General features: G+C 62.3%; 41 protein-coding genes (1 of these 41 running past the window's edge). 19 read left to right on the forward strand and 22 right to left on the reverse strand.

Features of this window, described 5'->3' with window-relative positions; all coding sequences use genetic code 11:
- Positions 1-136: 136 nt before the first annotated feature.
- The 3 genes from AC54AF_RS16755 to AC54AF_RS16765 form a co-directional block, all read right to left on the reverse strand.
- Entirely contained in the window at positions 137-1,123 is a 987-nt protein-coding gene (locus AC54AF_RS16755; RefSeq protein ID WP_496637457.1) for a hypothetical protein, read from the reverse strand.
- A gap of 470 nt (positions 1,124-1,593) precedes the next feature.
- Positions 1,594-2,064: a cyanophycin metabolism-associated DUF1854 family protein gene (locus tag AC54AF_RS16760; protein WP_496637458.1), complete on the reverse strand. Its 471-nt coding sequence runs from the start codon at positions 2,062-2,064 to the stop codon at positions 1,594-1,596.
- A gap of 2 nt (positions 2,065-2,066) precedes the next feature.
- Positions 2,067-4,337 (reverse strand): cyanophycin metabolism-associated ABC transporter, encoded by a 2,271-nt coding sequence (locus AC54AF_RS16765; protein ID WP_230541145.1) that lies wholly within the window; start codon positions 4,335-4,337, stop codon positions 2,067-2,069.
- Positions 4,338-4,804: 467 nt separating this feature from the next.
- Here AC54AF_RS16765 and AC54AF_RS16770 point away from each other — a divergent pair, with 467 nt between their 5' ends.
- The 7 genes from AC54AF_RS16770 (at position 4,805) to AC54AF_RS16800 (ending at position 18,750) form a co-directional block, all read left to right on the forward strand.
- The gene (locus AC54AF_RS16770; protein WP_496637459.1) at positions 4,805-6,982 is read left to right on the forward strand and encodes a cyanophycin synthetase; all 2,178 of its coding nucleotides are present in this window, start codon (positions 4,805-4,807) and stop codon (positions 6,980-6,982) included.
- A gap of 57 nt (positions 6,983-7,039) precedes the next feature.
- Entirely contained in the window at positions 7,040-9,610 is a 2,571-nt protein-coding gene (gene cphA / locus AC54AF_RS16775; protein ID WP_496637460.1) for a cyanophycin synthetase, read from the forward strand.
- Positions 9,611-9,801: 191 nt separating this feature from the next.
- A complete protein-coding gene (locus AC54AF_RS16780; RefSeq protein ID WP_496637461.1) occupies positions 9,802-12,948 on the forward strand; it encodes an EAL domain-containing protein in 3,147 nt (1,048 codons plus the stop codon).
- 226 nt (positions 12,949-13,174) lie between these two features.
- Complete coding sequence (locus AC54AF_RS16785) at positions 13,175-15,835, forward strand: TonB-dependent receptor (protein WP_496637462.1); 2,661 nt, start codon at positions 13,175-13,177, stop codon at positions 15,833-15,835.
- A gap of 294 nt (positions 15,836-16,129) precedes the next feature.
- The gene (locus AC54AF_RS16790; protein ID WP_496637463.1) at positions 16,130-16,414 is read left to right on the forward strand and encodes a hypothetical protein; all 285 of its coding nucleotides are present in this window, start codon (positions 16,130-16,132) and stop codon (positions 16,412-16,414) included.
- Between the two features lie 80 nt (positions 16,415-16,494).
- A complete protein-coding gene (locus tag AC54AF_RS16795; protein ID WP_496637464.1) occupies positions 16,495-17,343 on the forward strand; it encodes a MurR/RpiR family transcriptional regulator in 849 nt (282 codons plus the stop codon).
- An 84-nt stretch (positions 17,344-17,427) separates the two neighbouring features.
- Entirely contained in the window at positions 17,428-18,750 is a 1,323-nt protein-coding gene (locus AC54AF_RS16800) for an aspartate aminotransferase family protein (protein ID WP_496637465.1), read from the forward strand.
- On the opposite strand, the gene AC54AF_RS16805 is transcribed toward AC54AF_RS16800, so the two are convergent.
- From AC54AF_RS16805 to tssF, 6 genes are all read right to left on the reverse strand, one after another.
- Positions 18,747-19,010 carry a PAAR domain-containing protein gene (locus AC54AF_RS16805; protein WP_099379104.1) on the reverse strand — a complete coding sequence of 88 codons (264 nt, stop codon included), beginning with the start codon at positions 19,008-19,010 and terminating at the stop codon, positions 18,747-18,749. The two genes, AC54AF_RS16800 and AC54AF_RS16805, sit on opposite strands and share 4 nt — an antisense overlap.
- A gap of 28 nt (positions 19,011-19,038) precedes the next feature.
- Positions 19,039-20,382, reverse strand: a complete 1,344-nt coding sequence (locus AC54AF_RS16810) for a hypothetical protein (protein ID WP_496637466.1) — start codon at positions 20,380-20,382, stop codon at positions 19,039-19,041.
- Between the two features lie 72 nt (positions 20,383-20,454).
- A complete protein-coding gene (locus AC54AF_RS16815) occupies positions 20,455-22,704 on the reverse strand; it encodes a T6SS effector phospholipase Tle3 domain-containing protein (protein WP_496637467.1) in 2,250 nt (749 codons plus the stop codon).
- A 24-nt stretch (positions 22,705-22,728) separates the two neighbouring features.
- Positions 22,729-25,473, reverse strand: coding sequence for a type VI secretion system Vgr family protein (locus AC54AF_RS16820; RefSeq protein ID WP_496637468.1), 2,745 nt, complete (start codon positions 25,471-25,473; stop codon positions 22,729-22,731).
- A gap of 43 nt (positions 25,474-25,516) precedes the next feature.
- A complete protein-coding gene (gene tssG / locus AC54AF_RS16825) occupies positions 25,517-26,545 on the reverse strand; it encodes a type VI secretion system baseplate subunit TssG (RefSeq protein WP_496637469.1) in 1,029 nt (342 codons plus the stop codon).
- Positions 26,506-28,338, reverse strand: a complete 1,833-nt coding sequence (tssF, locus tag AC54AF_RS16830; protein WP_496637470.1) for a type VI secretion system baseplate subunit TssF — start codon at positions 28,336-28,338, stop codon at positions 26,506-26,508. Before tssF ends, tssG begins: the two co-directional genes overlap by 40 nt.
- A gap of 297 nt (positions 28,339-28,635) precedes the next feature.
- Between tssF and AC54AF_RS16835 the strand changes: the two genes are divergently transcribed.
- The 4 genes from AC54AF_RS16835 to AC54AF_RS16850 all read left to right on the forward strand — a co-directional run bounded on the left by AC54AF_RS16835 (position 28,636) and on the right by AC54AF_RS16850 (position 35,400).
- Complete coding sequence (locus tag AC54AF_RS16835) at positions 28,636-30,876, forward strand: protein kinase domain-containing protein (protein WP_496637471.1); 2,241 nt, start codon at positions 28,636-28,638, stop codon at positions 30,874-30,876.
- Between the two features lie 29 nt (positions 30,877-30,905).
- Complete coding sequence (locus tag AC54AF_RS16840; RefSeq protein WP_496637472.1) at positions 30,906-31,430, forward strand: hypothetical protein; 525 nt, start codon at positions 30,906-30,908, stop codon at positions 31,428-31,430.
- A gap of 242 nt (positions 31,431-31,672) precedes the next feature.
- On the forward strand, positions 31,673-34,360 hold the full coding sequence (mutS, locus tag AC54AF_RS16845) for a DNA mismatch repair protein MutS (RefSeq protein ID WP_496637473.1): 2,688 nt from the start codon (positions 31,673-31,675) through the stop codon (positions 34,358-34,360).
- A complete protein-coding gene (locus tag AC54AF_RS16850; RefSeq protein WP_496637474.1) occupies positions 34,357-35,400 on the forward strand; it encodes a hypothetical protein in 1,044 nt (347 codons plus the stop codon). Before mutS ends, AC54AF_RS16850 begins: the two co-directional genes overlap by 4 nt.
- A 54-nt stretch (positions 35,401-35,454) precedes the next feature.
- On the opposite strand, the gene AC54AF_RS16855 is transcribed toward AC54AF_RS16850, so the two are convergent.
- Complete coding sequence (locus AC54AF_RS16855; protein ID WP_496637475.1) at positions 35,455-36,006, reverse strand: FKBP-type peptidyl-prolyl cis-trans isomerase; 552 nt, start codon at positions 36,004-36,006, stop codon at positions 35,455-35,457.
- A gap of 93 nt (positions 36,007-36,099) precedes the next feature.
- Between AC54AF_RS16855 and AC54AF_RS16860 the strand changes: the two genes are divergently transcribed.
- Both AC54AF_RS16860 and AC54AF_RS16865 read left to right on the forward strand, forming a co-directional pair.
- Positions 36,100-37,221 (forward strand): JmjC domain-containing protein, encoded by a 1,122-nt coding sequence (locus AC54AF_RS16860; protein WP_131687524.1) that lies wholly within the window; start codon positions 36,100-36,102, stop codon positions 37,219-37,221.
- Positions 37,222-37,575: 354 nt separating this feature from the next.
- A complete protein-coding gene (locus tag AC54AF_RS16865) occupies positions 37,576-37,830 on the forward strand; it encodes a flagellar basal body L-ring protein FlgH (RefSeq protein ID WP_131687525.1) in 255 nt (84 codons plus the stop codon).
- Positions 37,831-38,001: 171 nt separating this feature from the next.
- Here the strand turns inward: AC54AF_RS16865 and bamC are convergent, their stop codons facing one another.
- The 8 genes from bamC to AC54AF_RS16905 form a co-directional block, all read right to left on the reverse strand.
- Entirely contained in the window at positions 38,002-39,195 is a 1,194-nt protein-coding gene (gene bamC / locus AC54AF_RS16870) for an NlpB/DapX family lipoprotein (RefSeq protein ID WP_131687526.1), read from the reverse strand.
- An 80-nt stretch (positions 39,196-39,275) separates the two neighbouring features.
- Complete coding sequence (gene dapA / locus AC54AF_RS16875; RefSeq protein ID WP_034783351.1) at positions 39,276-40,154, reverse strand: 4-hydroxy-tetrahydrodipicolinate synthase; 879 nt, start codon at positions 40,152-40,154, stop codon at positions 39,276-39,278.
- An 84-nt stretch (positions 40,155-40,238) separates the two neighbouring features.
- Positions 40,239-40,811: a class I SAM-dependent methyltransferase gene (locus tag AC54AF_RS16880; protein WP_131687527.1), complete on the reverse strand. Its 573-nt coding sequence runs from the start codon at positions 40,809-40,811 to the stop codon at positions 40,239-40,241.
- Positions 40,812-40,852: 41 nt separating this feature from the next.
- Positions 40,853-41,530 (reverse strand): site-2 protease family protein, encoded by a 678-nt coding sequence (locus AC54AF_RS16885; protein ID WP_131687528.1) that lies wholly within the window; start codon positions 41,528-41,530, stop codon positions 40,853-40,855.
- A 93-nt stretch (positions 41,531-41,623) separates the two neighbouring features.
- The gene (locus AC54AF_RS16890) at positions 41,624-42,247 is read right to left on the reverse strand and encodes an L-threonylcarbamoyladenylate synthase (RefSeq protein WP_496637476.1); all 624 of its coding nucleotides are present in this window, start codon (positions 42,245-42,247) and stop codon (positions 41,624-41,626) included.
- A gap of 38 nt (positions 42,248-42,285) precedes the next feature.
- Entirely contained in the window at positions 42,286-43,170 is an 885-nt protein-coding gene (htpX, locus tag AC54AF_RS16895) for a protease HtpX (RefSeq protein ID WP_131687530.1), read from the reverse strand.
- 219 nt (positions 43,171-43,389) lie between these two features.
- Positions 43,390-44,223: a 3',5'-nucleoside bisphosphate phosphatase gene (locus tag AC54AF_RS16900; protein WP_496637477.1), complete on the reverse strand. Its 834-nt coding sequence runs from the start codon at positions 44,221-44,223 to the stop codon at positions 43,390-43,392.
- A gap of 90 nt (positions 44,224-44,313) precedes the next feature.
- Positions 44,314-45,189 carry an alpha/beta fold hydrolase gene (locus tag AC54AF_RS16905; RefSeq protein WP_496637478.1) on the reverse strand — a complete coding sequence of 292 codons (876 nt, stop codon included), beginning with the start codon at positions 45,187-45,189 and terminating at the stop codon, positions 44,314-44,316.
- Positions 45,190-45,408: 219 nt separating this feature from the next.
- On the opposite strand from AC54AF_RS16905, the gene AC54AF_RS16910 reads away from it, so the two are divergent.
- The 5 genes from AC54AF_RS16910 (at position 45,409) to AC54AF_RS16930 (ending at position 51,022) form a co-directional block, all read left to right on the forward strand.
- Positions 45,409-45,933 (forward strand): gamma carbonic anhydrase family protein, encoded by a 525-nt coding sequence (locus tag AC54AF_RS16910; RefSeq protein WP_496637479.1) that lies wholly within the window; start codon positions 45,409-45,411, stop codon positions 45,931-45,933.
- 4 nt (positions 45,934-45,937) lie between these two features.
- Entirely contained in the window at positions 45,938-46,918 is a 981-nt protein-coding gene (gene hslO / locus AC54AF_RS16915) for an Hsp33 family molecular chaperone HslO (RefSeq protein WP_496637480.1), read from the forward strand.
- Positions 46,919-47,058: 140 nt separating this feature from the next.
- Positions 47,059-49,461, forward strand: a complete 2,403-nt coding sequence (locus tag AC54AF_RS16920) for a TonB-dependent receptor (protein ID WP_496637481.1) — start codon at positions 47,059-47,061, stop codon at positions 49,459-49,461.
- The gene (locus AC54AF_RS16925) at positions 49,461-50,591 is read left to right on the forward strand and encodes a glycerophosphodiester phosphodiesterase (protein ID WP_496637482.1); all 1,131 of its coding nucleotides are present in this window, start codon (positions 49,461-49,463) and stop codon (positions 50,589-50,591) included. The genes AC54AF_RS16920 and AC54AF_RS16925 overlap by 1 nt, the downstream gene beginning before the upstream one ends.
- 152 nt (positions 50,592-50,743) lie before the next feature.
- The gene (locus AC54AF_RS16930; RefSeq protein ID WP_131687537.1) at positions 50,744-51,022 is read left to right on the forward strand and encodes a hypothetical protein; all 279 of its coding nucleotides are present in this window, start codon (positions 50,744-50,746) and stop codon (positions 51,020-51,022) included.
- 280 nt (positions 51,023-51,302) lie between these two features.
- Here the strand turns inward: AC54AF_RS16930 and ftsB are convergent, their stop codons facing one another.
- The 3 genes from ftsB to pyrG all read right to left on the reverse strand — a co-directional run bounded on the left by ftsB (position 51,303) and on the right by pyrG (position 54,765).
- Positions 51,303-51,626: a cell division protein FtsB gene (gene ftsB, locus AC54AF_RS16935; RefSeq protein ID WP_131687538.1), complete on the reverse strand. Its 324-nt coding sequence runs from the start codon at positions 51,624-51,626 to the stop codon at positions 51,303-51,305.
- 61 nt (positions 51,627-51,687) lie between these two features.
- Positions 51,688-52,971 carry a phosphopyruvate hydratase gene (gene eno / locus AC54AF_RS16940; protein ID WP_034750709.1) on the reverse strand — a complete coding sequence of 428 codons (1,284 nt, stop codon included), beginning with the start codon at positions 52,969-52,971 and terminating at the stop codon, positions 51,688-51,690.
- A 141-nt stretch (positions 52,972-53,112) separates the two neighbouring features.
- On the reverse strand, positions 53,113-54,765 hold the full coding sequence (gene pyrG, locus AC54AF_RS16945) for a CTP synthase (RefSeq protein ID WP_131687540.1): 1,653 nt from the start codon (positions 54,763-54,765) through the stop codon (positions 53,113-53,115).
- 245 nt (positions 54,766-55,010) lie between these two features.
- Here pyrG and AC54AF_RS16950 point away from each other — a divergent pair, with 245 nt between their 5' ends.
- The gene (locus AC54AF_RS16950; RefSeq protein ID WP_131387180.1) at positions 55,011-55,412 is read left to right on the forward strand and encodes a PRC-barrel domain-containing protein; all 402 of its coding nucleotides are present in this window, start codon (positions 55,011-55,013) and stop codon (positions 55,410-55,412) included.
- 139 nt (positions 55,413-55,551) lie between these two features.
- Here the strand turns inward: AC54AF_RS16950 and AC54AF_RS16955 are convergent, their stop codons facing one another.
- On the reverse strand, positions 55,552-57,671 hold the 3' portion of the coding sequence (locus tag AC54AF_RS16955) for a TonB-dependent receptor domain-containing protein (protein WP_496637483.1). Its footprint extends 139 nt past the window's final position; 2,120 of the gene's 2,259 nt are visible here — the last part of the coding sequence; the start codon falls outside the window, past its right edge; it ends in the stop codon at positions 55,552-55,554.

The raw sequence follows: 57,671 nt of genomic DNA on the forward strand, positions 1-57,671 counted from the left end.
TGGCCCGGAACAGGGCCATGCTGCGACGAGGAATATGATCGCACGAAACTAAACAACTACCAACCCAATCCCTCATCCGGATCGCATCATGGCTCGCCAAGATGCGATCCGGGAACAGCTTAATGCTCAGATGCGATCACGGAATGTTACAGTCGGTTCCGTATCTTCCACCGCACTTCTTGTCCCAAATCCACTCCAAATCGTCTTTTTCCTGCAAATCAACAGAAAATGAAATGGCTGGCGAGGTCAGCGTCAACTTCACGATATTGGCGGTAGCGGACCATGTCTTCTCATCAGTCAAATCAGACAAGATGACGCCTTTGTCTATCTGCATGGTAATTTTACTGTTCGCCAACAAATAAGCCAGATTATCTTGAACGTATTGGCCGATAGGGAAACTTCCGCCGCCTGGCAAGGATACCGATTTATCTCGCGGTATCAGATTATTGAGTGCCGTCAGATAATTTTGATCGCGCTTGAAAAATGGAGTTGCGACACCGGCAATGCTCTGATTCAAGCCAGCAACGATGGCGTCATCTATCTTCGAACTACCAAGATTTACGATATAGTCTCCGATCACTGGCAATATCCAGCTAAGATTGGAGTCGCAATCGGTCGACGAAGAAGGGTTTCCTGAAACTCCCATTCCTGGCAATATCTGCCCCGAGCCTTGTGGAGATCCCATCTGTGCATTGATGGTGAAATTATCGATGGCTGCACTATTAGTGCAGCGGAAACTGATGCCATATTTTTTACCGGAATACCCCATCAGAGTTTGATAACGTGGTGCCTGCACTGTGATACCAACAGTACCATCTTCCGCTGGTGCCAGCGTAAACAGCAAGCTACCTGTCACTTTACCGGAGTAGAACTGCACGCCATTATTCATTGCCTGCTGTTTCAGAAAGGTATTCAGCGTTTTTTCCAAGCTATAGGGACCATTGGTAACCTGATCCGCAAATCTGGTTACCGGCCCCTGGTCCATCCGCTTCTCTGAATAGGAGACACTGCCGCCGGCATAATGGACAGTGGCGATGTACGTCACGGCCGTTACCCGTGGCACCCATGCCGCATGCGCACTGCCGGCAATTAACAGGCAAGACAACAAAGCATATTTCTTCATTCAATTTCCTCAATGTGAAAAATTCATGAATTCAGGTCGCAAGCCGTATTCCCCATAGCCATACAGTCTCCGATAGAAAAAAGAGCGGCCTGCACTACATCACCTGACAGGGTAAGTCGCACAAAATTTTAATGAATTGACATCCAATTCAAAAATAGAAATGTATCATGAAAATAAATCCCCCCCTTTCTCGTGCATCTTATTTAATGAAATTTCAATGAACAGACGAATTGCAGGACTACAGGAGTCAAAAAATAAAAAGCCGAGTTCTGCGCAAGCAGCCCCGACCCCTTTGAGTATTTCGAGAAAAATAGAATAAATGAATTTTAGTGCATCAAGAAGTTTTTCGTTTACAGTATGCACGCCTTGAATAGCACGAACAAATGATGTACTGCATTAGCCTGAAAGAGAAAAAGCATCAATTACCATATAGCAATTGATGCTTTTTTCACAGACGCCCCATGTCGGTGTTACAGGAAGCGATCCAGAATTTTCCGCGTCGTCTTGTCGATATTGAACATGTCGCGTATCAGAAAGTGAATGCCGTGGTTGTCGGCGATCAAGAGCGACGTGGCGCCGATGCGGCGGATGTCTTCCTCGCCTTTCAGCACGAATTGCGTCTCGCCCCGGTCCGTGTCGACATGCCAGGTGCACGGCGTGGCGAAGCTGGAGACGCTTTTCACGCGCGCGATCTCGGGCATGAATTCGCGCCCTTCCAGCTCTTCCTGCAGCAGGCTGCGCGCCGGCTCCGGCAAGGCGTCGAGGCGCTCGATCCACGCCACTTCCTTGCCATTGCCCAGCACCAGCGAAATGCCTTCGTCGGGCGACTGGATGGGGAAGGCGCGCACGGGCGCCACGCCTTCAAAGACCTGGCCGTCCGCGTCCGTCATCACCAGCTTGCCGAAGGTGTCGCGGCTTAATGTAAAAGTTGTACTGGCCATGCTCATTCCTTGTCATCCAGGGCGAGTTCGTTGTTGCGCGCCTGTGCTTCGTAGAGGCGGAAATAGGCGCCCTCTTTCGCCATCAGTTCATCGTGACTGCCCACTTCCACGACCTGGCCGCGGTCCAGCACCACCAGGCGGTCGGCCCGGTGCAGGGTCGACAGCCTGTGCGCGATGGCGATCGTCGTCCGGCCCTGCACCAGGTTGTCCAGCGCCTTTTGAATCTCTTTTTCCGTTTCCGAGTCGACCGACGATGTCGCTTCATCCATGATCAGGATGCGCGGGTCGATCAGCAGGGCGCGGGCGATCGAGATGCGCTGGCGTTCACCGCCGGACAAGCCCTGACCACGCTCGCCCACCATCGAATCGTAGCCTTGCGGCAGGCGCAGGATGAATTCGTGGGCATGCGCGGCGCGCGCGGCGGCGATGATCTCCTGGCGCGTCGCGTGCGGCTTGCCGTAGGCGATATTTTCCGCGATGGTGCCAAAGAACAGGAACGGCTCCTGCAGCACCAGGCCGATATTGCGGCGGTAGTCGGACACGGCGAACGAGCGGATGTCGACGCCATCGAGCAAAATCGCCCCTTCCGACACGTCATAGAAGCGGCAGATCAGGTTGACCAGCGTGCTCTTGCCCGAACCGCTGTGCCCCACCAGGCCGATCATCTCGCCGGCCTTGATGTTCAGCGTGATGCCGCGGTTGACGGCCCGGTTGCCATAGCGGAAACCGACTTCGCGCAGGTCGATGCGTCCTTCGATCTTGTCCAGCTTGACGGGTTGCGCCGGTTCCGGCACGCTCGACACGTGGTCGAGGATGTCGAAGATGCGCTTGGCGGCGGACGCCGATTTCTGCGTCACGGAAACGATGCGGCTCATTGAATCGAGGCGGCCATAGAAGCGCGTGCTGTACGCGATGAAGGCGGTCAGCACGCCGACGGTGATTTCGCCGCGCGACAGTTGCCAGATGCCGAAGCACCAGATGACCAGCAAACCCATCTCCGTCAGGAACGAGACCGTGGGCGAGAACAGCGACCATACCTTGTTCAATTTGTCGTTGACGGCCAGGTTGTGCGCGTTGGCGTCGCGGAAGCGGGCCGCTTCGCGTTTTTCCTGCGCAAACGCCTTCACCACGCGGATGCCGGGAATCGTATCGGCCAGCACGTTGGTCACTTCGCTCCACACGCGGTCGATCTTTTCAAAGCCCGTGCGCAAACGGTCGCGCACCAGGTGGATCATCCAGGCGATGAAGGGCAGCGGCGCCAGGGTCATGATGGCCAGCCAAGGATTCATCGACCACAGGATCACGCCCGTCATGATGATCATCAGCACGTCGGAAGCGAAATCGAGCAAGTGCAGCGAGAGGAAGACGCAGATGCGGTCGCTGCCGCTGCCGATGCGCGCCATCAGGTCGCCCGTGCGCTTGCCGCCGAAAAATTCCAGCGACAGCTTCATCAGGTGTTCATACGTGGCCGAGCGCAAATCGGCGCCCATGCGTTCGGATACGAGGGCCAGCACATAGGTCTTGCCCCAGCCCAGCAGCCAGGCCAGCAGGGCCGAGCCAAGCAAGCCGCTCATGTAGTACACCACCAGCCACGGGTCGATATGCTTGCCGTTCTGATACGGAATCAGCACATTGTCCATCAGCGGCGCCGTCAGGTAAGGCGGAATCATGTGCGCGGCGGTACTCAGCAGCATCAGCATGAAGCCCAGGGCCAGCTGGCCACGGTAGGGATGAGCGAAGCGCCACAGGCGGAACAGGGTCCAGGTGGACGGCGGGGTGTGCAGCACCTTGGCGCAGATCGGGCACTCTTCCTGCTCGGGCTCCAGTGGTGCCTTGCAGCTGGGACACACTTCCTGCTCCGCTTCCAGCACGGGCTGGCCCGTCAGGTGGCTGTCGAGGCGCTCGACGAACTGTTCCAGCACGCGGATCGCATGCAGGTTCTGGCCCAAAGTAAAACGCCATGACGCCAGGCGGCCGTGGTCGTCGAACAGTTCCAGGTGGCCGACACCGGCGTGGTCATGGTGCGTCAGGCGCAGCCCAGGGCGGAAAGACCAGCTTTTCCAGGCGGTATCGCCCGGCGAACGGGCCAGCAAACGCTTCTCGGTGACAACAATTATGCCTTTTGTGAAACGTAATCGCGCATCGAGGTCAACCTCAACGCTACTTAAAACGTTCTCCCCTGGAGAAAGGTTGCTCTCCACTTCCGCCAGCCAGTGTTCAGGCAGCGAGGTGAGGGGAATAGTTGTTGCAGGAACACTCAGTTCAGTTGTCATCGTAAAGCATACTCCGGCTCGAGGCCAAGCCCTTCAGGGCGGGATTTGGGGGATGGGGCAGACGCCCGATCAATGTTTGTGTACTGCGCGATGGCGAGGTGGATGCACCAGTGGCAATTTCCTGTATTGTATCGAATGGATGCCTGCCGGTAAGGAATGATGGCAAAACGGCGCAAAAAAATGGGCGGCCATCGACCAGCGGCAAGTATACAACAGCCCGCTGTTGCGCAAATGCTCCAGCTTGGACCAGAGTCGGTATCTTTATAACAAGTACGGCAACATTTAGTAACAATTAGAATGACAACACCAGCAGAATACGAGAAGCAAACGCGACAGGAGGCCGCTAAAAGTGGCACACTGCGCATACCCGGGATAAAGAACCAAGCACGAGCCTGAAAAGACTCTGTAGAGCCAACATAAAGTATCTGGCGCCCAGACGCCTGGCCTGTTATCAAGAAACCACTTACATGATCAAGAAGAAGAACATCGAATTTGCCCGCGTCACCCACTTGCGCGGCCCCAACATCTGGACTTACCGCCCGGTGATTGAAGCCTGGGTCGACATCGGCGAACTGGAAGACTATCCATCCAATACCCTGCCCGGCCTGTACGAGCGCCTGGTGGCGTGGCTGCCCGGCATGATCGAACACCGCTGCGGCGTGGGCGAACGGGGCGGCTTTTTCGAGCGCCTGCGCGAAGGCACCTGGTCGGCCCATATCCTCGAACACGTGGTGCTGGAATTGCAAAACCTGGCAGGCATGCGCACGGGCTTCGGCCAGACCCGCTCGACCAGCCAGCGCGGCGTCTACAAGATGGCCTTCCGCACGCGCGAAGAGCACGTGGGCCGCGCCGCCCTGGCCGCCGCGCGCGAACTGCTGATGGCTGCCATCAACGATGAAGCCTACGACCTGGAAGCGGCCCTGGCGCCCCTGCGCGAGATGGTCGACGCGCGCTGCCTGGGCCCGAGCACGGCCAGCATCGTCGATGCGGCCACCGAGCGCGGCATCCCTTCGCTGCGCCTGAACGACGGCAACCTGGTGCAACTGGGCCACGGCGCCGCGCAGCGCCGCATCTGGACGGCCGAAACGGACCGCACCAGCGCGATCGCCGAAGGCATAGCCAGCGACAAGGATCTGACCAAATTCCTGCTCAAATCGTGCGGCGTGCGCGTCCCTGAAGGCAGCCTGGTGCGCAGCGCCGAAGCGGCATGGGAAGAAGCGCAGGACATCGGCGTGCCCGTCGTCGTCAAGCCGTATGACGGCAACCATGGCCGCGGCGTGTCACTCAACCTGATGACGGAAAGCGACGTGAAAGCGGCCTACGAACTGGCCGCGCGCAAGGGCGACAGCTCGGCCGTGCTGGTGGAAAGCTTCATCACGGGCGACGAACACCGCCTGCTCGTCGTCGGCAACAAGCTGATCGCGGCCGCCAAGGGCGAATCGCTGTGGGTCGATGGCGACGGCGTCTCGACCGTGCTGGAACTGGTGAACACACAGATCAATACCGATCCGCGCCGCGGCGAAGGCGAAGATTTTCCGCTCGGCACCGTCAAGCCGCATGAATCGGGCGAAATCGTGCTGGAACTGCAGCGCCAGGGCATGACCGCCCTGTCCGTGCCGCAGGCGGGCCAGAAAGTGCTGATCCAGCCGAACGGCAACGTGGCCATCGACGTCACGGACGACGTGCACCCGTCCGTCGCGCATGCGGCCCTGCTGGCCGCGCGCGTGGTGGGCCTCGATATCGCCGGCATCGACCTGGTCACCACCGACATCACGCGTCCGCTGGAAGAGCAGCGCGGCGCCATCATCGAAGTCAATGCCAGCCCTGGCTTGCTGGCGCACATCAAGCCGGGCGTGGGCCAGCCCCGCCCTGTCGGCGCGGCCATCGTCGACCACCTGTTCGCGCCAGAGGAAACGGGCCGCATTCCGCTGATCGGCGTGACGGGAACGCGCGGCGCCAGCCTGATCGTGCGCATGCTGTGCAAGCTGCTCAACCTGTCGGGCCTGCACACGGGCGCCGTCTGCAGCGAAGGCATGTACCTGGACCAGCGCAGAGTCGTCAGCAACGATTGCGTGAACTGGGACGCGGGCCAGCGCCTGCTGCTCAACCGCACCGTGCAGACGGCCCTGTTCGAGAGCAATCCGCGCATGATCCTGGCCGAAGGCCTGGCCTACGACAAGTGCCAGATCGGCATCGTCACGGACATGGGCAGTTTGGAGAGCGTCAAGGATTTCGACGTGCTGGACGATGCGGGCCTGTACAAGGCCGTGCGCAGCCAGGTCGACGTGGTGGTGCCGACGGGCGTGGCCGTGCTGAACGCCGCCAACCCACACGTGCTGGAACTGGCCGAGCTGTGCGACGGCACGGTGACCCTGTATGCGCAGGATGGCAGCTTGGGCGCCATCGCGGCGCAACTGGCCGCCGGCCAGCGTGCCGTGTTCGTGCGCGGCAACCACATCGTGCTGGCCGAAGGCGGCATCGAAACGGTCTTGCTGTGCCTGGACCTGCTGAAGCCGGCCACGGCCGGCAATGTCGACAGCGTGCTGGCAGTCGCGGCCGCCGCCTGGGCCATGAACCTGCCCGTCGACCTGATCTGCGCGGGACTGCGCACCTTTGACGCTGCACCCGGCTGCATCGGCAACTAAGACTCAAGCCCGGCTACGGCCGGGCCCACAAGAACACAATAGGATTACGGTTTAATTATGGAAGTATCTCGCGTACGGGCCTTGCGGGGCCCTAACCTCTGGAGCCACGACACCGCCGTGGAAGCCATTGTTTCCTGCACCACGCAGGAACTCGACATCGCCCAGCTGCCCGGCTTCGAAGCCCGCCTGCGCGCGCGCTTTCCGCAACTGAGCCCGCTGCAACCGCTGGGCAATTACAACGCCGCGCCGATGGCGCAGGTGCTGGAACTGGCGGCGCTGGGCCTGCAGGCGCAAGCCGGCTGCCCCGTCACCTTCAGCCGCACCACACCGACCCTGGAAACGGGCATCTTCCAGGTCGTCGTCGAATACTCGGAAGAAGCCGTCGGCCGCCTGGCTCTGGCCCTGGCGCAGCAGCTGTGCCAGGCCGCGCTCGACGATGCGCCGTTCGACCTGGCCGGCGCCCTGCACCAGTTGCGGGAACTCGATGAAGACGTGCGCCTGGGCCCCTCCACCGGCGCCATCGTCAACGCCGCCTTGGCGCGCAACATCCCGTTCCGCCGCCTGACCGAAGGCAGCCTGGTGACGTTCGGCTGGGGCAGCCGCCAGCGCAAGATCCAGGCTGCCGAAATGGACGGCACCAGCGCGATCGCCGAAGCCATCGCGCAAGACAAGGAACTGACCAAGAAGCTGCTGGACTCGGCCGGCGTGCCGGTGCCGCACGGGCGTGTCGCCGTCGATGCGGACGACGCCTGGGCCGCCGCCTGCGAGATCGGCCTGCCCGTCGTCGTCAAGCCGAAGGATGGCAACCAGGGCAAGGGCGTCACCGTCAATGTCACCACGCGCGAACAGCTGACGGCCGCCTTCCTCGCGGCGCAGGAATTCCGCGACGACATCCTCGTCGAGCGCTATCTGCCGGGCCACGATTTCCGCTTGCTCGTCATCGGCAACAAGATGGTGGCAGCTGCCCGCCGCGACCCGCCGCAAGTGGTGGGCGACGGCCAGCACACGGTGCGCGAACTGGTCGACCAGGTCAACCTGGACCCGCGCCGCGGCAGCGGCCACGCCACCTCGCTGACGAAAATCCGTTTCGACGACATCGCCCTGGCCAGCCTGGCCAAGCAGGGCTATGTGGCCGAATCCGTGCCGCCCGTGGGCCAGCGCGTGGTTTTGCGCAATAACGCCAACCTGTCGACGGGCGGCTCGGCCACCGACGTCACCGTCGACGTGCACCCGGAAGTGGCGGCGCGCGCCGTCGCCGCGGCGCACATGGTGGGCCTGGACATCTGCGGCGTGGACGTCGTTTCCGAAAGCATCTTGAAACCGCTGGAAGAGCAGAACGCCGGCATCGTCGAAGTGAACGCCGCACCGGGCCTGCGCATGCATCTGGCGCCATCGTTCGGCAAACCGCGCCCCGTGGGCGAAGCCATCATCGCCGCCATGTTCGCCGAAGGCGACGATGGCCGCATTCCCGTCGTCGCCGTCACTGGCACCAACGGCAAGACCACCACCGTGCGCCTGATCGCCCACCTGCTCACCACCTCGGGCCTGCGCACCGGCATGACCAATACGGATGGCGTGTACATCGAAGGGCGCCAGATCGACAACGGCGACTGCAGCGGCCCGCGCAGCGCGCGCAACGTGCTGCTGCACCCGGACGTCGACGCGGCCGTGTTCGAAACGGCGCGCGGCGGCATGCTGCGCGAAGGCCTGGCCTTCGACCGCTGCCAGGTCGCCGTGGTGACCAACATCGGCGCGGGCGACCACCTGGGCCTGAACTACATCACCACCGTGGAAGACCTGGCGGTATTGAAAAGAGTGATCGTGCAGAACGTGGCCGACAGCGGCGTGGCCGTGCTGAACGCCACCGACCCGGCCGTGGCGCGCATGGCCAAGAATTGTAGCGGCACGGTGACCTTCTTCGCCGCCGACAAGACGCATCCCGTGATGGCCACGCACCGCGCGCAGGGCAACCGCGTCGTGTACGTGGAAGACGGCAAGCTGGTCGCGGCGCAGGGCAAGGAACGCCACGAGATCGCCCTGTCGCAAGTGCCGATCACGCGCAACGGCGCCATCGGCTTCCAGGTCGACAACGTCATGGCGTCGCTGGCCGCCGCCTGGGCCGTGGGCCTGGACTGGAAAACCATCGCGCTGGGCCTGAAAACCTTCGCCAATGAAGCCGATAATGCACCGGGCCGCTTCAACGTCTTCGATTATCGTGGCGCCACCCTGATCGCCGACTACGGCCACAATCCGGACGCCATCCTGGCGCTGGTGCAGGCCGTCGAAAGCATGCCGGCCAAGCGCCGTTCGGTGGTCATCAGCGGCGCCGGCGACCGCCGCGATGAAGACATCCGCCAGCAGACGGAAATCCTCGGCGCCGCCTTCGACGACGTGCTGCTGTACCAGGACCAGTGCCAGCGCGGCCGCGCTGACGGCGAAGTGGTGGCATTGCTGCGCCAGGGCTTGAACGGCGCCAAGCGCACCAGCCATATCGATGAAATCAACGGCGAATTCGTCGCCATCGACAAGGCCCTGGCGCGCCTCGGCGAAGGCGATTTGTGCCTGATCCTGATCGACCAGGTGGAAGAAGCGCTGGCGCACATCGCCAAGCGCGTCGCCGAAGCCTGAGCGCTTTAACATGCACACAAGGGCGGCCTGCGGGCCGCCCTTTTTCATGGGCGCGCGCCGCCTCCCTGCGCACCGGCATGGTGCAAAAGCCCCCTTGCAAGCTTGCAAAATCAGGCATGAAAATTGCTCATAAGAAAACATAAATGAGCTGACGAGAAGGTGGGGCACGCATGGTGGGCAGAATCTCGCGCATGATCGGGAAATTGACGGTGGGGCGCAAACTGGCGCTGATCTATTTGCTCGATCTGTCCGCCGTGATCTTCATTTCCGGCATCCTCATCAACGAAAAATACCTCGCCATCGATTTCTCGCGCAAGGAGATGGCGGGCAACGACTACATCGCCGCCATCCGCGATGCGCTGCTGCCCCTGACGCGGACTACGCTGCAACCTGGCACGCAAGCCGCAGCTGTGGAGCAGGCCGAACGCAGCTTCGGCGCGGGCATGCGCAGCGCCGAACTGAATGCGCAATTTGCCGTCCTGCTGCGCCAGGCCGGCAGCGCTCCCGCTGCGCCGGACGACGGCATCGCGCCCTCGCCCGCCTTCGTCGCCGGACGCGCACTGCTCACGCGCGTGGGCAACCAGTCGAACCTGATCCTCGACCCGGACCTGGACAGCTACTACACGATGTCGCTGGTGATCCTGCGCTTTCCGGAACTGCTGGAAGTGATCAACAGCACGCGCGCCCTGGCCCTGCAACTGGCAATGGCCGAAGGCGCGCAGCGCCAGCGTCTGCAGACCCAGTTCCTGATTCTGGAAGGGCGCATGGACGCCACCATGGGCGGCATCGGCAGCGACTACACGGAGGCGTTCGCAGCCAGCACGCCGCTGCTGCGCCAGCACCTGGACGGCTCGCGCGCGGCCCTGCAGCAAGCTGTGGCGCAATTTCGCGCCAGTACCCAGGCGCTGGCCGGCGCACCGGCCCATGCCGACCGCAGCGCCGCCCTGCTGCGGCACGATGCGGCCGCCGCCATGGCCCTGCGGCATGCCTGGCGCGCGGCGGAAGGCGAACTGCACCGCCTGATCCAGCTGCGCGTGGACGGCTTTTTCACGCGCATGTGGCTGCACCTGGGCACGGCCGTGCTGCTGCTGATGATGATACTGGGCCTGGTGTTTTTCGTCGCGCGCCAGATCGCCCTGCCCATCCGCCGCCTGGCGCGCGTGGCGCAGGAAGTGCGCGAAACGGGCGACCATAGCCTGCGCGCCGTCTGGGACAGCGAGGACGAAACGGGGCGCCTGGTCAGCGCCTTCAATACCATGCTGCAGCAGCTCGACTTCCAGCGCATGGCGCAGCAGGAACTGGTGGCGCGCGCCAGCGCGGCCGACGCGCAGCGCCAGCTGGTCGACGCCATTCCCATCCCGCTGATGGTCACCTCGATCCCGCATCACCAGGTGCTGCACGCGAACCAGGCCGCGCACGCGTGGCGGGGCGGCCTGGAACTCGATCCGTGGGTGGGCGGCATGAGTCCGCAAGCCCGTTCGCGCTTCTTCCAGCGCTTGAGCGACCTGGGCGCCGTCGACGAATTCGAGGTGTGCTGGAGCGGCGGCGGCACGCCCACCTGGGCCCTGATTTCCGCGCGCCTGATCGACTACCAGGGCCAGCGCGCCGTGCTGTCGACCTTCACGCCGATCAACAAGATGAAGCTGATGGAGTCGCGCCTGGAACTGTGGGCCAAGGTCTTCGAGGCGTCGGCCGAAAGCCTGATCGTGATGGATGCCGGCATGCGCATCATCACCGTCAACCAGGCCTTCCGCCGCCATTCGCTGTACGACATGGTGGAGCTGATCGGCAAGCGCCCAGCCTTCCTGCTCGCGCCCGACAACCCTCCAGAGCAGCTCGGCAGCCTGCGCCGGACCCTGGCGCGGCGCGGCTACTGGCAGGGCGAGATATGGGTGCAGCGCAAGTCGCTGGAAAGCTATCCGGCCTGGCTGGTGATGAACGCCGTGCGCGGTCTCGATGGCGTCACCACGCATTTCATCGCCAGCTCGCTCGACATCAGCGAACGCAAGGCCAGCGAGCGGCAGATCGAGCACATGGCCCACCACGATGCGTTGACGGGACTGGCGAACCGCCACGTGTCGAAACTGCGCCTGGCGGCCGCCATCGCGCAGGCGCGCCGCAGCGGCGAAAAGGTGGGCGTGCTGTTCGTCGACCTGGACCGCTTCAAGCACGTCAACGACGCGCTGGGCCACCACGTGGGCGACGCGCTGCTGCAATCGGTCTCAAAGCGCCTGCTGCAGCTGGTGCGCGAAGGCGACACCGTCAGCCGCCTGGGCGGCGATGAATTCGTCGTCATCCTCAACGGCATCGGCGACGCGGAGGCCATCGGCGCGCTGCTCGACACACGCTTGATACCGGCCATGCGCCAGCCGCACCAGGTGGAAGGCAGCGAGCTGTATGTCTCGTGCAGCGTGGGCGTGGCCATCTACCCGGACCACGGCGGCGACATGGATACCCTGATGCGCCACGCCGATGCGGCCATGTACCAGGCCAAGAGCGGCGGGCGGGATCATGCGCGCATGTTCACGCCGCAGATGCAGGAGCAGCAGTTGCAGCAGCTGCACCTGGAAAGCGATCTGCGCCACGCCATCGAACGGCAGGAACTGGTGCTGTACTACCAGCCGCGCATCGATGCGACGAGCAAGCGCCTGAATGGCGTGGAAAGCCTGATCCGCTGGCAGCACCCGCAGCACGGCCTGATCGCGCCCGACAGCTTCATACCCGCAGCCGAGGAATCGGGCCTGATCGTCGCCATCGGCGCGTGGGTCATCCGCGAAGCGTGCCGCCAGCAGGTGGCCTGGCGCGAGGCGGGCGCGGGCGACATCGCCGTGTCGATCAACCTGTCGGCCATCCAGTTGAAAAGCGGCGGCCTGGTGGCCACCTTGCGCGAAGTGCTGCGCGAGTTTCCCGTCTCGCCGGGACAGATCGAATTCGAACTGACCGAGTCTATCCTGATGGACAACGTGGACGACATCATCGCCACCCTGCACGCCATCAAGGCGCTCGGTTTTGCGCTGTCGATCGACGATTTCGGCACCGGCTATTCGAGCCTGAACTACCTGTGCCGCTTCCCGCTCGACAAGCTGAAGATCGACATGAGCTTCGTGCAGGACATCCACGGTTCGCCGCAAAACCTGGCGGTGACAAAAGCCATCATCGGCCTTGGCCATACGCTGGGCTTGACGGTGACCGCCGAGGGCGTGGAAAGCGCGGCCGATGCCGACGTGCTGCGCCACGCCGGCTGCGATGAATTACAAGGGTATTACTTTGCCCGCCCCATGCCGCAGGCGCACTTCATGGCCTGGCTGGCGCACAGCGCCGCGCCCTGCGCCGCCTGAGACTTGCTGTGGAGCGCCCGCAACGCGCGCGCCGGATTCGACAACACGCGCCGCGCCGCCAGGGCGCATGAATGCAGCAGGGATACCGGAATTGGTATTGACATCGCAAAAGAAGTCATTTGTGGCGCAAAGTCATTCCCACCTACCATGATTCTTGAGCAAGTTCCAGCTCTGGCGGCGACTGCCGCAGCGTTCTCAACATAACTAAAATACAGGTGGAGGCAAGATGAAGCATTTGATGGCAACGGGCACCCGCACGCCCAAGCAAAACACACGGCTGACCTTGAAGGCCACGGTGGCCGCCCTGGCCGGCGCCGGCTTGCTGAGCAGCGCTTCCGTCTGGGCGCAACAGGCGCCCGCCGTGGAAACACCGACGGAAGAAACGGCACCGGCAGCGGCGCCAGCCGACCATGCCGGCATCGCCGTGGTGGCCGTCACGGGCGTGCGCCGCGCCGCGCAAAGCGCGCAGACGATTAAGAAAAACAACGACCAGGTGGTCGACTCCATCGTCGCCGATGAAATCGGCAAATTCCCCGACAAGAACGTGGCCGAAATCCTCGGCCGCGTGACGGGCGTGCAGATCCGCCGCGAAGGCGGCGAAGCGGGTACCGTCATCATCCGCGGCCTGCCCGGCGTGGTGACCCTGCTCAACGGCCGCGAAATGTTCACCTCCGTGGGCCGCAGCCTGTACCTGGCCGACATCCCGACGGCCATGCTGCAGCGCGTGGACGTGTACAAATCGCAGGGCGCCGACATGGTCGAAGGCGGCACGGCCGGCGTGGTCGACGTGCGCACCAACCGCCCGTTCGACTTCAAGGGCTTTACGGCGTCGGGCAACGTGCGCGCCGAGCACCGCGACAAATCCGGCTCGACGGACCCGAACGTCAGCGGCATGGTCTCGAACCGCTGGAAGACCCAATACGGCGAATTCGGCGCCCTGCTCGGCCTGTCCTACCAGCGCGGCAAATACTATGACGAGACGATCTGGAATGCCGAACCCGTCAAGCGCCCGGAGGCCGGCAACATCACGGGCCCCGACTCCGTCGGCATGATCCCGACCGTGGGCGACCGCAAGCGCTACGCGGCCAACGCCGCCTTCCAGTGGCGCCCGAACTCGCAGGTGGAAGTGTATGCGGAAGGCATGTCAACCCTGATCAAGCACGCCTTCGACAGCCAGTTCTTCGTCGGTTCCCTGCCCTGGGGCCAGAACCCGGACATCACCCTGATCCCCGGCACCAGCCAGGCGGCCACGGTGGGCAAGATCGACGGTCCCTGGTCGCCATTCACGCTCGGCTCGACCCAGGCGCGGCGCGACCGCTCGATCGGCTCGCAAGGCGCCATCGGCGCGCGCTGGGACATCACGCCGCAGCTGCGCGCCACCACAGAACTGGCGCGCACGGTGAGCAACTTCGAGCGCGAATTCCCCATCCTCGACTTCCTCGCGCATCCGACCAGCGTGATCGGCAGCACGAACGTGAACGGCGGCGCGCAGATCAGCTACCCCGGCTACAACATGCTGGACCCGAAGAACTACACCCTGCTCGGCTTCTACGATAATCACAGCCACGACGAAGGCAGCTCGACCGACTGGCGCGGCGACGTCACCTACGACATGGACAGCACGGGCTTCTTCCGCGAATTTTCGGGCGGCGTGCGCCTGGCCAAGCGCAAGGCCGAATCGATCCGCGAAAAAAATGGCCAGGGCGGCCTGACGTCGACCATGTACGCCGATGCGATTCCCGGCCTGGCCTGCACCTCGCACAAGAACACGGGCAACTTCGGCCTGCAAAGCTGGCTCACGCCATGCCGCGACTTCATGCTCAATAACACGGATACCTTGCGCCAGCTGTTTACGGGCAGCAGCGAGCGCAGCCCCGACGATCCGATGACCCACTTCAAGGACGTGGAAAAAACCAATGCCGTCTACGGCAAGGCGCGCATCGGCTTTGACCTGGCGCAAGTGCCGGTCGATGGCACCCTGGGCGTGCGCGTGGTGCAGACCAAGCAGGACTTGCAAGGCAATTCCTCGCAAAACGGCATCGTCACGCCCGTGCGCGTGAAGACGTCGGACACGGACGTGCTGCCCAGCCTGACGCTGAAAGCCATGCTGCGCCAGGACCTGATCGCCCGCCTGACGGCCGGCAAGGCCGTGCAGCGCCCGAACTTCGCCGACTTCAACCCCGGCGTGACCCTGGGCCAGAGCCTGGAGATGGTGCGCCCGACAGGCAGCGGCGGCAATCCCGACCTCAAACCCGTGGAAGGCAAAAACCTCGATGCAGCGCTGGAATGGTATTTCGCGCAGACGGGCTCCGTCACGGCCACCGTGTTCCGCCACAACTTCAAGAATTACATCCTGTCCGGTTCGGCCAAGGAAACGTATGGCGGCATCGAGTACGACATCACGCGCCCGCGCAACACGTCGAAGGGCCATCTGCAAGGCATGGAAATGGCCTACCAGCAGTTCTACGACAAGCTGCCAGGCTGGATGGGCGGCCTCGGCCTGCAGGCGAACGCCACCTACATGACGGGCGAGCTGGAAGAATTGAATGGCAGCGCGCACCCGTTCACGGGCATGTCGAAGTGGTCGGCCAATATCGTCGGCCTGTACGAACAGGGACCATGGTCGGCGCGCCTGGCCTACAGCTGGCGCGACAAGTACGTCGACGACTACAACTACCGCGGCAAGGGCATCCACCTGACCGTGGCGCCGACGAAAACCCTGGACGCGTCGGTGTCGTACAAGCTCAATCCGCACACCACGGTGACGCTGGACGCCAACAACCTGCTCGACTCGACCTACCGCGACTACCACGACACGCCGGACTATGTGCGCGATGTGCGGCGCTATGACAAGGTCGTCGGTTTGTCGCTCCGCTGGAGTTACTAGTGGACACCTGACCAAACCGGCTGCGCGGCGCGCTTTGCGGCCGGCGATGCTCACGGCACTACAGTGCCGCGGCGCTTCTCGGCCACAAATCACTGCCGCTCGCGATGGTTTTGTCAGGCGTCGAAACGTCGTTGAAATACATGTTTTTCTTTCTTGAGGGTTTACAACGCCAGCCGGCAACGGTTGGCGTTGCTTTGTGGAATCTATCCGACACAGGAATTGATCTGGCGCAAAGTGGCGCCGCCGGGGCGCTTTTATGCTGGCAGCTTGACTAGCGAACCCGGCGGGGACAGCATGCGCAATGCACGGCCCATCGACACACACTTGTTCCAGCCCGACATCCCGGTGCGGCTCGACATGCGCACCGCGGCGCTGGTCGAGCATGCGCTGGCCTTGCAGGAAATGGCTGGCACGGGCGCCGCCGCCCTGTTTTTATACTGCCACGACGTGCCGCTGCCCACCGCCCTGCGCGTGCTGACGACGGGACCGCGCCGCCAGCCGGCCGGGCCGCACCTGTTTGCCCGCCTGCGCCCGCGCACGGCTGCCCTGGCGCAAGGCTTGCCGCTACCGGCCCGCTGACGAATCCTGTACCATCGCCGCAACCTATCCAATGAGGCACGGCGATGCAGGCAGCGACACCCCACTCCTATGCAGCACTGATGGACCTGATCAAGGCGCGCCATGCGCAGCTGAGCCCGCAATTCCAGGCCGGCGCGCGCTACCTGGCCGACCATCCGGACGAGGTGGCCGTGTCGTCGATGCGCAGCATCGCCGCGCGCGCCCAAGTGCAGTCGGCCGCCCTCGTGCGTCTGGCGCAGCAACTGGGCTTTGCCGGCTGGCCGGAACTCAAAGCCATCTTCGTCGAACGCCTGCGCGCGGGACCCGCCGGCTACGCGGCAAAGGCGGGCGCGCTGGCCGGCAAGGAAGGAAATCTTGTCACCGAAGTATTCACGGTGCAGCAGCGCAATCTGGCCGCCACGGAAAGCGTCAACCATGACGCCCTGGATGCGGCCGCCAACCTGCTGCAGGCAGCGCCCCGCGTGCACGTGGCGGGCTTTCGCGCCGCCCACCCGATCGCCTACACCCTGCACTACCTGTACCGGCTGCTGCGCCCCAGCGTGCAGCTGCTGAGCGGTCAGGGCGGCACGCTGGAAATGGATTTGCGCGCCCTGCAGGCCGGGGAGGCCGTCGTCGTCGTCAGCTTCGCACCGTATTCGAGCGAAGCGCTGCTGGTGGCGCAGGCGGCGCGCCAGGCCGGCTGTGCGGTGGTCGCCATCAGCGACAGCGCCATGTCGCCGCTGGCCCTGCAGGCCGACGCCAGCATCGTCATCGCCGTCGACAGCCCCTCGTTCTTCCCCTCCATCGTGGCCGGCGTTGCGGCCGTGGAAAGCCTGGTGGAACTGCTGGTGGCGCGCGCGGGGCCCGATGCCGTGCACGCCATCGGCGCGGCGGAAAGCCAGTTGCGGGCGCTGGGCGCCTACGCAAAAACATCAAATGATGCAAATTAACACTAAATACATCAAACGTTGCAAATGAGTACAACGCAGCCTATACTCGGCCATCCCCCACTTGCCGACAAGAAAGCGATGCCCATGAGCCATGTCTTCCACCGCAGCTTGACCGCCAGCTATCCTGTCGCCATGGGCGGCGATGGCCCTTACCTGATCGATGCGCAGGGCAAGCGCTACCTGGACGCCTGCGGCGGCGCGGCCGTCTCTTGCCTGGGCCATTCGGATGCGGCCGTCATCGCCGCCGTGCAGCAGCAGATTGCCACGCTGGCGTACGCGCACAGCGCGTTCTTTACCAGTGAGCCGATGGAGCAACTGGCCGATTTTCTCGTCGCCCGGGCGCCTGCCGGCATCGACAGCGTGTTTTTCGTCTCGGGCGGCTCGGAAGCGGTGGAAAGCGCGCTCAAGATGGCGCGCCAGTATTTCGTCGAGCGGGGCCAGCCGCAGCGCCGCCACGTCATCGCCCGCCGCCAGAGCTACCACGGCAACACCCTGGGTGCGCTGGCCACGGGCGGCAACGCCTGGCGCCGCCAGCAATTCGAGCCGCTGCTGATTGGCGTGACCCATGTGTCTCCCTGCTATGCTTACCGCGACCAGCCGGCCCATGAAACGGATGGCGACTACGTGGCGCGCCTGGGCCAGGAGCTGGAAGACAACATCGCCGCACTGGGTGCGGACAACGTCATTGCCTTCATCGCCGAACCCGTCGTCGGCGCCACGGCCGGCGCCCTGCCCGCAGTAAACGGCTACTTCCAGCGCATGCGCGCCATCTGCCAGCGCCACGGCATCCTCTTGATCCTCGACGAAGTCATGTGCGGCATGGGGCGCACGGGCAGCCTGTTCGCCTGCGAGCAGGAAGCCATCACCGCCGACCTGATCTGCATCGCCAAGGGCCTGGGCGCCGGCTACCAGCCCATCGGCGCCGTGATGGTGTCAAAAGACATCCGCGACACCCTCCGCGCCGGCACGGGCTTCTTCCAGCATGGCCACACGTATATCGGCCACGCCACGGCCTGCGCCGCCGCCCTGGCCGTGCAGCGGCAGATCGAGGAACGCGATTTATTGGCCAACGTGCGCGCCATGGGGGGCTTGCTGAACGAACGACTGCACCAGCGTTTCGACGACCATGCGCACGTGGGTGACATCCGCGGCCGCGGCCTGTTCCTGGGACTGGAACTGGTGCAGGACCGCGCCAGCAAACACCCGTTCGACCCGGCCCGCCGCCTGCACGCGCGCATCAAGGCGCAAGCCATGCAGGGCGGGCTGATGTGCTACCCCATGGGCGGCACCATCGACGGCCTGCACGGCGACCATATCCTGCTGGCGCCGCCCTACATCATCGACGCCAGCCACGTCGATGAGCTCGTCGACAAGCTGGGCGCGGCCATCGACGCCTGCGTGCGCTAGCCGCGCCCGCTGTTGCCCACGGTGGACATCAGGCTGGCGCCGCAGCTGGTCTTGTGGCCGTCAAAGGCCACGGGCACGCCATCGATCAGCACCTGCGGATCACCCTCGGCGATCACGCAGCGCACGTGACCCTTGATCGGACACACGCAAGGGTCGCCCTTGCGCGCCACGGCCACGCCCAGCACCGTACTGTTCGGCGCCGCCCCCACCACCTTGCCGCCATGGCTGGTGGGGTCGTTCAAACGGATCACGCCGCGCATGCTCTTCTCCTTGAATAGGTAAAACGCCTCATTGCGAAAACCCCTGGTAATACTCGCGCGCATCGTGGCGCAAGCCCCACCAGGGCAGATACGCATGGTTGCCGCTGCGCGCGCGGAACCATGGCTTGTCGGGCCGGATCGGCCGCGCGACGGCGGGCGGCGCCACCACCAGCGCGACAGGCGCGGACAGGTCACTGGTGCCAGCCACCAGCACGGGTTTCCCGAAATGGTGCGCGTAAGCGATGCCCAGCGCCACGTTCGTCAGGGCCGTGCCCGCGCCCGTCTCACCCAGCACGGCCGTCAGATTGAAGCTTTGCTTGAGGAAATCGAATTCCGGTAACTGCACGGTGAGCGTCTGCGCCAGCGCACCGAGTCGTGCGGACGAATCCTGATGCGTATTGCCGGCGTCGTGGATGAGATAGCCGATGTCGGTATCAGGCTTATTCGCCTTCGCCGCGGCCTCTTCGATGGCCGCCGTCCACGCCTGCACCAGGCGCGGCGGCTCGCCCTTTTTGGCTTCAAAATCCGCCGCCTGTTTCGTGCTCGGATAGCCGAGCCAAGCCAGCGGCGCCCGCTCCGTCTTGTAGTCGGGACCGGCCAGCACCAGCAGCACCAGGTTTTCGTTGATCTGCCGGTCCAGAGGCCGGCTGGGCGCATCCCAGTTCATGGCCCAGACGGTTTCCTTGGGGTGGCTTTGCAGGTAGTCGAGCGCGGCGGAAAGTGAAGTAAAACCGGCATTGGGGCCGCCCATGGTGACGCGGACGTCGGGCGGGGTGGAGCGGGTCCAGAGGGTGGGAAAGTTGGGATTGCCGATGTCAAAGGTATCACCAATGTACTCGCGCACAAAATCCGTCGCATCCGCAAGATCCAGCTTTCCTTCAGGAATCGCATACTCAACATGGATGCCGGCCAACTCACGCCAGCGCGACCTGTCCTTGGCTGAATGGACGTTATAAAAATACTCGGGATCTGAAAAATACGGGCTACGCAACAAATTCATTACCTTTCGAATATACTTGCGATGATAGCCACGAAACGTTTCCTCACCTTCATTTCCCCCGGCAACCGGTGAAACAGCTTGCAACTTGGAGTATTTCCCTGGATTTTCCTTGACCATGTCATCGGCAGGATTTGGCTGTACCAGTCCCAAGGCCCACAACAATTGCCATTGTGTAGGGTAATCCCGCCGTTGCAAAGGGTTAAGCCATTGAACGGCGACCACTTGTGCCATGTACGGTCGCTTGACCGTGTCAGGTGAGGCGGCAACGGCATTTTTTGGCGTAATAGGCGATGCACGAAGACGCGCGCATGCCGTCAGAAAAATTAGCGCCAAAAACACAAGCAATGCATACAAAAAAATGGATTTCAACATGCGAGATTCTCCATGGTGGAAAAAACTTGTGAGCAACATTCTTCTTAATAAGGGGAATCAATCGACATGGAGTTACCCATGCGCCATTTCACCGGACGTCGGCCTCGGATCCGGTGGCGAGTTTTCACGCCTATCGATGATTAAAGTCGGCATGCCAGCCTCGCAGTCGGATCGCATCACCCAAGCAGCAATAGCTTCTCGACGAAATTCTCCTTTGTTAAAATATTCCAGGAATTCGATGGCAGAGTTATTGTCACCCGCCCACTCCAACAACCTCCAATCCGCCGCCACCCTCAACTTGCGCAACTGGTCCGCCTTGATGCGGCACACGCCCACCGCCACGTCATACGCAAGCGCCCGCTCCGCGTGCATGGGGTTGGTCAGGATGGTGGAATGGTCGGTGGCATAGGCGCCGGCCTGGCTGGACATCATTTCCTCTATCCGCGTGCTGCGCCATGCTTGGTATTCGGCGTCAGGCGTGGTGTTGGGCATTTCCTGCTGCACTTTTTTACCCTCGGGACTCTTCCCTTCCCGTACGGCTTGCGCGCGTATCACCGCGCGCTGCTCGAACCGCAGGCGCGCCTCGTCATCGGCCGTGCCCTTGGCGCTGTCCATGCGTTTGGCTTCGTTTTTCGCCGCCTGCCCCTGCAGGCCACCGGGCGGAATGGCATGATCGGCAAAGAAATCGTCGCCGGCAGCGCGCTGCTTGCCGGCCTGGCGCGATTCGCCGGACGGCTCGTAGCCTTCATCGAATTCCTCGCTGGTCTGGCCAAAGCGCAAGGACTGCGGCTTGAAGGGCAGAGCCAAGTCGGGCGCGTTCAGTTCGATTTTCCAGTCTTTGTGGGGCGAGGCATTGCAAGGGCTGTGGGCCAGGCCCGTCATCACGATGAACAGGGGCGCCAATCCCACCGTCAGGATGGTGGAAAAGGCGCCTTCGCTGGCCTCGACGCCCTGCTTGACGGAATACGACGCATATTTCTGCGCCGGAAACCAGAAGTCCTTGCCGCCCGGCGCAGGCTTGCGCCAGTGATCGCTCCAGTAGTGATAGCTGCCCTGCTTGCCCACCTCGAAACCCTGGGCAAACACGCGCTGCACACACACGCCTGCGGCCCCGGTGGCGGCCAGCTCGCCGCCGTCCTTGCTGTCCTTGGCCAGCGAACCCGACAGGCCGCGCCAGCCGATGCCCTCGATGGCCACGGACGACACCACCACGTCGTGCGGATTGCAATAGATGGTCACCCTGCCATACGATGATTTCTTGCCGCCCCGGGCGGCGCCGGCAATCCCGTATTGTTCACGATCCTTGGCGGCGGAAAAACCGTGCTGCGCGTTGGCCATGCAGCGGTCGATTTCCTCGTCTGTCTGCGCCTCGCCCAGGCTGGCGCGCTGGCCGATGATGGCAAAGAAGTTTTTCAAGGTGGCGATGCGTGCCTGCACCGTCACCCTGCCCGTGCTGCCGTCCGCCGCGCGCAGATTGCTGGCCACCCAGTTCTCCGAGCCATTGCGTTTCGCCAGGCTGTACGGCGAATTGCAAATCACATAGTTATCGGCCACACAAGGAAAGCTGCCCTTCACCTTGGGCAGGTTTGCGCCGAGAAAGGCCGCCGCCATCGCCACCATCGTGCCCTGGCTGTGGCACACGATGGTGACGGGCACGTCGGCCTGCTGCTGGCGGATGGCTTCGACCAGCCTGGCCAGACGATAGGCGGCCAGCACGAAATACGCTCGCGGCGGGCAGCTGTACACTTGCCGTTCCGGGAAGGGATTCATGTGCTGGATCGTGTTCCACAAGAATAAACCCTCGCTCAGCCCATCCTTCCACAAGTCGGCCAGCGCACTGCAGCCATTGGCAAACGGGCCGCCGCCCCAGTAATCCTGTTCGTTCAGGTAGATGCCCTTGCCGTATTGCTGCAGTTCCTCGCCGGAAGCCTTGTAGCCCCAGCGAAAGCGGATCACGGAAGAAAAAGTGCCGGCATCGCGGATCAGGGTATCGGCCGACATTTCCGGGTTGAGAAAGCCTTCGGCCGTGATCTCGGCGCCATAATTGACCGCCGTCAGTTCGCCGCCCTCCACGCCACGGTGCTGCATGTGATGGCAGGAACGCTTGAGACGCTCGTTCAGGCCCTTGCACAGTCCCTCTTCAGTTGCCGCGTACCATTCGCCATCGGAATTGACGCCGTGCACGAAGATCACGATGCCGGGCAGCGGCAACTGCTGCAGCGTGTCCCGGTCGCTGCTCTGGAAATTGGCGTTGCAGGAAAACTGACCGAGGATATCGATTTCAGGGTCGTCGCACAGCGGCGGATGGGGGTCGAACAGCATGGTGTGCTCTCCAGTGACGGGGGTTCAGGAACGGCGGCGGAAGAAGAAGCCCTTCAGCCGCTGCAGGTGATCGGTTTCCACCTTCGGCCCGCGCCCGTCGGCGCCGCTGACGCCCGTCAGCGGACTGTCGCCTTCGCGCTCGATGTGCACTTCCACGCCTTCGACGGGCAAGCCATCGGTGGGACGCAGCAAGCGCGGCACGCGGCCCAGCTCGCCCTCGCCGAAGGTGGGCAGTTCCGCCTTCATGCTGGCCGGGCCGTTCCAGTGGTGACCGTCGGTTTTGACCGTCAGCGCGCCGGGTCCGCCCAGCTCGACCGCACCGCCGGACAATTTCAGGTAGGCGCCGCCCGCCGTCATGAAGGTGATCTCGTCCTGCGCCACGCCGACCAGCCGCGTGCCGGCTGTCAGGCGGATCTCCTTGGCGGCGTCCGCCTGCAGAAGGTCGTGCTGACTTTGCAGCAAAAACTTGCCAAAATGGGCCACCTGCACGATGCCGTCCTGGTGCGAGAACAAGGAAATGCCCTTGCCCGCGTTGACGTTGCAGCGCTGGGCCGCGCTCAGTTGCACATGCTGCTGGGCCACCAGGTCGATATTCGCGCCCGCATTGCCGCTGATGGTTTTGGGGGTACTCAGCGCCACGCCCTCGGGCGCCGTGATGCTGACGGCGGGCTGGTCGGCGGCGATGGCCGCCCCCAGCGCCTTGCTGCCGGCCGCGTCCAGTGCCAGCGCCTGATGCTGGGCGGCAAATTCGCCCAGTGAAGTAAACAGTTCCAGGCACTCCTGCATCACGGCGGCATGCTCACTGCCGTCGAGCTGCTTGCCGCTGGCGCCCAGCTGTTTCCAGGCCGAAATCAACAGCGAGCGGGCCGTGCGCACGCTGCCGCTGGCGTCGCTGCGCAATTCAAAGCCGTCGCCGCGCTGCAGACCTGCCCCGTCGCTGCGCGGTTCGGTCAGATAGCCGAGGTTCAACTGCGTGGCCGCCTGGTCGCTGGCCAGCTGCGCGCTGATTTGCGACGGCGTGTCGTCAAAGCACAGCTGGTTGCCGCGTCCGCCCCGCACTTCGCGGCTGCGCATGCCGGAAAGATACCGGTTGCCGGGCAAGGTGCCGCGCACGCTCAAGCCCGGCGGCGCGCCCACGGCGTTGTACAGCTGGCCGACGATGATGGGACGGTCCGGGTCTCCTCCGAGAAAATCGATCAGCACTTCCGCGCCGATGCGCGGCAAGGTCACCGTGCCGCATTGTTTGCCGCTGCCCGGGCCATTGCCGCTCCAGCTCGATGCCACGCGCACCCAGGCCGAGTCGCGCTCCGTATCGGACGCGCCGGAGCCGTTGGCATGCGCGTGGTCCGGCGTGCGCGTGGCGCCAAAGCGCACCTTGACGCGCCCCAGCGCATCGCAATGCACCTCTTCGCCAGCAGGCCCCACCACCAGCGCACTTTGCAGACGGACGACGGGAAAATCGCTGCGCGGATCAAAGGCAGGCACGATGGCGATGCCGCGCCGCACGCAAGTAAAATGGTTGCGGTAGCGCAAGGCCGCCTGGCCATCGGCGCCAGGACCTTGCGCCGGGCCGGCATCGCACTGCCAGCCGCTCTGCGCAAACAGGCGCCCGACCCGCGCATCTAGCCCTGTCGGCAAGTTATTGCTGGCCGCTACGCTCAAGGCCGTGATGACGAAACTGCGCTCGGCCACCGGGTGGCTGTCGATCTCCGCATGCCCTTCCAGGCTGAACCACTGGCCCGCGCAAAAGTCGCGCACGCAGCCTTCGCCCTGGAAACACTTGCTGTCCATATCGTGGCGCGCCATCGCCAGCTGGCCCAGTTGCCGCAATGCATCGTGGCTAGCAGCGGCCAGCGGCGGCTCCACGATATAGTCGTCGAGACTGGCTGCCAGGCGATTGCCATTGCCGCCCTGATCCACGCCGCCGTGTGACCGCGTGGCCATGAACTGCGGGCTGTGCGGGTGGCCATCGTCCCAGCTATAGCGTTCGGACTTTCCCGACTGCAATCGGCGCACGGCGCTCCAGGCCGTCACGGTATCGCTTTCCTCGGTGGCGTCGTCGCGGTGATAACGCGCCGTGCCCGCCGCGTTTTGCGCCAGGCGGCTGGCGTCGTCGAACAGCAGCAGGGTATGCACGGGCGTGGCGGCGGCGTTCGGGCCGGCCGGCGCTCCCGCCTGGAAGCACCAGGCGACGCCGCGGCGCCTGAGCAGGCGGCGGATAAAGGCGGCATCGGATTCATTGTGCTGCATCGTGCATTCGCGCACGGGCAGGCTGCGCGCCGCCAGCGCCGCATCAATGGCGAGATCCAGGCTGGCGGCGAGCACGCTATTGCCCTGCCGCCATTCCTCAAACAGCAGCTGCACGATCTGCAATGCGTGCTTGTTGCGAAACACCCGTGTATTGATGCGTTTTTCCATCAACGCCAGGCCGTCGCGCAGCACCAGTTGATAGGTGGCCAGGCCGCCGTCGCTTTGCCCGGCGCTCGCTTCGGCGACGATGCCGCACACCCTGCGCAGCTGCCCCCGGTCGGTCACTATTTGCAATTCGGCCGGCACGGCGATGAACTGTTTCAGCGGCAGCTGCGCCTCGGTGGCCACGCACAGGATGCGGTATTCAATCCCGCCGCAGATGGCCTCGCTGCCGCTGATGCGCTGCGGCAGCAAGACATCCTCATTGATGCCATCCGGGTAAGCGAGGCGCAGCCGCAAGGCACGGTTTCCGGCAGTCAAGCTCTTGTCCACGGCCATCCATTGCGCGAAGTTTTCCATGGGTTTCTTCCTTCCAGAATTCATCGAAACACAGCAGGCGATCTCAGGCGGAACCGTCGAATCGCATGTCGTAATGCATGTCGTCACGCTCACGGGCCGGCAACTTGTCGGCCAAAAAGGCATCCTCCGCCAGGCAGGCGCCCACGCCCAGGATGCAGCCGCGCACGTCTTCCCGGCGCAGCACCAGGCGTATTTCGAAGCTCACGCCGGGCAAGCCAAACAGCGCCAGCATCTGGCGCAGGGCCAGCGCGCCTGGCCGGCCGGGCAAGAAATCCTCATAGACACGGCGTTCCAGCGGCCCCAGTATCAGGCGCACGCGCAAGTCGGCGCGCCGGCAGCGCTCGCCCAGCATGGCGCCCTGCCCCAGCCGCGCATGCGCGGTGGCCAGCAAGGTGCGCTCCCGCGGCGCGCGCCGGAACCAGGCGCCAACAAACCGCTGCAAGCGCACGGGCACGCCGAAATACTCGGCCAGCACCGCCTGCATCGCGTCGGCCGACACGGGCCGGTGGCGCAGCAAGGCCGCATAATGGGCCAGCACATGCGCAGGCAAGCCATCTTCCTGCCTGGCCACCTCGGCAGGCCAGGCGCCCGCCAGCGCCAGTTGCAAGGGCAGGAAATCGCCGCCGTCGGCGTCCTGCTGGCATTCGATGCGGTAGCGGGCCCAGGCCTGATAGAACAGGACCAGCGCGCGGTGCGACAAGGTATCGAGCCAGGCACGGGGAGCATCATCGCCCGTCTGCCGCTCGTGGCGGGCCAGCGTTTCTGTGTAATGCAGCGGCAAGCCGCCATGCACGCCCAGGAAGCCGGCCATGGCCGCGCGCACATGCACCTGCGTTTCGCCGTCCGCCTGCGGTTCCAGCCACAGCGCTTCGATTTCGCCCGGTGCGAACGACAGCGATGCGCTGCCATGCAGGCGCAGGCAATCGCGAAAGACATGCTCCTGTGATATGCCCTGCTGCCTCAGCCAGGCCGACAGCAGGCGCAGCGCCTGAAAGAAGCCGGTGCCGGACGGATCGGCAATCAGGCGCGCGACTACACCAGCGTCTGGTTTCCATTGCGTGGCAGGCAGCACAGCAACTCCTTTCCAGTCTTCTGCGACAAGACGATCAGGCGGGTAAATGAACCCAGGTGCACATACAGCCCGAGAAAGCGTTCGATCACCTGGGCAAACGCATGCAAGCCGCTGCCGACAAAGGCGTCCTCGTCGACGGACAACAGCACGTCGACGCCGAAGACCAGGCTGCCGCCCGCCGCATCGTGCAGCCAGGTGCTGGCGGCGCGCTGGCGCAGTCCCGTCAAGCCCGCGATCTGGCGCGCGGCGCTGGCCGAACCGGGCAAGTTGTACAACTCGAGTATTTGCTTGAAGAGCGGCAAGCCCTGTTCATTCAGCGACTGATGGTTCAGGGACAATTGCGCGATCAGCCGCCAGTGCGATGCCGCACCCGACGGGAAGCGGCACGGCGCGCCGGGTTTGCGCAGCAGGCGCACCGGCAAGGTGCTGGCCACGCCGTCATGGCGCAAATCACCCGCGGCATTGCCGAACACCAAACGGCCTGGCAAGTCGCGGTTACTGCAGGTGAGCATGATGGACACCGTTTGCGTCGCGTCGTGCAGCGGCTGCATGGCGCCGTCGACAAAGGCGATACGCATGTCGTAGCCGGGATGGCTCAGCGCCATGTCTTCGTCGCGCCGCGTCACCCAGTAGCGCCCCTGGCGTCCGCCCGCCTCGCCATGGCGCATCGAGTAAAACGGGTGAAAGGTGTCCAGCGTGGCGCCCTGCGCCGTTTCACCGAGCACCTGCACACTGTCGACGCTGTGAATATCGTAGCAATGCGCCTGCCGCACCGATGGCAGCAGCACATGCTCGGCGCTCGCGTGCGTCAGGCGGATGGGATTGGCCGCCTGGCGGAACAGGTTGACGACGGGCGTGCATCCCGGCACCAGATGCCTTGCGGACAGGGGCCGCAGGATGCGCGCGATATCCGCATCGGCCTGCGCGTCGGCCAGCAGCAGGTGCACGGTGCAGCGCCGGCAGGCCGGCGGCAACAACGGGCGCAGCGCAGCCAGGTCCAGGTCGACAAAATTGAATTTATCCGGAAAGGCAAACCATTCGCCCAGCAGGCGGTAAGCGGGATGCGAGGCGGCACTGGCCGGCATCAAGGCATCCTCGGCGGCAAAACCGACCGGATGCAAGGGCACCGCGTCCAGCGCCTGCCAGACGCCATCGACTTCCACATAGGCACAACGCGCGCGCAGGAACAGGCTGTCGCGCAAGGTGGCGCAAAACGCAGGCTCGCCATCGAGGAACAGGCGCAGCATCGACAGCGGGAGCCCGTCCAGCGTGCACGTGGCGCCCGTCGCTTCAAGCGTGATGCTGATCGCCGCCCCCAAGTCCGGTGGCAGGCGCACTGCGGGCGGCGCCGCCACGATGGACTGGAAGCGCACCTCGGACAGGCGCAGCGGCGCCACGGCGACATCGTAGGCGGTGGTGAACTTGCAGGCAACGCCCTGATACTCGGCAGCATGCATGAGCGTGCCGCGCGGGATCACGGCCAGCTCGCTCACCGCCGCAAGGTCGTTATCGATGCGGGCAATGGCGCAGGCAGGAAACGGGCGCAAATAATGGGGAAAGTTCACTTCCAGCAAGGTTTCGCTGAAGGCGCCAAAGCCATCGGCAAGCCGCTTGGCCGTGCGCGCATTGAACATGGCGAACGCTTGCAGCATGCGCGCCAGGTGCGGATCGCCCATGTCGCCGCCCAGGATGCCCAGCGCGCCGGCGATGGCTGGATAGCGCCGGGCAAACGCCTGATTGTGCGCATGCAAGGTGCCCAGTTCGCGCTCGTAATACTGCAGCAACTCGTCCATGCCCGCTCCCATCGCTTGACCGGCACGTGCCGGTACAGCCCCGTCTGCATTATTGAGGAAGCGGCAAAGAGGGAAATTGAGTTTGAACAAGATTGCACGCATGCGTCAGCATGGAATGCCATTGCGGCGCTGGCAAAGCGACTTTTGTTCACTCCTTGCCAATATTAATTGACTTATTCGAAACAATCGTTTTAAATCAGGAAGTTACTCAAAATCAATCATCTTGCGCATTCAATCATCGCATTGCCTCTTGTCGATGCTGGATGCCCACGTTGATGCACTCCGAAGCCAAGGTATATGGAACTGCTCGACTCCCTGCGTCCAACCGCACCGCAAGACGACACGATCAGCGGGCACTATGAAGTGCGCCGCTTGCTGGGCGAAGGCGGTTTCGGCCATGTATTCGAAGCGTGGGATGCCAAGCTGTGCCGCAGCGTGGCGCTGAAGCGGCTGAAACCGCAAGCCGACGTGCTGCATCCGGAAAAACTCATCAATGAAGCGCGCCTGGCCGCCTCGCTCAAGCATGCCGCCTTCGTGCGCATCTTCGCCATCGAGGGCCAGGGCACGAGCCAGTCCATCGTCATGGAACTGGTCGAAGGCCAGACGCTGGGGCAATTCATGCACAGCGGCAAGGCTGACCTGCAAGCCGCACTCGACATCGCCTACCAGATCGCCGATGCCATGGACGAGGCGCACGCCATGGACCTCGTGCACGGCGACTTGAAACCGTCGAACCTGATGCTGGAAGCAGATGGCAAGGTGCGCATCCTCGACTTCGGCCTGGCGCGCCACATCGACCCGCAAGCCACGCAAACGACCACCCTGTGCGACTTGCAAGGCACGATTGCCTACATGGCGCCTGAGCGCCTGATGGGCCGCCTGCCCGACACGCGCGGCGACGTGTATGCCTTGGGCGCCATGCTGTACGAAATGCTGGCCGGTCAGCGCCACTTCGCCCACCTGAACGGCCTGGCTCTGGCCGCCGCCCACATGCAGGCGACAGACCCGTGGCCCGACCTGCCCGACTCCGTGCCGTCCACCATCAACGCCCTCGTGCGCGCGATGACTGCGCACGACCCGGCCGAACGGCCACGCACCATGCGCGATGTGCGCGAGGCGATTGGGGCGCAGCGCGGGGATGCTGTCACGGTGGCCACGCCCCTTGCCAACGAGACGCCCGCGAAGGAAGAACCGCCCGCCACCGTCTCCATCCGCCTGCCCCTGCCCCGCAAGCGCACCCTGAAATGGGGCGCGGGCGTAGCGCTGCTGGCGGTACTGGCAGGATGGCAGCTGCCCAACATCGTTCCTGCCGTCAAATCGTTCGTCACGGGAGAAAAAGCGCCCGCGCCGTATTCGGAAATGGCCAGCATGGCGGCGGGGATGGAAGCGTTGCGAGTGTTTGATCGCGATACGAGCCAGGCACAGGCAATCGGACATTTCATGACAGTGCTGCAGCACAATCCAGGAAATGCGGCTGCGGCGGCAGGCCTGTCACTGGCGTCGAGTCTACGTTACGCGGGTAATGGACGAGACGATACGTGGTTACAAAGAGCTGATGTGAACGCAAAACAGGCATTGGCGGCGGACGATCAGTTAGCGCTTGCCCACGTCGCGCAAGCATGGGTACTGGAATTCCAGGGCAAAAACGATGAAGCTCTTCGAGAAGCCACTACCTCACTGAACCTGGAGCCCGCCAACCTACTAGGTTTATATGGCAAGGCACGCCTATACATTGCTGCTCACAAATTTGATCTGGCACACACCGTACTGAAACAAGCAATCGCCACCCATCCCAATGAACGCATGTTCAATACCTTATTGGGGCAAATGTATTACAGAAAAAGTGACTATGCTACGGCAGAACAAATATTTCGCAAAAGCATACGCATGGATCCCCAGTCGCCAAACGCCTACGCTCATCTAAATGCGACATTGCTGCGGCAGAACCGCGAAGACGAGGCGCTTGCAGTTATCCAGCAAGGTTTGCTAGTACATCCGCATTGGGAACTCTACACCAACTTGGGCACATCACTGTTTGCCAAGGGAGACTTTCTTGGAGCAGTACAAGCATTTGAAAATGCCGTTTCCGAGAAAAAAGGCAGCCCCGGCACCTATTTACTTTGGGCCAACTTGGCTGATGCGCAACGCTGGGTTCCCACATTGACCAAAGCATCGAAACAATCGTATTTACGTGCGATCGCCCTGCTGCAACCCATGCTCGCGCGCATGCCCAATGACATTACCTTGAATTCGCGCATGGCCCTGTACCAAGCCTACGCCGGAGAAAAGGAAGCCGCTCTGGCAAACGTGCAGCACGCACTAAGCTTGGCGCCACAGATCGCCGACGTGCAGTTTCGTGCGGCGCTGACACATGAACTGACTGGCAACCGCAGCAAGGCTCTGACTGCGCTACTACAAGCCAGCAAGCTTGGCTACCCTCTCAATCTGATCGAATCAGCGCCCGATCTGTTGAACCTGCGGCGTGATGCCCGTTACCAACAATTTCTCATCAACCTGGAAAGAGACAGTAAAAAATGACACCTGTAAGCCCTTGGATGAAGTTATCCGTGCACTTCGATGCAGACCAGATCACCAACCAGCTCGACTACAACTTCACCTCTTGCGATGGCACGGCCGATCCCCGCCATGGCCCCTACATGGGTGGCGTGCATTTCCAGAAAGGCCAGCATGTCTATCTCGACGTTACCTGCTGCGGCTCCAAGGATAGCGGCTTCACATCGTTCCAGATCATCGATTGCTGCATCATCACCGTACCGCAACTGACTCAGATTGGCCCGAAAGTACCCACCATTTATTCACCGCCATCGCCATTCCTTCAGTCGGTAGGCGCCACCTACCATTTCCCGCTGGACTTCGAGATCCAGCAACTGTTGGGCGAACCAGAGCAGCCCCCCCTACACCGCATCCGCCAGGAGTGGAAACATAACCTGGATGTCGGCTATACCGCTGGTCGTTGGGAATTGTCCTTCGTCATGACGGTACGCATCATGCGCGGCGAAGACACACAACCGGAACTGCGCGTCTTTTCCTTCGACCCGGAAAGCTCCGTGGGCGGCGATACAACGTTATAACATTTCTACTCGACGTTGCCATTCAACAGCGCATTACGTCCGTGAGCACATAAAGCCGCGCCACCTCCACCGGCGCGGCTTTTTCACATCCGCACGCAATACGCCGCCCCGCCCGCCGAAAGCGGTAAAATGACGGCCTTGAAGCCAAGCTCCGCCCCCTGGCGCGGCCTTGAACGCACACAGCACCACCCACAGCCCGGCAGGCATGCATTCCCTGCCGCCGGACCAACGACAAAGAACACATGACCACCGTCCCAAAAGAAATCAACGCCGCCGCGGCAAAGAAAAATTCGGCTGAAAAGCTCACTCCCATGATGCAGCAATATTTAGGCATTAAGGAAAACCACCCGACGATGCTGGTCTTCTATCGCATGGGCGATTTCTACGAGCTATTTTTCGAGGATGCGGAAAAAGCCTCGCGCCTGCTGGGCATCACCTTGACGGCGCGCGGCGTGGCCAGTGGCAACCCGATCAAAATGTGCGGCGTGCCGTTTCATTCGCTCGACGGCTATCTGGCCAAGCTGGTCAAGCTGGGCGAGTCGGTGGCCATTTGCGAGCAGATTGGCGACCCGGCCACCAGCAAGGGTCCCGTCGAGCGCAAGGTCATGCGTGTGGTCACGCCGGGCACTCTGACGGATGCGGACTTGCTGCCGGAGAAGGCCGAGCGCCCGCTGCTGGCCATGTGCAGCATCACGCAGCGCAAGACGGTCACCACGGGCCTGGCCTGGCTGTCGCTGGCCAGCGGCGCGCTGAAACTGATGGAGTTTTCCGGCGACAGCGCCACCGTGGCCACGCGCCTGCAGCAGGAACTGGAACGCATCGTGCCGGCTGAAATTCTCAGCGGCGACAATGGCAACCTGTTCGACGACTATGCGGGCACGCACATCAACCGCGTGCCGGACTGGCATTTTGACGTGGTGGGCGGCCACAAGGCCCTGCTCGACCAGCTGGGCGTGGCGACCTTGACGGGTTTTGGCGCCGATGGCCTCGGCGCCGCGTTCGGCGCGGCCGGCGCCTTGCTGCGCTACGCGCAATCGACGCAGGGACGCGGCTTGCAGCATGTGCGCTCTTTGATCACGGAAACGGAAAGCGAATTCATCGGCCTGGACGCGGCCACGCGGCGCAACCTGGAGTTGACGGAAACCATCCGCGGCCAGGAATCTCCTACGCTGTTCTCCCTGCTGGATCATTGCCGCACGGCCATGGGCTCGCGCATGCTGCGCCACTGGCTGCACCATGCGCGGCGCGACCAGAACGTGGCGCGCGCGCGCCATGAAGCCATCGCCGCGCTGGCGCAAAGCGAAGCGGCGGGGCCATTGGCCGCCACCCTGGCGCAAGTGCCCGATATCGAACGCATCACCACGCGCATCGCCCTGCTGTCGGCGCGGCCGCGCGACCTGGCCGCCCTGCGCGACGGCCTGCTGCAACTGCCGGCCCTGCGCGGCGACGTAGTCCGTTGTTACGGTCCTGGCCAGGGTGGCGAAAGCGGCTTGCTGGCCGCCATCCACACGGCGCTGGCGACACCGACCGCCTGCCTGGACTTGCTGGTGCGCGCCGTGGCGCAGGAACCGGCTGCCATGGTGCGCGACGGCGGCGTGTTTGCCACGGGTTTTGACGCCGAACTCGACGAGTTGCGCGCGCTGTCGGAAAACGCGGGCCAGTTTCTGCTCGACCTGGAAACGCGCGAACGGGCGCGCACGGGCATCGCCAACCTGCGCGTCGAATACAACAAGGTGCACGGCTTCTATATTGAAGTGACGCACGGCCAGACGGACAAGGTGCCGGACGACTACCGCCGCCGCCAGACCCTGAAAAACGCCGAGCGCTACATCACGCCTGAACTGAAGGTATTCGAAGACAAGGCCCTGTCGGCGCAAGACAAGGCCCTGGTGCGCGAAAAGCTGCTGTACGACCTGCTGCTGGCCGAGCTGGCGCCGCATATCGGCACCTTGCAGACCATTTCGCAGGGCCTGGCCCAGCTCGACACCCTGAACGCGCTGACGGAACACGCACAGCAGCACAACTGGGCCGCGCCGCAACTGGTCGAGGAACCGTGCATCAACATCGTCGAAGGCCGCCACCCGGTGGTGGAAAAGCAGATCGAGCGCTTCATCGCCAACGATTGCCGCCTCGTCAACGAGCGCCGGCTGCTGCTGATTACCGGCCCGAACATGGGCGGTAAGTCGACCTTCATGCGCCAGGTGGCATTGATTACCCTGCTGGCCTACGTGGGCAGTTACGTGCCGGCCGCTTCCGCCACCATCGGCCCCATCGACCGCATCTTCACGCGCATCGGCGCCACCGACGACCTGGCGGGCGGACGCTCGACCTTCATGGTGGAAATGACGGAATCGGCGGCGATTCTGAACGGCGCCACAGAACACTCGCTGGTGCTGATGGATGAAGTGGGCCGCGGCACCTCGACCTTCGACGGCCTGGCCCTGGCGTGGGCCATCGCGCGCCATCTGATCGACAGCAGCCGCAGTTTCACCCTGTTTGCCACGCACTACTTTGAGCTGACGCAACTGCCGGACAGTCACCCGAGCGCCGCCAACGTGCATCTGTCGGCCGTCGAACACAAGGACAGCATCGTCTTCCTGCACGCCGTGCAAGCCGGTCCCGCCTCGCAAAGCTACGGCTTGCAGGTGGCGCAGCTGGCTGGCGTGCCGCAGCCCGTGATCAAGGCCGCGCGCAAGCACCTGGCGCGCCTGGAAGCGCAGGCGCTCGACGCCACGCCGCAGCGCGACCTGTTTGCCGCTCCGGCAGCCGATCCGTATGCGCAGGAAGAAGAGGAAACGGCGCCGCTGGCCGCGCTGAACGAAGCGCAGCAAGCCCTGCTCGACGCCATCGCCGACCTCGATCCCGACGCGCTCACGCCGCGCGACGCGCTGGAGCAGCTGTACCAGTTGAAACGGCTGGCCGCCGCATGACCATACGGCGCAGCATCGCTGGCCTGCGCCTGCTGGCTGCCGGCCTGCTGGTCGCCAGCCTGCCATGGCAAGCGGCGCTGGCGGCCCCCGCCGACCAGGCCGGCTTCGAGTTTGCCGTGCTGGGCCATTCCTTCAATGCGGGGCCGGACGATGGCCCCCTGAAAAAAGCCATCGCCGACACCAGCGCCTTCAATGCCTCGTTCGTCGTGGCCACCGGCATCAAGGCCGCCAGCGAATCGTGCAGCGACAAACTGTACAGCCAGCGCAAGGAGGTGCTGGACGCCAGCGGGCCGCCGCTGATCGTTTCGCTGTCGGCCAGCGACTGGGCCAACTGCCGCAATTCGCGCGGCAGGATCAACGCCATCGAACGCCTGAACCGCTTGCGCGACGTGTATTTCGCCGACGACCAGAGCCTGGGCCAGCGCAAGCTGACCCTGTCGCGGCTGTCATCCACGGCAAAATTCCGCAGCTATGCGGAAAACGCCCACTGGGAATACGGCGGCGTGCTGTTTGCCACCGTCAACCTGCCGGCGAATAACAACCATTTCCTGCCGGAAGCGGGACGCAACAGCGAATTCGAAGACCGCCTGGTGGCCAACCGCTCCTGGCTGCAGCGATTGTTCGCCATGGCGCAGCGCAAGAAACTCGACGGCATTGTGCTGTTTTCCGATGGCGACGTGGGCGTGCTCAATGAAGACGATAATTCGCTGCTGCCCAGCTTCAGTTCGAAACAGGATGGCTTTGCCGGACCGCGCAAGCAGATCCGCACCCTGGCGAAAAAATTCAGCGGCAAGGTGTTATTGGTCGATACGCAGCGCGATGGCGACGCGGCTGGCAAGGAAGGGAAGAGTAAAAAAGCCGCGGCCAGGGCAGGCGGGCCAAAAATCAGCTGGAAAGGCAACCTGGGCCACGTCAGCATCGATAACGACTGGGCCGCCATCGCCGTACGGCCCGGCAAGACACCATTCTTTGAGGTGCGTCAACGCGCCGTCAGGCCATCGGCGCAAGCGCGGGTCAAGGCATCGACTGTGCGCCGCTAATAACAGCGGCACAAACGAACAGGCCGGCATGTAGCCGGCCTGGAACAAACAGTATTAATGAATCGGATGCGTGCGGAAGTGGTCACCCTCTTCGCCGTCGCCTTCATCATCTTCATCGCCATGATCATGGCCGTGTGCGCCATGCACGTGGCCATGGGCGATTTCTTCGTCGGTGGCTGCGCGCACGTCAGCGACGGTCAGCGAGAAGCGCAGCGCGATGCCGGCCAGTGGGTGATTGCCGTCCAGCACGACCTTGTCGTCGGCGATATCGGTGACCGTGAAGATCATCGCTTCTTCGTCCGGCGAATCGCTTTCCGGCATGCCTTCGAACTGCATGCCCACTTCCAGCGGCTCAGGCAGGCGATTGCGCGGCTCGACCTTCACCAGGGCGGGATCGTATTCACCGAAAGCATCATCCGGTTCGATCTGGATCGTGTTGGAATAGCCGACTTCCTTGCCGTCGAGCTCTTCTTCGATCTTCGGCAGGGTGTTTTCATAATCACCGTGCAGGTAGACCATCGGCTGGCGGCCGTCTTCGATCAGATTGTCTTGCGCGTCTGACAGTTTGTAGTTGACAGTCACGACCGTATTTTTGGCAATCTTCATTATGCTTCCTTTCATTGTATAAGCTGGCAAATTATACCTTCACGCCGCCAACGGCAGGCGCATTCCTGCATTTCCGGTTGTTATAATGGGCGCATGAAAAAATTAACTCTCCTCGGCGATATCACGCCGGCGCAATTCCTGCGCGACTACTGGCATAAAAAACCCTTGTTGATCCGTCAAGCCGTACCGGGCTTCAAGGCCCTGTTCGATTTCAAGGCCCTGGCCGAGCTGGCCACCCTGGACCACGTCGAATCGCGCCTGGTCAGCCATGCCGATGGCCACTGGAACATGCAGCAAGGTCCGCTGGCCAGCCTGCCCTCGCTGAAACAGAAGGAATGGACCCTGCTGGTGCAGGGCGCCAACCTGCACAGCGCCAAGGCCGACGCCCTGCTGCGCCAGTTCCGCTTCCTGCCGGACGCGCGCCTGGACGACCTGATGGTCAGCTTTGCCACCGATGGCGGCGGCGTGGGCCCGCATTTCGATTCCTATGACGTGTTCCTGCTGCAAGGCCAGGGCAAGCGCCACTGGCGCATCGGCGCGCAGAAAGACTTGAGCCTGATCGACGGCTTGCCGCTGAAGATCCTCAGCAACTTCACGCCCGATGAAGAATTCACGCTGGAACCGGGCGACATGCTGTATTTGCCGCCCCATTACGCGCACGACGGCGTGGCCATCGGCGACTGCCAGACGTATTCGATCGGCTTCCGCTCGCCCACGTTCCAGGAACTGGGTGAAGCTTTCCTGCAATTCATGGCCGACTCGATCGACTTGCCGGGCATTTACAGCGATCCGGACCTGAAAGCATCGGGCAAACCGGCGGAAATCCCCCGTGAGATGCTCAGCACCATCACGGAAGAAATGAACAAGGTGCGCTTCACGGAAGAAGACGTGACCATTTTCCTCGGTGAACACCTGTCGGAACCGAAGCACAATGTGTTTTTCACGCCGCTGTCCAAGCCGCTGACGGTGGGCCGCTTCGCGGATGCCGCACAGAAAAAGGGTGTCGTGTTGTCGCGCAAGACCCTGATGCTGTATCGTGGCAAGAATGTCTTCATCAACGGCGAATCGTTTGCCATTGGCAAGGCCGATAAAACGGCCCTGGAAACCCTGGCCAACGAACGCGCCCTCGATGGCGCCGCCGTGGCCCAGGCTTCCGATGACGTGATGGATGCGTTATATACCTGGTATCAGGATGGCTGGATCGAACTGGCTTGAATGGTTGCAGCGTAGCAAAAGTGGCATTGCAGCAGGTGAAATATCAGCATCTGCGCTAGCGCAATAAAACATATTATTTTTATATCGCTTTGTCGCGCTTTCGCAAATCGCTTACACTTGCTTGCAATTTGCTTCGGCAAATATTGCGATATCACAAAATAGTTGCGAATTTGCCTCTTGCTCCTATTGCGACGCACCAAAAATCGCTATAATATTCGGTTAGGAAGTTTCCGTTGTCTGGCAGGCACCACCTGGTACGAAAAGCCTTCGAAGACGACCTAACGAGCGATAATTACCGGTAATTATTCATCGCAACAATATTGATTTATTTTTTGAAATAATTAAGGAAAACAAATGAAAAAATCCCTGCTGATCGCCTCCCTGATGGTTGTTGCTCTGGCTGCTTGCAGCAAAAAAGAAGAAGCTCCTGCACCAGCACCAGTAGTTGAAACCCCAGCACCAGCACCAGTAGTTGAAGCTGCTCCAGCTGCTGCTGCTGACGCTGCTGCTTCGGCCGCTACCGACGCTGCTGCTGCTGCTACGGCTGCCGCTTCGGCCGCTACCGACGCTGCTTCGGCTGCTTCGGCTGCTGCATCGGCTGCTAAGTAATTTAGCACCCTGCACCAGGAAAAGCCGGCCTTCGGGCCGGCTTTTTTGCGTCCGGCGTTTTATCCGCAGGATATAACGCCGGACGCAGGCAATAAAAAAGGCTGACCCGGGAAACCGGATCAGCCTTTTTTATTGCGCGGCAGGCTTTGATGCCTGCCGCGCATGTACCGCTTACTTCAGCTGCTCGTTCAGCAAGCCCAGGATCTTCTCTGCCACTGGCGAGACGTCCGGCTGGCCTTCGTTGCTGAGGATGCTGACCAGGCTGCTAGAACCATTGCCGGCCTTGACCAGGACGCGGTAGCGCTGCGCTCCCTTGTCCTTGTCGGACGACGAACCCCAGCTGAACAGTTTCGAGAAGAAACCATCTTTCTTGACCGCATCCGGATCGACGTAACGCACGAAATATGTGCCTTGCGTGCGGTCGCGGTCTTCCACGGTGAAGCCCACGCGGTCCAGCGCCAGGCCGACACGGCGCCAGGCGCGGTCGAAACCTTCATCGACTTCGATGGCGCGCGCCGGCGTGGCGGCGTCGCCCACCAGCTTGGCGTGCTGCGGCTGCACAATGGCAGCATCGACAGCCGTCTTCGCCTGCGCATCGTCGCTGGCCGCGCCCAGGCGCGTCATCAGCTTGGCCAGGAATTGCGCTTCCAGGCCCGGATCGTTGGGACGCGCGGTCCAGGTGGTGCTTTCCTTGTCGCGGCCCGTAATGACCTCTTCCACGCCACGGTGGCTGATATAGATCTCGGTCGAGCCATCGGCCAGGCGCTCCACGCGGGTGCGGTATTTGTCTTTTTCTCCGCTCGAATACAGGCCGTCGAAAACCTTGCCGATCGTGCTGCGAATGATATCTTGCGGGATCTTGGCGCGGTTTTCGTTCCACTCGGTTTCCATGATGCCAGCCGTCGGCTGGTCGATGGCGATGGTAAAGCCCGAATCCTCCCAGAATTGCTTGAGCTGCGGCCACAGCACTTCAGGCGATTGCTTGACGACCAGCCAGCGCTGGTTGCCCGCGCGCTCGACCTTCACGCCACCGGCCGTGACAGGCACGACGCCCACCACGCCATCGGCGCCCACGACGACGGGCGTACCGGCCGTGGCGTTGCGCTGCGCGTTGTAGCCGGAAGCCGTGGCCACGCCGTTTTTCGAATCCGGCAGGGAATAACGGTTGTCCTGCTGCAATTGCGTCAGGTCAGGCGGCACGTCCAGGGTGCCGGCTTTCTTGACCGACTTGTAGTCGACCTTGTCGCCGCCGACTACCGAACTGATCATGCCGCAGCCCGCGAGGCTGGCTGCGACGGCGCCGATGACGATGCCGCGGACGGCGATGGTGGCAGGCGCCAATTTGGTTTTCTTGCAATTAGTCATGTCGTAACTGGAAAAGAAGCTAAGTAGCAGCTGGAATCAGGGAAGGTCCGGACTGGTCAAGTCCGGGCTTGAAGTTCGGCTTAAGACAGGATGCCAGCGTCGCGCAAGGCATCGCGCACGGTGGCATGGCAGTTTTCCGCCAGCGGTACCAGTGGCAAGCGTATGCCGGCTGGCATCAGGCCCATTTCGGCCAGCGCCCATTTGACGGGCACCGGGTTGGGCTCGACAAACAATTTCTGGTGCAGAGGAAAAACTTTGTTATTGATGGCGATCGCCGTGGCGCGCTCGCCCGCCATGGCCGCGACGCACATGTCGTGCATGGCGCGCGGCGCGACGTTGGCCGTCACGGAAATATTGCCGTGGCCGCCGCAGAACATCAGCGCCATGGCGGTCGGATCGTCGCCCGAGTACACGGCAAAGTCCGCTGGAACCAAACGCAGCAGATCGATGCCGCGGCCGATATTGCCGGTCGCGTCCTTCACGCCAACGATATTCGGGATGGCGGACAGGCGCACGATGGTCTCGTTGCTCATGTCGGCAACCGTGCGGCCCGGCACGTTGTACAGGATGACGGGAATGTCGACGGCTTCGGCGATGGCCTTGAAGTGCTGGTACATGCCCTCCTGGGTAGGACGGTTGTAGTACGGCACTACTTGCAAGACAGCATCGGCGCCCGCTTCTTTCGCGTAGCGCGTCAGTTTGATGGCCTCGGCCGTGGAGTTGCCTCCGGCACCGGCGATGATAGGAATGCGTCCCTTGGCATGTTCGACGGTCAACTGGATCAGTTCGCAGTGTTCTTCCACGCTGACTGTTGCCGATTCGCCCGTCGTGCCAACGATGACGATGCCGTCCGTACCCTCGGCGATATGCCAGTCGATCAGCTTGCGCAGACCTGGAAAGTCCAGACTGCCATCTGCGTGCATCGGGGTGACGATTGCTACAATGCTGCCCTTGATCATAGTAAGTTTATAGCGCCGATAAATAAAACAACGATTGTAGCGGATAGCCCGCGCCTGTGGTGCATTCTGACATAGTATGGCCGCTCAAAACGTCGGCAGCAGCGCTGCCAACCGTGGAAAATCTGGCCGGACGGCGCAGATTCGTTGCACCAGAGCAGCTTTTGGCTGCTCCACGCGCCCATCCTCATACGCTACCACACGCAAGCCCTGCTGCACCGCCCAGGTCAGCATTTCGCCTTCCTTCAGCAGGAATTTCGGATTCGATGGCTTGCCGAACTGCTCATTGCCCTCGGCAAACGTTTCGTACAGCAGCACGCCATCGGGCGCCAGACTGGCCACCATGGCTTCGAGCAGCGGCCGGTGCAGATAATTGGTGACGACGATGCCGGCGAAGCGGCCGGGGGCGAAGGGCCACACGGCGCCCGGCGCCTCCAGGTCCACCAGCGAGGTGGTGATGCCCGTGCCGGCCGCCTTTTCCAGCATTTCCGGATCATGGTCGAGCGCGATGACGGGGTGGCCCAGACTCACCAGGTGGCGCGCATGGCGGCCTGCGCCGCAGGCCAGGTCCAGCACCTCGCCGCCCGGGATCAGGGGCGCCCAGCGGCGCAGCCAGCCGGAAATCGCTTCGGTTTCTATGGTTGGTTCAGTTACTTGCATCGGTACTTCCATCAATTATTTGCGTCCATCCAGGGCGGGCATCAAGTCAATATCGCCGTCAGGGGCGTGACCAGGGTGACAAAGATGCCAATGACAAATTCGATCGCCGCCAGCAAGGCGCGGTTCAATATGCCCGCGTACATCAGCAGCACCAGGGCGCCGAACACATACAGGCTGTAGCGTTCGATGCTGGCGTAAGGACGCGCCAACTGCATCGGCAGCAAGCCCGTCATGATGCGTCCGCCATCGAGGGGCGGCACGGGAATCAGGTTAAAGACAAACATGGCCGCATTCACGCTGACGCCGGCGCCCGCCATCTTGCGGAAAAACATGCCCATTTCCGTCGGCGGCAGCACGCTGAGGACGACAAAGGCGATCATCCAGCCCAGGCCCATGGCGAAATTGGCGCCAGGCCCGGCAAACGCCACCCAGGCCATCTGCTTCTTCGGATTGCGCAGGCGGCTGAAGTCGACGGGCACCGGCTTGGCATAGCCAAACGGCACCTGGATCGTGAAATACAGTATCAAAGGCAGCAAAATCGTACCGAAAGGATCGATATGCCGCATGGGATTGAGGCTCAGCCGGCCCTCGTTCGAGGCCGTGGGGTCGCCGAAATAACGGGCGGCGTAGCCGTGCGCCGCCTCATGCAGGGAAATGGCAAACAGCACCGGCACCAGGTACACCGCAACGGTCTGGACTATCGTATTGAAATCGCTCATGACCGCGATTCTACCAGAGGCACCCTGGGGCCTTTCTTATGCTGTCATTAAGAACAGGTGAAGACGGGCGCCGCAACGGGCGCGCGATGCCTCCTACAAGCCCAGCACGGCCGGGTCGCCGCGTCCCACGCGCACCACTTCCGGCTCCGCGCCCGTCAAGTCGATCACGGTGCTGGGGCCATGCGCGCAGACGCCGCCATCGATGATCAGGTCGACCAGTTTTTCCAGACGCTCGCGGATGGTGTCGGCGTCCGTCAGGCTGTCTTCATCGCCGGGCAGGGTCAATGTCGCGCCCAGCAGCGGCTGGCCCAGCTCTTCCAGCAGGCATTGCACGATGCGGTGCTGCGGCACGCGCAGGCCGATGGTCTTGCGCGAAGGGTGGCTGAGGCGGCGCGGCACTTCCTTCGTCGCTTCCAGGATGAAGGTGTAGGCGCCCGGCGTGCCCGCCTTGAGCAGGCGGAACTGGCGGTTGTCGACCCTGGCGTACACGCCCAGCTCGCTCAAGTCGCGGCACAGCAAGGTTAAATGGTGCTTTTCATCCACGCCACGGATGCGGCGCAGGCGCTCGACGGCGCCCTTGTCGTCGAGCTGGCACACCAGCGCGTAGCAGGAATCGGTGGGCACTGCCACGACGCCGCCGGACTGGATGATCTGCGCCGCCTGCTTGATCAGGCGCAATTGCGGATTGTCGGGGTGAATATGAAAGAATTGACTCATGTGTAAGCGTTCTGGCGAACCAGCTTGTTAAGTTAGCATTATTGTACGCTGCGCAGCGCGGCGATGCGTTGTTCGAGGGGCGGATGGGTGGCAAACAGCGCGCCCCAACCGCCATTGCCGCCGCTGATGCCCAGCGCCTGCATCGATTGGGGCAGCTCGCCCGGCGGCACACCGCCCAGGCGCGCCAGCGCATGCATCATCGGCGTCGGGCTGCCCAGGAGCTTGGCGGAACCGGCATCGGCGCGGAATTCGCGCTGGCGCGAGAACCAGGCCACGATGATGGAAGCGAGCAAGCCGAAGATGACTTCGCACACCATGACGGTAACAAAGTAACCGATGCCGCGTCCGCCGCCTTCGCGGTTGTTATTCTTCAACAGCACATTGTCGACAAAGAAACCCACCACGCGGGCCATGAAGACGACAAAGGTATTCACCACGCCCTGGATCAGGGTCAAGGTCACCATGTCGCCATTGGCGACGTGGGCGATTTCATGGCCCAGAACGGCTTCGACTTCATCGCGGTTCATGCTTTGCAGCAAGCCGGTGGAGACGGCCACCAGCGCCGAATTCTTGAACGCGCCCGTGGCAAACGCATTCGCGTCGCCTTCATACACGGCCACTTCCGGCATGCCGATGCCGGCCCGCTCGGACAAGGCGCGCACGGTATTGACCAGCCACAATTCCGTCGACGACGTCGGATTGTCGATCACGCGCGCCCCCGTGCTCCACTTGGCCATCGGTTTGCTGATCAACAGCGAAAAGATCGAGCCCGTGAAGCCCACCACCAGCGAAAACGCCAGCAGGCTGCCCAGGTTCAGTGTGCTGCCCCGTGCCGGATTGCCCACGCCCAACAAGCTGAGGACGAGCGACAGCACCAGCATCACGGCCAGGTTGGTTGCAATAAAGAGGACGATACGTTTCATGGGCGATGGCTCCAGATGACTATTTATAACAAGAATAACGAAAAGATATGCACGCTAATGCCGATTTCAAGCAGCTCTGGCGACACGACGGCGCATCGGCAGCCAGGAAAATCGTCGCGAGCGGCAGTGATTTGTGGCCGAGAAGCGCAACCGTACTGAAGTACGGTGAGCATCGTCGGCCGCAAAGCGCGCCGCGCAGCAGATTTGCCTGGCTGTCAGCTAAAACCAGTCGTGCCAGATGGGCGTTACATTCGATGGCAGCGGCGGCAGCTTGGCAAAATCCACGCGCGACTCGCCCGGCGCATGGAAATCCGTGCCGCGCGAGGCGAGGAAGCCGTAGGCGTTGGCCAGCTGCGCGTATTCCGGATACTGGTCGGGACTGTGGCTGCCCGTGACGACTTCGATGGCCACGCCACCGAGTTGCTTGAATTCATCGAACAGCACGCCTTGCGCCATGTCGCTGAAGCGGTAGCGGCCCGGATGGGCGATGACGGCCACGCCGCCCGCGCCGCGTATCCAGCCGACCGCCTCGGCCAGGGTGGCCCAGCGGTGCTCGACGTAGCCCGGTTTGCCTTCCGACAGGTATTTCTTGAACACGTCGGGGATATTCGCGCATTTCCCCATTTCCACGATGTAGCGGGCAAAGTGCGTGCGCGACATCAGGTCCGGGTTGCCGACAAATTTCAAGGCCCCTTCATAGGCGTCAGGGATACCGGCCAGGTCCAGCTGGCGGGCAATCTCGCGGCCGCGCGCGTCGCGCCCCGAGCGCGTCTGGTGCAAGCCCTGCACGAGACCCGGATTGGCTTCATCGACTTGCAAGCCCACGATGTGCACGGTTTCGCCGGCCCAGGTGATGGAAATTTCCACGCCGGCCACGAAGCGCATGCCCAGGTCCAGCGCGGCCGCGCGCGCAGCGGCGACGCCGGACACTTCATCGTGGTCCGTCAGCGCCCACACGTCGACGCCGGCGCGGCGAGCGTACGCGGCCACGGCGGCGGGCGCGAGCACGCCGTCGGAAATATTCGAATGACAATGCAGGTCGACTTTAAGCATGTGAAAACAATACCCTGCACGGGCTCAGCATGGAAGAAGTTTTCATTGTACGCTGCTTGTCAGATCGTGCTGCAGCGTTCCCGACACACCTCACGCCAAAAAGGCTTCCACCAGCCGTGCCAGTGCTTGCGGCTGGTCATGATGCAGCATGTGGCCCGCGTCCAGCATCATCTCGCAGCGCACATCCTTGATGCAGGCCAAACGCCGGTCGATTTCGATGCGCGCCTCTTCCTTTGGCCCCATCCATTGCCACATATTCGTCTCCATCGCCTCCACCCACAGCACGGGCGCGGTGATGCGGCGCCAGCACGCCATCACTTCTTCCACCTGGTACAGGATGGGATTGACGCGCTTGTGCCGCGGGTCGCCCATGATGTCCCACTCGCCCGCCTCGTTCTGCGCCGACCAGTGTTCGGCCAGGAAGGCCGCGCGCTCATCCGGCAGGCGCGGATTGGTCTTTTGCAGGCGCTCGGCCACGGCCTGTCGACTCGGATAGCTGCGCATGACGGGCGGCTCGCGCAATTCGTCCAGCCATTTGGCGTAGCGGCCCGGCGCCTGCTCCGGCTTGGTCGCCATCATGCCGAAGCCTTCCAGGTTGATGAAGCGGCTGATGCGCTCGGGCCGCACGCCCGCGTACAGGCCGGCCACGTTGGCGCCCATGCTGTGGCCCAGCAAGTTGACGGGAGCGTCCGGCGAATAATGCAGCAGCATGGCGTCCAGGTCGGCCAGGTAGTCGGGGAACCAGTATGTATCGGACTGCGTGTAATCGCTCAGGCCAAAGCCGCGCCAGTCGGGCGCGATCACGTGCCAATCGCCAGCTAACTCGTCGACGACGAACTGGAACGAGGCGGCCACGTCCATCCAGCCGTGCACCATGAACAGGATGGGCGCCCCTTCGCGGCCCCAGTGGCGCACATGCGTGCGCGCGCCGCGGATGTTGATGAATTCGGAACGGGAAAGTTTCATGGGTTTCATCTCATTGCCTGCCTTGAAAGTGGCGCGGATGGCGCCACATGCTGTGTCTGTAGATATTGCACGGATAAAAGTACGACCGTTCGTTAATTATAGCGGATTGGCGGCCGGCAGCAGGACTTGTCCTGCAACAGCGTAAAATAGCGTACGCAGCAAAATAAAACTTCAGCGTCCGGCCGTGCCCGGCGCTTCCACCACCGCCACAGGCTAACGATGACACTCTACCAATTGGGCGCCGACGCGCCACAGATTGATGCTTCCGCTTTTGTTGCCGACACGGCCAATGTGATCGGCAAGGTGACGCTGGAAGCGAATACGTCCGTATGGTTCGGCGCCACCATTCGCGGCGACAACGAACGCATCACCGTGGGCGCCAACAGCAATGTGCAGGAAGGCGCCGTGCTGCATACGGACCCAGGCTACCCGCTGGACATCGGCCGGAACGTGACCATCGGCCACCAGGCAATGTTGCATGGCTGCACGATCGGCGATGGCGCCCTGATCGGCATCCAGGCCGTGATCCTGAACGGCGCGAAGATCGGCAAGAACTGCCTGGTCGGCGCGGGCGCCCTGGTCACCGAAGGCAAGGAATTTCCCGACAATATGCTGATCCTCGGCTCACCGGCAAAAGCCGTGCGGGCCCTGACGGCAGACGATATCACCAGGCTACAAGGCAACGCCGTGAACTATGTGCAACGCGGCCAGCTATTTAATACGCAACTCAAGAAGATTGGATAAGAGAATGACGACTGAAACCACGGGCGCAGTCAGCGCAGCCGTTAGCGGCCAGGATACCCTGCAAAAATTTATTTTCGACAATGCCGCCGTGCGCGGCCAGTTCATCGACGTCTCCGCCACCTGGCAGGAAGTGGTGTCGCGCCACGCCTACCCGACGGCCGTGAAAAAAGTGCTGGGCGAAATGGTGGCCGCCGCCGCCCTGTTGTCGGCCAACCTGAAATTCAACGGTTCCATCATCATGCAAATCCATGGTGACGGTCCCGTGCGCCTGATGGTGGTCGAGTGCGACTCCGACCTGCGCCTGCGCGCCACGGCCAAGCTGGATCCGGACGCCACCATCCCCGACGTGGCCACCGTGCCGCAATTGCTCAACGCCACGGGCAAGGGCCGCTTCATCATCACCCTGGACCCGGCCGACAAGGTGCCAGGCCAGCAACCGTACCAGGGCATCGTGCCGCTGGACGGCGACGACATGGCCACCGTGATCGAAAACTACATGCTGCGCTCGGAACAGCTGGACACGCGCCTGTGGCTGGCCACGGACGACACCGTCTCGCGCGGCCTGCTGCTGCAAAAGCTGCCCCACCATGGCGGCAAGGCCGAAGCGACGCCCGTGTCGGAAGAAGACGCGCTGGACACGTGGCACCGCGCCGTGATGCTGGCGTCAACCCTGAAAGAGGAAGAAATCCTCGCCACCGACATCGAGACCCTGATGCAGCGCTTGTTCTGGGAAGAAACGATCCGCGTCTTCGATCCCCTGCACCCGAGCTTCCATTGCAGCTGCACGCGCGAAAAAGTGGGCAATATGCTCAAGATGCTGGGCGAGGAAGAAGTCAACAGCACCCTCGACGAAGTGGGCCAGGTGGGCGTGAACTGCGATTTCTGCGGCCAGCATTATGCATTCGACAAGGTCGATTGCGCGCAGCTGTTCATCACGGATGCGCCAGCCGAAGTGCTCATCCCGCCAGCCGCCAGCATTAACTAATTGTAATCCCCTCCGCGCCGCCCCTCAGGCGGCGCAATTATTTCCACTGTCATATTCCCGTCATCAGTTCGTCATCAGCCCGTCACGCGCCGCCGCTACGCTGCGCAGCTTGTATTACCCACACTACTTTCCACAGGCTGATGATGAACTCCCACTTGACGCTGGCCCTGCGCCGCCATTCCTTTCACGTTTTGCTGGGCGCCTGCGCCGCAGGCTTCTCCCTGCCGGCCCTGGCGCAAACGGCCGTCGCCGCTGCCGTGGCGTCCGCCACCACCGAGATGGCCGCGCCCGTTGATGACAACACACCGATGGCCACCGTGGAGATTTCCTCGCGCAAGACGCGCTCCTCGGTCGCCCTGAGCAAGAATGAAATCCAGAAAATCCTGCCCGGCACGAATCCCCTGAAAGCCCTGCAAACCCTGCCCGGCGTCAGCTTCCAGACGGCCGATCCGTGGGGTAACAACGAGCAAAATCTGTCGCTGTTCGTGCATGGCTTTTCCGGCCAGCAACTCGGCTACACCATGGATGGCGTGCCGCTGGGCGACCAGCAGTACGGCAACTACAACGGCCTGTCGCCGCAGCGCGCCGTGATCAGCGAAAACGTGCGCAGCGTCGTGCTGTCGTCGGGCGCGGGCGACCTGGCCACGGCCTCGACCAGCAACCTGGGCGGCACCATCGAAACCTATTCCAGCGATCCGCTGGCCACGCAAGGCGCCAGCGTGCAGCAAACGGTGGGCAGCCACCGCACTTCGCGCACGTTTGCCCGCTACGACACGGGTGCCTTCGGCGACGGCAGCAGCGCCTATTTTTCCATCCTGCACCATGAAGCACGGGCCTGGGACTTCGACGCGCGCCAGGGCGGCGACCAGTTCAACGCCAAGTACGTCAACCGCAGCGAGGCGGGCAAGCTGACCCTGTTCTTCAATTACTCGGACAAGATCGAGCCGAACGAAGACAGCACCGTGCACGTGGCGGGCGAAACAAGCTCGCCGTATACGCGCCCCTTCCTGTACCCGGACTTCAAGGCGGCCCTCAATTACCTGTCGCCGACGGGCGCCACGCCTGCGGCGGACGGCAACAACTATCGCAATTACTACAGCGATGCGCAGCGCACCGATTACCTGGCCTACGCCAAGTTCGACGCCAACCTGTCCGAAGGCATGACGTGGGCTAACCAGGTGTATTTCCACAAGGATGATGGCGCAGGCGTGGTGGCCGGCCCCATCGGCGTGGCCGGCTTGCCGGGCCTGTTCAGCGTGTACTACCCGAAACAGAACCTGAAGGAAGTCTTCGGCAACTCGGGCTACGCCGTGCGCACGACGGAATACGACATCAAGCGCGGCGGCTTCCTCTCCACGCTACGCAAGGAAATCGGCAATCACCAGCTGGAAGTGGGCCTGTGGCTGGAACAGAACCGCTCGTCCGCCTACCGCCGCTGGTATGCGCTGGACGTCAACCACCCCACTTCGCCGTATGACCGCCCCAGCAATCCCCTGATCACGCAGTACGGCAGCGAGATCGACAACAAGGTGGTGCAGCTGCACTTGCAGGATGAATGGCGCATCCGCCCCGACATCGCCCTGCAAGCCGGTTTCAAGTCCAGCCTGCAGTTTGCCGATGGCCAATTCCCCGTGCAGCCGGCCAAGGGCGCCATTTCCGGCGGTTCGACGGCCTTGCCGGTCGGCACCATCAACACGAAAAAATGGTTTTTGCCGCAAGTGGGCGCGCGCTGGGACTTTACCCCGCAAGACCAGCTGTACTTCAACATCCAGAAAAACATGCGCCAGTTCGTCACCTATGGCGGCGGCGGCGCCTCGCCATGGAGCTTGTCGAGCCAGGCCGCGTTTGACTTGTTCAAGCGCGATGCCAAGCCGGAAACAGCCCTCACCTATGAAGTGGGCGTGCGCGGCAGCCATGCTTTGAGCCTGGGCGCCATCACTTCCATCGATGGGCAAGTCAATGTGTACCACGTCGATTTCAGCAACCGCTTGCTGCAGATCAGCCCGACGCCCGTGATTTCCTCCATCATCGGTGGCAACCCCGTGCTGGCCAACGTGGGCAGCGTACGCACGGACGGCATCGATATCGCCGGCACCGTCCACTTCGGCAATAATTTTTCGTTCTACAATGCCCTGTCGTACAACCGCTCGCAATACGCGGACAATTACAACAATGGCGCCGCGCTGGTACGCACGGCCGGCAAGAACGTGCCGGGCTCGCCGGAATGGCTGAACAAGTTTGTGGCCTCGGCCACCTTTGGCGACATCGAAGTACAACTGACGGGAGACTATGTGGGCAAGCGCTACGCGACGTACACCAACGATTTGTCCGTCCCCAGCTATTTCCTGATGGGCCTGGGCGTGTCGGGCAAGCTGCCGGCCATGGCCGGCTGGCTGAAAAACCCGCGCTGGAGAATCAACGTCAGCAACCTGGCCAACCGCGAAGGTTCCTTGAACGTGGTCGTCGGCGCGGCCGACAAGACCTACAACACCTTCCCGATCGCCCCGCGCCAGGGCTTTTTGACCTTGACGGCGGATTTCTGATGCGCGCGCCTATCCTCCCGCAACGGCATTTCTCGCGCCGCAACTTCGTCCGGGCCGCCGCCGGTGGCCTGGCCCTGGCCGCCGCGCCCGGCTTTGCGGCCGGCCTGCTGGAAACAAAGCCAAGCCGTCCGCTCGTGTTTGCCCACCGGGGCGCCAGCGCCCTGCGTCCCGAGCATACGCTGGCGTCGTACGCCAAGGCCATCCTCGACGGCGCCGATTACGTCGAGCCGGACCTGGTCGCCACGCGCGACGGCATCCTCGTGGCCCGCCATGAAAGCAACCTGATCGACACCACCGACGTGGCGCGCCGGCCCGAGTTTGCCAGCCGGCGCGGCAAGAAGCTGGTCGACGGCGAATGGCACGACGGCTGGTTCGTCGACGATTTCACCTTGGCGGAACTGAAGACCCTGCGCGCCATCGAACGGCTGCCGAAAGTGCGCACCGGCAACACCTTGTACGATGGACAATTCCAGATCCCGACCTGGGAAGAAATCATCGATTTTGTTGCAGCGCAATCGGCCGCCAGCGGACGCATCATCGGCCTCGTGCCCGAGCTGAAAAGTTCCACCTACTTCCGCGATGCGGGCCTGGCGCTGGAAGACCGTTTCCTGTCGACCATGCTGGCGCACGAGTACACGCGCCGCGCACCGATCGAAATCCAGTCCTTCGAAGTGGCGAATCTGAAGTACCTGCGCGAGAAGCTGGGACGGCGCGCCAGCGTGCGCCTGATGCAACTGGTGGTCGGCGGCGATATCCGCCCGATGGACGTGGCCAAGGCGGGCGGCAAGCTGACCTTCGGGCAGATGACGACGCCGGCCGGCCTGCGCGACATCGCCGCCTATGCGGACGTGGTGGCGCCGCCCACGCGGGGCGTCATCGCGCTGGGCGCCGACCAGCGCCTGGCCAGGCCCTCGTCCATCGTCGACGATGCGCACCAGGCGGGCTTGCTGCTGCACACGTGGACCTTCCGTCCGGAAAACCGTTTCCTGGCGGCCGACTTCCGCGACGGCAATGGAGAAAATGCGCGCAACGAAGCCGGTTCCGTGGCGGAAATGCGGCGCTATATCGAAACGGGACTGGACGGCTTTTTCAGCGACGATCCGGGCCTGGGACGCATCGCCGCCGGCTAAACATTTCGTAACAAATTCATTTTCAGGGCGTGGCCGATGGCTACGCCCTTATTATGCGTTTCTTGAATTTCTGAAATTGGAATTTGAAATTGGACGCATATCGCAAACTCCATTATTGTGCAATGCAACAACAGACCATTCATGGAGGGCATATGTCCACTTTTACCAACACCTACAGCAACGACAACGACAACTACTTCAGCAACCTGGGCCGCGCCACGCGCGCCTTCCTGGGCGCCCTGCTCGCTTCCAAGCCGTACAGCGCACTGGCACAGAAGGAAGTCATCGCCGGCAGCGTCACCGATGAAGAACAGCGCTATGTGCGCCCAAGCAAGCGCGACATCGCCCTGCTGAACTCGGAAGCGGCCCGTTATGAAAACCTGATGCCGAACTTGGCTTCAGAGCTGCGCTTCCTGGCTTCGCGCGGATAAAAAAACGCCCATGCCGGCGTTGCCTGCGCCTCGCCGTACGTTCGTACTGTCTTCGGCTGGGCGCCTGGCCCTGGACGTTTTTTAAGCCAACTAAATACTAACAAGGATTTTTATATGATACTTCTCGAAACCATACTGGTGAGCGTGGCCGCCGTGGTCACCAGCATCCATTTTTACCTGATCTCGACCGGCAAGGCCCGTTTCTGATCGGCAAGTAGTAGCCTTGTGATATGCCTGCCTGGCAATCGGTCCAGGCTGGCAAGTGGGAAGTAGACCTGTCTTAGTGTGGCGCAGCAGCGTCCACCGGCGTTTCCAGCAGTGGCGGGGTCTGGCCCTTGCGCACGATCTGCACGAAAATCTCATTCTGTTTGACCATGCCCAGCTCATAGCGGGCACGCTCTTCGACGGCGCCCGTACCATCCTTCAGGTCGCGCACTTCGGATTCGAGCTTGGCGTTGCGCGCCTTCAATTCCACGTTCTTTTTGTTGGCCATCGCCACTTGCGCTTCCATGTCGGCAACACGCAGCCAGCCGCCTTTGCCCAGCCAGAGGGGAAATTGGATCAACAGCAGCAGGGCTGCCAGGGCGAGCGTAATCAGGCGCATGGGGCATTCAGTTAGCAAACCGGCCGGATATCTCCGGCCGGCCAGTGGGTTTTACATCAGCTTACTTCAGATTATAGAACGCATCGCGGCCAGGGTAGCTGGCGATGTCGCCCAGGTCTTCCTCGATACGCAGCAGCTGGTTGTACTTGGCCATGCGATCCGAACGCGACATCGAGCCGGTCTTGATCTGCAGGGCGTTCGTGGCAACGGCGATATCGGCGATGGTCGAGTCTTCCGTTTCACCCGAGCGGTGCGAAATGACGGCCGTGTAGCCGGCGCGCTTGGCCATTTCGATGGCGGCGAAGGTTTCCGTCAGGGTGCCGATCTGGTTGATCTTGATCAGGATCGAGTTGGCGATGCCTTTCGAAATGCCTTCTTTCAGGATCTTGGTGTTGGTGACATACAGATCGTCGCCGACCAGTTGCACTTTCTTGCCCAGTTCCGCCGTCAGAATCGCCCAGCCGTCCCAGTCGCCTTCGTGCATCGCGTCTTCGATCGAGATGATCGGGTACTTGTCGCACCAGGTCGCCAGCAGATTGGTGAACTCGGTGGCCGTCAGGCTCAGGCCTTCGCCTTCCATTTCGTACTTGCCGTTCTTGTAGAACTCGGACGCGGCGCAATCGAGGCCGATGGCGATCTGCGTGCCTGGCTCGTAGCCCGCTTCTTCGATGGCCTGGATGATCAGCTTGATGGCTTCTTCATGGTTGGCCAAGGATGGCGCAAAACCGCCTTCGTCACCCACGTTGGTGTTCAGGCCCTTCTTGTGCAGGATCTTTTTCAGCGTGTGGAACACTTCCGCGCCGTAGCGGACGGCTTCCTTGAACGACGGGGCGCCCACGGGAATGATCATGAATTCCTGGATGTCCAGGTTGTTGTCGGCGTGCGCGCCGCCGTTGATGACGTTCATCATCGGCACTGGCATCTGCATGGCGCCCGAACCGCCGAAATAGCGGTACAGCGGCAAGCCCGCTTCTTCAGCGGCAGCCTTGGCGACGGCCATCGAGACGGCCAGGATGGCGTTGGCGCCCAGGCGCGATTTGTTTTCCGTGCCGTCCAGGTCGATCAGGGTACGGTCCAGGAACGCCTGTTCATTGGCGTCCAGGCCCATGATGGCTTCGGAGATTTCGGTATTGATGTTTTCGCATGCCTGCAGCACGCCCTTGCCGAAGTAGCGCTTGGCGTCGCCATCGCGCAATTCCACGGCTTCGCGCGAACCGGTCGAGGCGCCCGACGGCACGGCCGCGCGGCCCATCACGCCCGATTCCAGCAACACATCGCATTCGACGGTCGGGTTACCGCGCGAGTCCAGGATTTCGCGACCGATAATATCAACAATAGCACTCATGTCATTCTCCAAAGTTAAGCGTAACAGGGGCTGCACACTGCGTTCTGATGCGCAATTGCACAAAGGGGGCAAAGAAACTCCCGGCGGAGACTATCAGGCCGGGAGCTGTCTTACGGGTAATACTGTCGCTATCGACCGGCGTTATTCAGCGACGGCGTTGGCTTCCTTGTGCGCCAGCGCTGCCTTGATGAACGAGGTAAACAACGGATGGCCGGTGCGTGGCGTCGACTTGAACTCGGGATGGTATTGCACGCCCATATACCATGGGTGGGCATTTTCACCCGTGCGTGGCAATTCCATGATTTCGCACAAATCTTCGCTCGGCGTGCGGGCCGACACGATCAGGCCAGCCGCTTCGACACGGGCCAGGTAGTGATTATTGGCTTCGTAGCGATGGCGGTGACGCTCGGTCACCACGCTGCCGTAGATCTCGGCAGCGAGGGTGCCCGGATTGACGGCGCAGGTCTGCGCGCCCAGGCGCATGGTACCGCCCAGGTCCGAGTTTTCATCGCGCAACTCGACTTTACCATCGTGGTTTTGCCACTCATTGATCAGTGCAACGACAGGTTGATCCGTATCAAGGTCGAACTCGGTCGAATTCGCGTTCGGCATGCCTGCCTTGTTGCGCGCGTATTCGATCAGGGCCACTTGCATGCCCAGGCAAATGCCCAGGTAAGGGATCTTGTGCTCACGGGCAAACTGGGCCGCCTTGATCTTGCCTTCCACGCCGCGCTTGCCGAAGCCGCCTGGTACCAGGATGGCATCATACTTGGCCAGGTTGTCGCAACCGGTCGTTTCGATTTCTTCCGAATCGATGTACTCGATGTTGACGCGGCTTTCCGTGTGGATGCCGGCGTGGCGCAGCGCTTCGATCAGCGACTTGTACGACTCGGTCAGTTCGACATACTTGCCGACCATGCCGACGGTCACTTCCGCCTTCGGGTGCTCCATCGTGTAGATCAGCTTGCTCCAGATCGACAGGTCGGCCGGCGCAGGATCGAGGTCCAGCGCGTCGCAGATGATCTTGTCGAGACCCTGGTCGTGCAGCATTTGCGGCACTTTGTAGATGGTGTCGACGTCCCACACGGAAATGACGGCCTGCTCTTCGATATTCGAGAACAGCGAGATCTTCGCGCGTTCGTCTTCCGGGATGGCGCGGTCGGCGCGGCACAGCAGCGCGTTCGGCATGATGCCGATTTCGCGCAGCTTTTGCACCGAATGCTGGGTCGGCTTGGTTTTCAGTTCACCGGCCGAGGCGATGTAAGGCACCAGGGTCAGGTGGACGAAGGCCGTGTTCTTGCGGCCGGCGCGCAGGCTCAGCTGACGCGCCGCTTCCAGGAAGGGCAACGATTCGATATCGCCGACGGTGCCGCCGATTTCGCACAGGGCCACGTCGTAGCCTTCGGCGCCACGGCGGATGTAATCCTGGATTTCATTGGTGATATGCGGAATCACCTGCACGGTCTTGCCCAGATATTCGCCCCGGCGTTCCTTGCGGATCACCGATTCATAGATCTGGCCAGTGGTGAAGTTATTCACCTTTTTCATGCGGGTGGAAATGAAGCGCTCGTAGTGACCGAGGTCGAGGTCGGTTTCGGCCCCGTCATCGGTGACGAATACTTCACCGTGTTGCATAGGGCTCATCGTGCCAGGATCGACGTTGATATACGGGTCGAGCTTGAGCATGGTGACTTTAAGGCCGCGCGATTCGAGGATCGCGGCGAGGGAGGCGGCGGCAATCCCTTTACCAAGGGAAGACACAACGCCACCAGTGACGAAGACAAATTTGGTCATTGCAGATGGTGCCGAACGGCACGTGCGGGAAATTGAAATTATACACTAAAGCCCGCCTGCGGCGTTCCCCGCGCACGGAAATTTGCGCCCAATGACGACTATCTCCCCCTCTCCTGCGGTCTACACACAACAAATGCGCGATGAGAAAAATTGAAATATTTCAAATTCCATACTTTGTGTGGGAGAACGAACAGACCCTGCCGCGCACCGGCCGCAGACTGGGATTTTTCAACAGGAGGTCTATCATGAGCTACGAAGAACGCGACGCCTACGGCATGTATGTCAACCGCGGCCATAAAGGCCCCGGCCCTGAACTGATGGGTGCCGACACCCTGATCGGCGACCATGTGCACAACGCCAAGGATGAACATCTGGGCGAAATCAAGGAAATCATGATCGACATGCGCAGCGGCAAGATCGCCTACGCCGTCATGTCGCATGGCGGCGTCTTCACCATCGGCGAAAAGCTGTTCGCCGTGCCGTGGGAAGCGCTGCTGCTCGACACCGTCAACAAGCGCTTCACCCTCAACGTCGACAAGGAACGCATCGAAAACGCGCCCGGTTTCGACACGGATAACTGGCCGGACATGGCCGATGCCACGTGGGCGACGTCGATCCACAGCTACTACGGCACCACACCACGCTGATAACACCTGACAAAACTTACTGCGCGGTGCGCTTTGCGGCCGGCGATGCTCACTGTGCTACAGCACAGCTGTGCTTCTCGGCCACAAATCACATCCGCCCGCTACAGTTTTTGTCAGGCGTCGCAGCTTTAGTAAACAGCTAGAAACGGTACTCCAACCCCGCCACATACGTCCTGCCCCGCGCCGTACTCATCGGCGTATTGTCGTTCGACTGCGACGGCATCGAATTCAAGCGGTTCAGCGCTTCCGAGTAATTCTTGTCCATGGCGTTCTGCACCGCGAGGCGCAGGAACAGGTTTTTTGACACCTGGTAGCTGGCGTACAGGTCAATCACGGCCGGGATCTTCGGATTGTCCACCTTCGTCACTTCCCCCGTGACGTCATCGGCTTCGTTGTCCGGCGACAGGCGGCGGTTCGATCCCGTGTGCTTGACGATGGCGCCGATCTCCATTTTGTTGTCCAGCAAGCGCGTGCCCACGTCGAGGTTGTAATAGGTGCTGGGCAGCTCGCTGATGTCGGACGCGCCAAACCATGCGCTGGCGATCGAGGTGGGCTGGCTGGTCTTTTCACGCGTGTACGACAGCCGCGCATACGCCGGACCCAGCTGGTACTGCGCTTCCAGTTCCCAGCCGCGCGTGCGCACGGGCGTGGCCGAGTTAATGTAGATATACATGTTCGTCACGTACGCATCGACCGTTTCCCAGTCCGTGGCGATCACTTCCGCAATATTGCACTTGCGCCCGTTATCGCAGACGAGGAAGGACTGGCTGGTGATATAGCCGTCGATCTTGCTCTTGAAATACAGGGCCTTGAAGTTCAGCGCATCGTTGGCGCTCAGCAGACCGTGCAGGCTGCCATTGAAGCCCAGCTGATAGGTCGTCGCTTTCTCGCCCTTCAGGAAAGGGTTCATCGACGCCCCGCCATCATTCGAGAAAAACACTTCCTGCGGATTCGGGCCGCGCATGGTGCGCTCGGCGCTGGCGAACGGCTGGAACCACGGCGTCACTTGCGCGGAAACGAGCAGCGATGGATTGATGCCGTGTTCCTTCAGCGCAATATGCGCCGCCCCTTGCGGGAAACATTTCACGCGCTCGTCGCAGGCCGGCTTGTAGCCCGTCAATTCGAAACGCGTGGCGTTCAGGCCCGCATTGAGCTGAACAATGCCACGGTTGTACTGCAGGCCCGCGTACAGGCTGTCGATCTTTTGCTTGCCGGCGGGGCCAAAGGTATTGTTTTCAATCGATTGCTGGTTCGCGTCCGGGTTGTCTGGATCATCGACGAGGCTTTGCACGTGCTTGCTGTATTCATTGCGCATCAGCTTGCCGCCGATGGTCACCAGCGCATCGCCGCCCGCCAGCCTGAAGCTGCTCGTGTTGTTGATGTCAAAGGCATCGGCGCGGTTGGCCGTGCTGGTATTGACGAAGTTGAGCAAGGCTTCCGGCATGTATTTCTGCCTGCCGCGGCTGCTGCTGGCGACCACCTTGAGATCGATCAATTCGGAAAACGGCGTGTAGTGGTATTTCACATAATAATCATCGCTGTGGATATCGCGGCGCGTGAACGTATTGCGGTAATCGCGCGCCGACAATTCCAGCGCATGGAAGTCGCTCAATGTGAGGTCCAGCTTGAGCAACTGCGACTTCGGCTTCTGTTTATAAAAACGGTTGTAGCCGAAGCCGAATTGTTCACTATCGGTACCGTTGCCGTTCTTGTAGTTATTGCCGATCACGCTCGCGCTGGTGGCCGCCATGAAACCCACGCTGCCGCCATCGAAGGCCGGTTTTTTCATTCCCACGGCCAGCATGGCGCTGCGTCCCACGCCATTGTTGCCAGCGGACATCTTCGTGCGCGCCCCCACCTTGTCGCCCGCAAACACGACGTCATCGACGCCGATGGTGCGGAAATTGGCGCTGCCACCGAGCGCATTGACGCCATCGCCGCCGATGGCATTGCCGCGCGACACGTCCACGCCGATGATGAAGTTCGGGTCGATCAGGGCGCCGAACTGGCTGCTGGGCACGCTACCATGCGCCACTTCCGACGGCGCGCTGCCATAGTAATTCTGCGTCACGCCATCGATCATGGTGTTGACCCGGCCAAAACCGGACAGGCCGCGGATATTCACGCTGACGGCCCCTTGCGCCGGATCGATCTGGGTAAACGTGCCCGGCATGCCGCGCAGGATCTGGTCGACGGGTTGCAAGCGCGTGTCCGTGCCGCGCGCGCTGATGGCGCCCGGTTTTTCCAGCGCCTGCTGTT

The sequence above is a fragment of the Janthinobacterium sp. JF4 genome (genome assembly GCF_059617925.1).

What these genes read in the sequence shown, in the direction of transcription:
- AC54AF_RS16755 (WP_496637457.1), bottom strand. Translation starts at nt 1,123, where the DNA reads ATGAAGAAATATGCTTTGTTGTCTTGCCTGTTAATTGCCGGCAGTGCG.
- AC54AF_RS16760 (WP_496637458.1), bottom strand. Translation starts at nt 2,064, where the DNA reads ATGGCCAGTACAACTTTTACATTAAGCCGCGACACCTTCGGCAAGCTG.
- AC54AF_RS16765 (WP_230541145.1), bottom strand. Translation starts at nt 4,337, where the DNA reads ATGACAACTGAACTGAGTGTTCCTGCAACAACTATTCCCCTCACCTCG.
- AC54AF_RS16770 (WP_496637459.1), top strand. Translation starts at nt 4,805, where the DNA reads ATGATCAAGAAGAAGAACATCGAATTTGCCCGCGTCACCCACTTGCGC.
- cphA (WP_496637460.1), top strand. Translation starts at nt 7,040, where the DNA reads ATGGAAGTATCTCGCGTACGGGCCTTGCGGGGCCCTAACCTCTGGAGC.
- AC54AF_RS16780 (WP_496637461.1), top strand. Translation starts at nt 9,802, where the DNA reads ATGATCGGGAAATTGACGGTGGGGCGCAAACTGGCGCTGATCTATTTG.
- AC54AF_RS16785 (WP_496637462.1), top strand. Translation starts at nt 13,175, where the DNA reads ATGAAGCATTTGATGGCAACGGGCACCCGCACGCCCAAGCAAAACACA.
- AC54AF_RS16790 (WP_496637463.1), top strand. Translation starts at nt 16,130, where the DNA reads ATGCGCAATGCACGGCCCATCGACACACACTTGTTCCAGCCCGACATC.
- AC54AF_RS16795 (WP_496637464.1), top strand. Translation starts at nt 16,495, where the DNA reads ATGGACCTGATCAAGGCGCGCCATGCGCAGCTGAGCCCGCAATTCCAG.
- AC54AF_RS16800 (WP_496637465.1), top strand. Translation starts at nt 17,428, where the DNA reads ATGAGCCATGTCTTCCACCGCAGCTTGACCGCCAGCTATCCTGTCGCC.
- AC54AF_RS16805 (WP_099379104.1), bottom strand. Translation starts at nt 19,010, where the DNA reads ATGCGCGGCGTGATCCGTTTGAACGACCCCACCAGCCATGGCGGCAAG.
- AC54AF_RS16810 (WP_496637466.1), bottom strand. Translation starts at nt 20,382, where the DNA reads ATGTTGAAATCCATTTTTTTGTATGCATTGCTTGTGTTTTTGGCGCTA.
- AC54AF_RS16815 (WP_496637467.1), bottom strand. Translation starts at nt 22,704, where the DNA reads ATGCTGTTCGACCCCCATCCGCCGCTGTGCGACGACCCTGAAATCGAT.
- AC54AF_RS16820 (WP_496637468.1), bottom strand. Translation starts at nt 25,473, where the DNA reads ATGGAAAACTTCGCGCAATGGATGGCCGTGGACAAGAGCTTGACTGCC.
- tssF (WP_496637470.1), bottom strand. Translation starts at nt 28,338, where the DNA reads ATGGACGAGTTGCTGCAGTATTACGAGCGCGAACTGGGCACCTTGCAT.
- AC54AF_RS16835 (WP_496637471.1), top strand. Translation starts at nt 28,636, where the DNA reads ATGGAACTGCTCGACTCCCTGCGTCCAACCGCACCGCAAGACGACACG.
- mutS (WP_496637473.1), top strand. Translation starts at nt 31,673, where the DNA reads ATGACCACCGTCCCAAAAGAAATCAACGCCGCCGCGGCAAAGAAAAAT.
- AC54AF_RS16850 (WP_496637474.1), top strand. Translation starts at nt 34,357, where the DNA reads ATGACCATACGGCGCAGCATCGCTGGCCTGCGCCTGCTGGCTGCCGGC.
- AC54AF_RS16855 (WP_496637475.1), bottom strand. Translation starts at nt 36,006, where the DNA reads ATGAAGATTGCCAAAAATACGGTCGTGACTGTCAACTACAAACTGTCA.
- AC54AF_RS16860 (WP_131687524.1), top strand. Translation starts at nt 36,100, where the DNA reads ATGAAAAAATTAACTCTCCTCGGCGATATCACGCCGGCGCAATTCCTG.
- AC54AF_RS16865 (WP_131687525.1), top strand. Translation starts at nt 37,576, where the DNA reads ATGAAAAAATCCCTGCTGATCGCCTCCCTGATGGTTGTTGCTCTGGCT.
- bamC (WP_131687526.1), bottom strand. Translation starts at nt 39,195, where the DNA reads ATGACTAATTGCAAGAAAACCAAATTGGCGCCTGCCACCATCGCCGTC.
- dapA (WP_034783351.1), bottom strand. Translation starts at nt 40,154, where the DNA reads ATGATCAAGGGCAGCATTGTAGCAATCGTCACCCCGATGCACGCAGAT.
- AC54AF_RS16880 (WP_131687527.1), bottom strand. Translation starts at nt 40,811, where the DNA reads ATGCAAGTAACTGAACCAACCATAGAAACCGAAGCGATTTCCGGCTGG.
- AC54AF_RS16885 (WP_131687528.1), bottom strand. Translation starts at nt 41,530, where the DNA reads ATGAGCGATTTCAATACGATAGTCCAGACCGTTGCGGTGTACCTGGTG.
- AC54AF_RS16890 (WP_496637476.1), bottom strand. Translation starts at nt 42,247, where the DNA reads ATGAGTCAATTCTTTCATATTCACCCCGACAATCCGCAATTGCGCCTG.
- htpX (WP_131687530.1), bottom strand. Translation starts at nt 43,170, where the DNA reads ATGAAACGTATCGTCCTCTTTATTGCAACCAACCTGGCCGTGATGCTG.
- AC54AF_RS16900 (WP_496637477.1), bottom strand. Translation starts at nt 44,223, where the DNA reads ATGCTTAAAGTCGACCTGCATTGTCATTCGAATATTTCCGACGGCGTG.
- AC54AF_RS16905 (WP_496637478.1), bottom strand. Translation starts at nt 45,189, where the DNA reads ATGAAACTTTCCCGTTCCGAATTCATCAACATCCGCGGCGCGCGCACG.
- AC54AF_RS16910 (WP_496637479.1), top strand. Translation starts at nt 45,409, where the DNA reads ATGACACTCTACCAATTGGGCGCCGACGCGCCACAGATTGATGCTTCC.
- hslO (WP_496637480.1), top strand. Translation starts at nt 45,938, where the DNA reads ATGACGACTGAAACCACGGGCGCAGTCAGCGCAGCCGTTAGCGGCCAG.
- AC54AF_RS16920 (WP_496637481.1), top strand. Translation starts at nt 47,059, where the DNA reads ATGATGAACTCCCACTTGACGCTGGCCCTGCGCCGCCATTCCTTTCAC.
- AC54AF_RS16925 (WP_496637482.1), top strand. Translation starts at nt 49,461, where the DNA reads ATGCGCGCGCCTATCCTCCCGCAACGGCATTTCTCGCGCCGCAACTTC.
- AC54AF_RS16930 (WP_131687537.1), top strand. Translation starts at nt 50,744, where the DNA reads ATGTCCACTTTTACCAACACCTACAGCAACGACAACGACAACTACTTC.
- ftsB (WP_131687538.1), bottom strand. Translation starts at nt 51,626, where the DNA reads ATGCGCCTGATTACGCTCGCCCTGGCAGCCCTGCTGCTGTTGATCCAA.
- eno (WP_034750709.1), bottom strand. Translation starts at nt 52,971, where the DNA reads ATGAGTGCTATTGTTGATATTATCGGTCGCGAAATCCTGGACTCGCGC.
- pyrG (WP_131687540.1), bottom strand. Translation starts at nt 54,765, where the DNA reads ATGACCAAATTTGTCTTCGTCACTGGTGGCGTTGTGTCTTCCCTTGGT.
- AC54AF_RS16950 (WP_131387180.1), top strand. Translation starts at nt 55,011, where the DNA reads ATGAGCTACGAAGAACGCGACGCCTACGGCATGTATGTCAACCGCGGC.